A 57,671-nucleotide genomic window follows, 5' to 3' on the forward strand; every position below is an offset into this window, starting at 1 on the left:
GGCGCTGGGCGCTCTATATGGGCCAGATGGTAACAAAATCCGGCACCGACTGGCGCGTCCTCTGCGTTGCGCAGGGCCGTGCGAGTCGCTAGAGTTCGGCAGTCTTTTTGCTCGCTCGACTCAATAATCACTACAAATGGGAGTGTCTTGTGGAAATTGCCTGTCTGGATCTTGAAGGTGTGCTGGTCCCGGAAATCTGGATCGCCTTCGCCGAAAAAACCGGGATCGAATCCCTCAGGGCTACCACCCGGGATATTCCCGACTACGACGTGTTGATGAAGCAGCGCCTGCGGATTCTCGACGAACACGGCCTGAAGCTGACTGACATCCAGGAAGTGATCGCCACGTTGAAGCCGCTGGACGGCGCCATCGAGTTCGTCAACTGGCTGCGTGAGCGCTTCCAGGTGGTGATTCTGTCGGACACGTTCTACGAGTTTTCCCAACCGCTGATGCGTCAGCTGGGCTTCCCGACCTTGCTGTGCCATCGCCTGATCACCGACGATTCCGGCCGGGTGACCAGCTATCAGTTGCGTCAGAAAGATCCTAAGCGTCAGTCAGTCTTGTCCTTCAAGAGCCTGTATTACCGAGTGATTGCGGCGGGGGATTCCTACAACGACACCACGATGCTGGGCGAAGCGGATGCAGGGATTCTGTTCCATGCGCCGGACAACGTGATCCGCGAGTTCCCGCGGTTTCCGGCGGTGCATACGTTTGAAGATTTGAAGCAGGAGTTCATCAAGGCTTCGAATCGGGCGTTGACCTTGTAAACCGATACCTGTGGCGAGGGAGCTTGCTCCCGCTCGGCTGCGCAGCAGTCGTAAGTCCAGCATATGCGTTCCATCTGAGGATGCGCGATGTCTGGTTTTGGGGGCGCTTCGCACCCCAGCGGGAGCAAGCTCCCTCGCCACAAAAGCTCGGTATCAGAGGTTCTGCAGGGTATCGAGCAGCACCTTCACCTTGGTGATCGATTCCTGATACTCCGCCCGCCACTCCGAATCCGCGACGATTCCGCCGCCACCCCAGCAGCACACCTGCCCATCCTTGACCAGCAAACTGCGAATCGCGATGGAACTGTCCATCTCGCCGCGAACGTCCAGGTACAGCAACGAACCGCAATACAGCCCGCGTCGGGTCGGCTCCAGTTCGTCGATGATCTGCATCGCCCGAATCTTCGGTGCGCCCGTGATCGACCCGCCGGGGAAGCTGCCGGCAATCAGGTCCAGCGCATCACGGTCATCTGCCAGTTCGCCCGTCACGCTGCTCACCAGGTGATGCACGTTCGGATAGCTTTCCAGGCTGAACAACTCCGGCACGCGCACCGAGCCGATGCGGCAGGTGCGGCCCAGATCGTTGCGCAGCAGGTCGACAATCATCAGGTTTTCAGCGCGATCCTTGGGGCTGGCCAGCAGTTCGGCGGCGTTTGCCGCATCTTCCGTGGCAGTCAGGCCTCGGGGGCGGGTGCCTTTGATCGGGCGGGTTTCCACATGACGCTCGCTGACTTTGACGAAGCGCTCGGGCGACAAACTGAGCACCGCACCGCCGTCGGGCAGGCTCTGGAATCCGGAAAAGGGGGTCGGACACGCGGCCCGCAGCGCGACATACGCGGTCCACGGATCGCCTTGGCACTCGGCGCGGAAACGCTGGGCAAAGTTGACCTGGTAGCAGTCGCCGGCCTGAATGTACTGCTGGATGCGTTCCAGCGCCTGGCGGTATTGCTCCGCGCTCAGGTCGGCGCTCATCGGCGCCTTCAATTTGAAGGGCTCGACCGACTCACTTGTTGGCTGGCTGAACAGCGTAATCAGGCGCTGGCGCTCGCTGTCGATCAGTGACGGGTGGAACACCAACTGGCTGGTCATCCGCAGGTGGTCGCTGATCAGTGCCCAGTCGTACAGCCCGAAACGCGCATCGGGCAATTGCAGATCGTCCTGCGCCTGACTCGGCAGGTTTTCCAGATGCCGACCGAAGTCGTAGCTGAGGTAGCCGATCAGGCCGCCGGCGAAGGGCAGTTCAAACGGTACCGTTGCTTCGCCAAGCCGGGTCAGATTATCGCGAAGGCGTTGCAGGAAATCGGCGCCTCGCTCGTCAGGCAAAACCGCCAGCTGTTCCAGCGGCCAGGCGCTGAGCAAGTCAAAGCGACCACGGTCGGCGGTGGGACGGCCACTGTCGAGCAGCACGGCACCGGGCGCATGACGAATCGCCGCGAAATACTCGGCGGGGTTGGCGCGATAGGGGAGCGGGTGTACGGAACAGGTCAGCATGGGCGGGGCAGATCAGCCATCGAGGCGGGGTGGCGATTGTAGTCTCCTCGGGGAATTGCTCCTAGAGGGGATGTCGGGGATTGGCAGATTGGAGGCAGCTACTCGAACCTGTGGCGAGGGAGCTTGCTCCCGCTGGGTTGCGAAGCAGCCCCACACACTGGCAGCCGAATGAATCAGGAAATCCGGTTTACGACTGCTGCGCAGCCGAGCGGGAGCAAGCTCCCTCGCCACAGGTCACCCCTCAACCGCAGGAATATGCCCGAACATTTCCTGTACGAACGCCACGCGCTCTTCGACGGTATCGGTCACACCTTGTGCCTTCAACGCTTCGAGCCGCGCTTCAACGGCATGGGTACGCAGCGTCAGCCCACAGTCATTGGCGATCTGGATATTCAACCCCGGCCGGGCATTGAGCTCAAGAATCAGCGGGCCTTTCTCCTGGTCGAGCACCATGTCGACCCCGATGTAACCCAGCCCGCACAGCTCATAGCAGCCGGCGGCGAGTTTCATGAAACCGTCCCAGTAGGGCAGTTGCACGCCATCCACCGCGTTGGTGGTGTCCGGGTGTTTGTTGATGATGTTGTTCAGCCAGGTGCCGCGCAGGGTCAGGCCGGTGGCGAGGTCGACGCCGACGCCGATGGCGCCCTGGTGCAGGTTGGCCTTGCCGCTGGACTGGCGAGTCGGCAAGCGCAACATGGCCATGACCGGATAGCCCATCAGCACGATGATGCGAATGTCCGGTACGCCTTCGTAGCTGATGCTCTTGAAGATCTGGTCCGGGATCACGCGGTATTCGATCAGTGCGCGGTCACGGTGACCGCCCAACGAATACAGGCCGGTGAGGATGCTGGAGACGTGGTGCTCGATTTCCTCATGGCTGATGATCTTGCCCGACACCGTGCGATAGCGCCCCTCGAAACGGTCGGCGATCACGATAATGCCGTCACCGCCCGCGCCCTGGGCCGGTTTGATCACGAAGTCGTTGCGCCCGCCGATGATGTCGTCGAGGTTGTCGATTTCCTTCTCGGTGGAAATCACCCCATACAGTTCCGGCACATGAATGCCGGCGGCGATGGCGCGTTCCTTGGTGATGATCTTGTCATCGACAATCGGGTACAGGCTGCGCTTGTTGTACTTGAGCACGTAGTCCGCGTTGCGCCGATTGATCCCCATGATGCCCCGGGCTTCCAGGGCTTTCCAGGTCTTCCAGAAGCCGAACATCAGGCGTCGGCCTTCTTCAGGAACGCCTTGAAACGCACCAGTTCGGTCAGGCGGTAGCCGCGATAGCGTCCCATCGCCAGCATGAAGCCCACCAGGATCAGCAGGATCGCCGGGAAGGTGAACACGAAGTAGACCAGCTCTGGCACGGTCATGATCAGGTGCGCCAGGGATGCCGCGAACAGCGTGCCGATCGCCACTTTCATGGCATGACCGGACCCGCGCTCTTCCCAGGTGATCGACAGGCGTTCAATGGTCATGGTCAGAATCACCATCGGGAACAGCGCCACCGACAGTCCGCGTTCCAGGCCGAGCTTGTGACTGAACAGGCTGATCGCGGCAATCAACACCACCACGAACGTCAGCACCACCGACAACCTCGGCAGCATTTGCAGCTTCAGGTGTTCAAGGTAGGAGCGCAGCGACAGCCCCAGCGCCGTGATGATCGTGAACAGCACGATGCCGAAGCCGAGCTGGGTTTCGCGGAAGGCCAGGGCAATCAGCACCGGAGTAAAGGTGCCGAGGGTCTGGATGCCGATCAGGTTGCGCAGGATCAGGATCACCAGCACGCCAATCGGGATCATCACCATGATCATGAAGGTCTGCTGGGTTTGCAGCGGCAAGCCGTACAGCGAGTATTCGAGGAAGTTGGCGTCGGTGTTTTCGTCGGTCAGCTTGGCCAGGCGAATGGCGTTCATTTCGCTGTTGTTCAGGCTGAAGGTCACGTTGGCTTTTTTGCCGCCATCGACGGTGATCAGGTTTTCGTCGCCGGTCCACCACAGCAGGCGGTCGGTCGGCAGGCCTTGTTCACCGGTTTCCGGGTTGAAGTACAGCCAGTCGGTGCCATTGAAGCTGCGCAGCCAGAGCTCAGGCAGTTGCGGTTGGTCGGCCACCAGGCGAATGGTGTGGACCTTTTCCACCGGCACGTGGGCGATGGACAGGACCAGCTCGACGATCTTGGCTTTGTTCGCGGTGGACGGATCGCCGTTCAGCAACAGTTTCACGTTGTCGTCGTTGAGGTTGTTGACGCGCTTGATGGCTTCGCCAATGAAGGTCTCGACGTCGGCCGAATGTTGCCGGATCGGCGCGAGCAGGGCTTCGGCGGCGATTTTCTCCGGGCCTTCGACAACGATGCTGTCGCGGAAAGTCGGGCCCTTGACCTTGGATTTTTCACCGGTGTAGCGCTTGGTCAGCACCAGGCGGTAATAAAGGGTCTGGTTGCCCTTGGCCCGACGCGCCGACCAGGTGACCTTGCGGTTACCGTCGACGCGGTTCACGGCCACGCCGTAGTTGTTGGAGATGAAACTCTCGTTGAGGCTGACGTAATCGCGGCTCAGCGGCGGCACGAACATCTGGATCTTGACCGGGTCCTTGGCACTGGCGACGAACTCGACCTTGGCGTCGATGTTCCACAAGTCGTCCGTGGCGTCTTCGGTCACGGGAATCCCGAGCACGAAGATCTGATAGGCCGTAACTGAAATGCCCAGCACCACCAGGATGGCGATCAGGACTTTCAGGTGGAGGGTAAGAGAGCGCATTGGAATTACTCTGCGGTATGAGCGTCGGTGGCGCAGGCGGGTTTGCCAGCAGCGTATTTAAGACTGGGGTCGACCAGCGCATCGAAACGCTTGAGCGCTTCGGAGCCGATCAGGAGCGGGTATTGGAAGGCGCTGCGGTCCGTCAGGTTCACTTCGATGCTGCGTAAAGCCGAACCCATGCAGATATCGAGCTCGATCACCGGACGGGCGGTGTACTTTTTGCCTTCTTCCGGATCGTAGTCGCCGGCCCGGCGCTTGATCTTGCTGACACGGGCCAGCGGCCGTTCGATCGGGTGCGAGTGCGCGGTGTCGATGGCCAGGTAAAAGCGCACCCAGGATTCGCCATTGCGTTTGAAGCGTTTGATGTCACGAGCACTCAGTGAAGCTGTTTTCGCACCGGTGTCGAGTTTGGCGGCGACTTCCAGGTCAATGCCGTCCAGGGACGCGTACTCATTGAGGCCGTACACAGTCTTTTCCCCTGCCGTGGCAAAACCGGGCAGGCAAAGGAGATAAAGGAAGGTGGGGAAGGGCTTGAGTCTCATAAATCCTGGTGCGCAGCGGTCCGTACTTCGATTCAAGGCCCTGGCATCGCTGCGCAAGCTCCCTCGTATGCCTATCAGCTATTTATGACAAGCAGTGCAGATGTCTCAGACAAATGCGGGCGGCATTCTAGCACGGTGGTTTTATGGCGCCAGCGCTGGCCCGGGGCTATAAATAAAGCGGTTGCTTCGTTATGGTGCAGCCGGTGATCAGAAGATTGTCGACAATATCTAATTATCCTTTGACTGTGACGGCCGTTTTCGCTAGTTTTTGCGGCATCAGCTTTCAAGGTGTCGACAATATGCTGGATCAACTTGATCCCCCGGTTACAGCCCAGGACGATTCGGAGACACTTTCCGAAAACGTCTTCCGGCGCATTCAGGCGGCCATCGTCAAAGGCGAGATCGCCCCGGGCAGCAAAATCTCCGAGCCAGAGCTTGCGCGGACTTATGGCATCAGCCGTGGGCCGCTGCGTGAAGCGATCCATCGCCTGGAAGGCCAGCGCTTGCTGGTGCGCGTACCGCACGTCGGCGCGCGGGTGGTGTCGCTCAATCACGCCGAGCTGCTGGAGCTTTATGAAATCCGTGAATCGCTTGAAGGCATGGCCTGTCGCCTGGCCGCCGAGCGCATGACCCTCGAAGAAATCGACGAGCTGCGTCGCGTCCTCGAAACCCACGAGCGCGATGAGGCGTTCCAGGCGGGCGTCGGTTACTACCAGCAGGAAGGCGATTTCGACTTTCATTACCGGATCATCCAGGGCAGCGGCAACCGCACCCTGACGCAGATGCTGTGCGGCGAGCTGTATCAACTGGTGCGCATGTACCGCATCCAGTTTTCCAGTGTGCCCAATCGTCCGCATCAGGCCTTCGCCGAGCACCACCGAATTCTCGATGCCATCGCCGACCGTGACGGTGAACTGGCCGAGTTGTTGATGCGCCGCCACATCGGCGCTTCCAAACGCAATATTGCCCGTCATTACCAGGACGGCGCTAAACCGACAGCCACTGAACGAGGTGAGTCATGAGTTCCAACAAGAGCACTCCAGGCCAGCGTTTCCGCGATGCGGTCGCCAGCGAACATCCGCTGCAAGTGGTCGGCGCGATCAACGCCAACCACGCACTGCTGGCCAAGCGCGCCGGTTTCAAGGCGATTTACCTGTCGGGTGGCGGGGTGGCTGCCGGCTCCCTCGGCGTGCCGGACCTGGGCATCACCGGCCTGGATGACGTGCTGACCGACGTGCGCCGCATCACCGACGTCTGCGACCTGCCGCTGCTGGTGGACGTGGACACCGGTTTCGGTTCCTCGGCGTTCAACGTCGCGCGCACCGTCAAGTCGATGATCAAGTTCGGCGCGGCGGCGATTCACATCGAAGACCAGGTCGGCGCCAAGCGCTGCGGTCACCGCCCCAATAAAGAAATCGTGTCGCTGCAGGAAATGGTCGATCGCATCAAGGCGGCCGTCGATGCGCGCACCGATGACAGCTTTGTGATCATGGCCCGTACCGACGCCCTGGCGGTGGAAGGCCTGGAGTCGGCACTGGATCGCGCCGCGGCGTGCATCGAGGCCGGCGCCGACATGATTTTCCCGGAAGCCATCACCGAACTGGACATGTACAAGCTGTTCGCCAACCGCGTGAAAGCGCCGATCCTGGCCAACATCACCGAGTTCGGCGCCACGCCGCTGTACACCACCGATCAGCTGGCCGGTGCCGATGTGTCGCTGGTGCTTTACCCGCTGTCGGCTTTCCGCGCGATGAACAAGGCGGCAGAAAACGTCTACACCGCCATCCGCCGCGACGGCACGCAACAGAACGTCATCGACACCATGCAGACTCGCATGGAGCTTTACGATCGCATCGACTACCACACCTTCGAGCAGAAGCTCGATGCGTTGTTCGCCGCGAAGAAGTAACGAACACCCTGTACCTGTAGGAGCGAGCTTGCTCGCGATGGTGGACCAGACACCGCGGGGTATCAGTTTTCCCGCGTCATCGTTGACGACCATCGCGAGCAAGCTCGCTCCTACAGGGAAGTTTCCCAAATAATTTCAAGATTGGAGACAGCAATGGCCGAAGCAAAAGTACTCAGTGGCGCCGGGCTCCGTGGTCAGGTTGCCGGGCAAACCGCCCTGTCCACCGTGGGCCAGTCGGGCGCCGGCCTGACTTATCGCGGCTACGACGTTCGTGAACTGGCGGCTGACGCACAGTTCGAAGAAGTGGCTTACCTGCTGCTGTACGGCGAATTGCCGACAAAGGCACAGCTCGCCGCTTACGTGAGCAAGCTGAGCAAGCTGCGCGACCTGCCGCAAGCACTGAAAGAAGTGCTGGAACGCATCCCCGCCGACGCCCACCCGATGGACGTGATGCGCACCGGTTGCTCGTTCCTGGGCAACATCGAACCGGAGAAAGACTTCTCCGAGCAGCACGACGTGACCGACCGCCTGCTGGCCGCGTTCCCGGCGATCATGACCTACTGGTATCGCTTCAGCCACGAAGGCAAGCGCATCGAGTGCGTGAGCGACGAGCAGTCCATCGGCGGCCACTTCCTGCACTTGCTTCACGGCAAGAAACCGAGCGAACTGCACGTCAAAGTGATGAACGTGTCGCTGATCCTGTACGCAGAGCACGAGTTCAACGCCTCGACGTTCACCGCGCGCGTGTGCGCATCGACCCTGTCGGACATGTTCTCCTGCATCACGGCCGCCATCGGTTCCCTGCGCGGCCCGCTGCACGGTGGTGCCAACGAAGCGGCGATGGAAATGATCGAGCGCTTCAGCTCGCCGGAAGAGGCGATCAAGGGCACCCTCGGCATGCTCGAGCGCAAGGACAAGATCATGGGCTTCGGCCACGCGATCTATAAGGACAACGATCCGCGCAATGAAGTGATCAAGGGCTGGTCGAAAAAACTCGCTGAAGAAGTGGGTGACACCGTGTTGTTCCCGGTTTCCGAAGCCATCGACAAGACCATGTGGGAACAGAAAAAACTGTTCCCGAACGCCGACTTCTACCATGCGTCGACGTACCACTTCATGGGGATCCCGACCAAGTTGTTCACGCCTATTTTCGTCTGCTCGCGCCTGACTGGCTGGGCCGCGCACGTGTTCGAACAACGCGCCAACAACCGCATTATCCGCCCGAGCGCCGAGTACACCGGCGTCGAACAGCGCAAGTTCGTGCCAATCGAACAACGCTGAATGGTGGAGGCCTGATCACCCGGAACCTGTAGGAGCCGAGCTTGCTCGCGATGACGGACTGACATTCAACAATGATGTCGACTGTTACACCGCTATCGCGAGCAAGCTCGGCTCCTACAGGGATCGGGTTGAATTCGAGCCAAGTGCCAGGCCCCACCTTTTGAAACTACCGTGACCGAGTCCTGACGATGAACACTGAATTCCGCAAACCGCTGCCCGGCAGCCATCTGGATTACTTCGACGTCCGCGCGGCGGTCGAAGCCATCCAGCCAGGGGCCTATGACACCCTGCCATACACCTCCCGCGTGCTGGCGGAAAACCTGGTGCGTCGCTGCGATCCGGCCACGCTCACCGAATCCCTGAAGCAGTTTATCGAGCGCAAACGCGACCTCGATTTCCCCTGGTTCCCGGCCCGTGTCGTGTGCCACGACATTCTTGGCCAGACCGCGCTGGTCGACCTCGCCGGCCTGCGTGACGCCATCGCCCTGCAAGGTGGTGACCCGGCGCAAGTGAACCCGGTGGTGCCGACACAACTGATCGTCGACCACTCGCTGGCCGTCGAGCGCGGTGGCTTCGATCCGGAGGCGTTCGAGAAGAACCGCGCCATCGAAGACCGTCGCAACGAAGACCGTTTCCACTTCATCAACTGGACCAAAAAGGCGTTCAAGAACGTCGACGTGATCCCGCCGGGCAACGGCATCATGCACCAGATCAACCTGGAGAAAATGTCTCCGGTGATCCAGGTGCGTGACGGCGTCGCATTCCCCGATACCTGCGTCGGCACCGACAGCCACACTCCGCACGTCGATGCGCTGGGCGTGATCGCCATTGGCGTCGGTGGCCTGGAAGCGGAAAGCGTGATGCTCGGCCGTGCCTCGTGGATGCGTCTGCCAGAAAGCATCGGCGTCGAACTAACCGGCAAGCTGCAACCCGGCATCACCGCCACCGACATGGTGCTGGCGCTGACCGAGTTCCTGCGCAAACAAAAAGTCGTCGGCGCATGGCTGGAGTTCTTCGGCGAAGGCGCGTCGGCCCTGACCCTGGGCGACCGGGCAACCATTTCCAACATGGCCCCGGAATACGGCGCCACCGCGGCGATGTTCTACATCGACCAGCAAACCATCGACTACCTCAAACTCACCGGCCGTGAAGACGAGCAGGTGCAGTTGGTCGAGAACTACGCCAAGACCACAGGCCTGTGGGCTGACAGCCTGAAAGGCGCGCAATACGAGCGCGGCCTGACCTTCGACCTGTCCTCGGTGGTGCGCAACATGGCCGGCCCGAGCAACCCGCACGCCCGTGTGGCAGTGTCGGATCTGGCAGCGAAAGGCATCTCCGGGAAATGGGAAGACGTGCCGGGCCAGATGCCGGACGGCGCGGTGATCATCGCCGCCATCACCAGCTGCACCAACACCAGCAACCCGCGCAACGTGATCGCGGCCGGCCTGCTGGCGCGCAACGCCAACAAGCTGGGCCTGACCCGCAAGCCGTGGGTCAAATCGTCCTTGGCACCGGGCTCGAAAACCGTTGCCTTGTACCTCGACGAAGCGGGCCTGACCGACGAACTGGAGCAGCTCGGCTTTGGTGTCGTGGCCTTCGCCTGCACCACGTGCAACGGCATGTCCGGCGCACTCGATCCGGTGATCCAGCAAGAAATCATCGACCGCGATCTGTACGCCACCGCGGTGCTCTCCGGTAACCGCAACTTCGACGGCCGGATTCACCCGTACGCCAAGAACGCGTTCCTCGCATCGCCACCGTTGGTGGTCGCCTACGCCATCGCCGGTACCATCCGTTTCGACATCGAAAAAGATGTGCTGGGCGTGGTCGATGGCAAGGAAATCCGCCTGAAAGACATCTGGCCGAGCGACGAAGAAATCGACGCGGTCGTAAAAGCCTCGGTTAAGCCGGAGCAGTTCCGCCAGGTCTACATCCCGATGTTCGCCATCCACGAAGACACCGGCTCGAAAGTGACGCCGCTGTACGACTGGCGCGAAATGAGCACCTACATCCGCCGTCCGCCGTACTGGGAAGGCGCGCTGGCCGGTGCTCGTCCGCTGAAGGGCATGCGCCCGTTGGCGGTGTTGCCGGACAACATCACCACTGATCACCTGTCGCCATCGAACGCGATCATGCTCGACAGCGCCGCCGGCGAATACCTGGCGAAAATGGGCCTGCCGGAAGAGGACTTCAACTCTTACGCCACCCACCGTGGCGACCACCTGACCGCGCAGCGCGCCACCTTCGCCAACCCGAAACTGTTCAACGAAATGGTTGTGGAAAACGGCAAGGTCAAGCAGGGTTCGCTGGCTCGCGTAGAGCCCGAAGGCCAGGTCATGCGCATGTGGGAAGCCATCGAAACCTACATGGAACGCAAGCAGCCACTGATCATCATCGCCGGCGCCGACTACGGTCAGGGTTCGTCCCGCGACTGGGCGGCCAAGGGTGTGCGCCTTGCGGGTGTGGAAGCGATTGCGGCCGAAGGCTTCGAGCGCATTCACCGCACCAACCTGGTGGGCATGGGCGTGTTGCCGCTGGAATTCAAACCGGGCACCAATCGCCATACCCTGGCCATCGACGGCAGCGAAACCTACGACGTGATCGGCGAGCGCACCCCGCGTGCCGAACTGACGCTGGTGATCAACCGCAAAAACGGCGAGCGCGTCGAAGTGCCGGTTACTTGCCGCCTCGACACCGCCGAAGAAGTGTCGATCTACGAGGCGGGCGGCGTGTTGCAACGCTTTGCCCAGGACTTCCTCGAAGAGTCGGCGGTTGCCGTCTAACACACGCAGCACAGACACGGGACTTTGAGTCCCGTGTCCGTTTTGAAGGAGCATTCATGTCTCACGCACCGCAAATCAAAATCCCCGCTACCTACATGCGTGGCGGCACCAGCAAAGGCGTGTTCTTCAGCCTGCAAGACCTGCCCGAAGCGGCTCAGATTCCGGGCCCGGCCCGCGATGCCTTGTTGCTGCGCGTGATCGGCAGCCCCGACCCGTACGACAAGCAAATCGACGGCATGGGCGGCGCGACTTCCAGCACCAGCAAAACCGTGATCCTGTCGAAAAGCATCAAGGCCGATCATGACGTCGATTACCTGTTCGGCCAGGTGTCGATCGACAAGCCTTTCGTCGACTGGAGCGGCAACTGCGGCAACCTGTCGGCGGCGGTCGGTTCGTTCGCCATCAGCAATGGCCTGGTGGACGCCAGCCGCATTCCGCACAATGGCGTGGCGGTGGTTCGGGTGTGGCAGGCCAACATCGGCAAGACCATCATCGCGCACGTGCCGATCACCAACGGCGAAGTGCAGGAAACCGGTGATTTCGAGCTCGACGGCGTGACCTTTCCGGCCGCCGAAGTGCAGGTCGAATTCATGGACCCGGCGGCGGAAGAAGAGGGCGGCGGTGGTTCGATGTTCCCCACTGGCAACCTCGTGGACGACCTCGAAGTACCCGGCGTCGGGACCTTCAAGGCGACCATGATCAACGCCGGTATCCCGACCATTTTCGTCAATGCCGAAGACATCGGTTACACCGGCACCGAATTGCAAGGCGCGATCAACGGCGATCCGAAAGCCTTGGCAATGTTCGAGACCATTCGTGCCTACGGCGCCTTGCGCATGGGGCTGATTTCGAACCTGGACGAAGCGGCCAAGCGTCAGCACACGCCAAAAGTGGCGTTCGTGGCCAAGCCGGCGGCTTACGTTGCGTCGAGCGGCAAGGCGATTGCGGCGGGTGATGTCGACCTGCTGGTGCGCGCGCTGTCGATGGGCAAGTTGCACCACGCGATGATGGGCACCGCCGCGGTGGCGATCGGCACGGCCGCCGCGATCTCTGGCACGCTGGTCAACCTCGCCGCGGGCGGCATCGAACGCAACGCGGTGCGCTTCGGGCATCCGTCCGGCACCTTGCGCGTAGGCGCCGAAGCCAGTCAGGTCAACGGCGAATGGACCGTGAACAAAGCGATCATGAGCCGCAGTGCGCGGGTGTTGATGGAAGGCTTCGTCCGCGTGCCGGGTGACTCCTTCTGACCCGGATCCCGAGATAAACACAATACCCTGTGGGAGTGAGCCTGCTCGCGATAGCGGTGGGTCAGTCGACATCAGTATCGGATGTGATTCAGTCATCGCGAGCAGGCTCACTCCTATAGTTAATTGCATTGCCAAAACAAGAAATTTGTCACTGACTGAGATTTAACCTGAACCGAGGTCCCATCAACGAACCACTTCCAGAGTGAATCGAACATGAGCGCCAACGTCGACCTCAACAACCGCCCCGACTACGACAGCGTCCTGCAGGACATTGCCGATTACGTCCTGAACTTCAAAATCCAGTCTGTCGAAGCCCTCGACACCGCCCGCAACTGCCTGATCGATACGTTGGGCTGCGGCCTGCTGGCGCTGCGTTTTCCCGAATGCACCAAACACCTTGGCCCCGTCGTCGAAGGCACGGTCGTCCCTTTCGGCGCGCGCGTGCCGGGCACCAGCTACCGACTCGACCCGGTCAAAGCCGCATGGGACATCGGTTGCATCGTGCGCTGGCTCGACTACAACGACACCTGGCTCGCTGCCGAATGGGGGCATCCCTCCGACAACCTCGGCGGCATTCTTGCCGTGGCCGATCACCTGTCGCAAAAACGCCTGGCCAATGGCGACACACCGCTGACCGTTCGCACCGTACTGGAAGCCATGATCATGGCTCACGAGATACAAGGCGTGATCGCCCTGGAAAACTCCTTCAACCGCGTAGGTCTTGATCATGTCTTACTGGTGAAAGTCGCTTCCACGGCCGTGACCGCCAAACTGATGGGGGCCAATCGCGAGCAACTGTTGTCGGCGTTGTCCCACGCCTTTGCCGATGGTCAGGCGCTGCGCACGTACCGGCATGCGCCGAACGCCGGGTCGCGCAAATCCTGGGCGGCGGGTGATGCATCCAGCCGTGGCGTGCGCCTGGCCGACATCGCGATGCGCGGCGAGATGGGCATTCCCGGTGTGCTGACGGCGCGGCAGTGGGGTTTTTACGACGTGCTGTTCAGTCACACCAACAACGACCTGGCGCTCAAGCCCGAAGACAAACGTGCCTTCAGCTTCTCGCGGCCCTACGGCACGTATGTGATGGAAAACGTGCTGTTCAAAATCAGCTTCCCGGCCGAATTCCACGCGCAAACCGCCTGCGAGGCGGCCGTGACATTGCATCCTCAGGTGAAGAATCGGCTGCACGAGATCGACAAGATTGTCATCACCACCCACGAGTCGGCGATCCGCATCATTTCCAAGGTCGGCCCGCTGGCCAACGCGGCGGATCGCGACCACTGCATTCAATACATGACCGCCGTGCCGTTGGCCTTCGGCACTCTGGTGGCCGAGCAGTACGAAGACGACTTCCACGCCGCGCACCCGATCATCGACGTGCTGCGCGACAAAATGGTCATCGTCGAAGACCCGCAGTACACCCGTGAATACCTGGAAGCGGATAAGCGCTCCATCGCCAACGCGATCCAGGTGTTTTTCAAGGACGGCTCCAGCACCGGGAAGGTGGTGGTGGAATATCCAATCGGCCATCGCCGCCGCCGCGCCGACGGTATCCCGTTGCTGGAAGACAAGTTCAAGGCCAACCTCGCGACCCGTTTCACGGCGCAGCGCAGCGCCGAGATTTTTGCGTTGTGCAAGGATCAGGCAGCGCTTGAGGCAACACCGGTCAACCGCTTCGTGGACCTGTTCGTCATCTGACCAGGCTTACACAAACCCCTGTAGGAGCTGGCTTGCCAGCGATGGTCGTCAACGATAACGCGCGCCTGCTGGATGGGCGCGGCGCTCTTGAGTGCATCGCTGGCAAGCCAGCTCCTACAAAGGGCATCGTGTTCAGGCTTTAGACCATTTCTCCAGCGGCAATTTGGTGATCGCAAACCCGGCCAGCAACGTTGCCGAATACACCATCAACTCCCGTGAAAGACTTTGCCCCTCGTACCACGCGCCAATCACCACCGCGAACACCGGGAAAATGATGAACACGAACGACAAAATGATCGGACTCAACCGCTTGAGCAACAGGAAATAAACGATAAACCCGCCCACCGACGCCACCAACCCCAGATAGAACAGGGCGCCCCAGGAACGCAGGCTGATTGCATCGAACACTGGCGCTTCAACGTTCAACCCCGCAATAAACAACATCAGCCCGGCGATGCCGATCGGCAGGGTGTTGTAGGTGATCACGCTGATCGCACTGCCATGTTTTTTGGTCACCACGTAACACAGCGCATGCATCACCGCCGCGCAGAGAATCGCCAACACGCCAAACAACTCGGCATGATCCAGGTGCAACCCTTGGCTGCGGATAATCATGAACAGGCTGCCAAAGCCGATGGCGATGCCGAGCCCTTGTGACGGGTAGATTTTCTCCCGCAGAAACAGCGCGCTGAACAGCAGGATGAACACCGGCATGCAGCTGAAGAGCAGGGCGGTCAGGCCGGATGAAACGTGCAGCTCGCCGTAGTTGAGCAAGTAGTAGGGCAGGCTGAAATACGACAGCGTGACGAACACGAAAAACCAGCGGCTCTGTTTTGGAAACAACAGGGGCTCGCGACGTAGAAGCGCAAAACTCAAAAACAACGGAAAGGCGATCAGGAACCGCAGGCCGGCAGCGGTCAGCGGCGGCACGGTTTCAACGGCGATCTTGATGCCCAGCCAGGTCGTGCCCCAGCTCAGGCACACGATCAGGAACAGCACGCTGGTGACCAAGGCGGGGAACCAGGAGTTTGCAGGGTTCGAAGTCGTACTGAGAGCGCTGGGCATGGTCTTATTCCTGTTTGTCATCGGAATTGACCTTCTTCTGCAAAAGGTCTATCCCTGATTGCACCTGTTTTCAGCACGCTATTCGGGGCGCGAATGACTGTCAAAGTAAGTATTGCCATGGTGTCAATCCTGCGCGACGGCCTCGCCAACGGCGTTGGGGTGAAATACAAACGCCTGGCCGACGCGGTCGAGAAAGGGATCGCTGAAGGTCTCATCGAGCCGGGCTGCAAGCTGCCACCGCATCGATTGTTGGCAGACAGTCTGGGCGTCACCATCGGCACCATCAGTCGTGCGTACGGAGAGCTCGAACGTGTGGGGTTGGTCGTCGCCCGCGTAGGAGACGGCACCTACGTGCGTCAGCGCGGGATGGAGCGGCCGCGGGATGTTGGCTTTCGCAACGTCAGCGACGAGCCGCAGCCGTTTTTCGACATGAGCCGTAATCAACCGATTCCGGGGCAGGAAGCGCTGTTTTTGAGTCAGTCCCTACAGGCGCTGGCCCTTGATCCAGAGGCGTTGCAGTCCATCAGAGGCTACGTCGCCGAGGCTGGATTGCTGCGCTACCGTGCCGCCGGCGCGTACTGGCTTCGGCACCACGAATTTGTTCCAAAGGCCGAACAGATCGTCTGCGTGAACGGCGGCCAACACGGCTTGTTGTGTGCCTTGATGGCACTGTTGAAGGCGGGCGACACCCTGCTGACGGAGCACCTGACCTACCCGGGTTTGATCAGCGTCGCACGGATGCTGGGGATAAAACTGATCGGCGTCGGCATGGATGATGAAGGGCTTTTGCCTGACGCTCTGTCGGAAGTGTGCCGCCATCATCGTGTCACGGCGCTGTATTGCACGCCGACGATCCAGAATCCTACGGCGGCCGTGATGTCCGTCCCACGACGTGAGGCCATTGCAGAGGTCTGTCGACAGCACAATCTGTTGATTATCGAAGATGAAGCCCACGCGGTATTGGCGCAACAGCGACCATTACCCTTGAGCCATTTCGCGCCGGAGCGTTCGGTGTTGATCGGTAGCCTGAGCAAAGCGGTATCGGCCGGATTGCGGATCGGGTACCTGCACGCGCCGCAGCCGTTGATCGGACGCTTGAGCGCAGCGGTGCGCGGGACGTGCTGGATGGCCAGCCCGCTGACGATGGAAGTGGCGAGCCATTGGATCGAACACGGGATTGCAGAGCAGTTGCTGGCTCAGCAGATTGCTGAAATCGGTCGGCGCAAGGTGTTGGTCAGTGGTCTGCTGGAGGGGTTGGCGTACAAAACCCATCCCCATAGCCCGCACTTCTGGATCGAAGTCCCAGAGCCGTGGCGGGCGTCGCAGATTGAGGCGGAGCTCAAGGAGAAGAATTATCGGGTCGCTACTGCGGAAATGTTTGCGGTCGGGCATGGGGCGGTGCCGCAGTTTATTCGGGCGAGTGTGTGTAATTCTGCGGGGGATGACGGGATGTTGTTGCGGGGGTTTGATGCGCTGGCGGGGGCACTGGCTGAGACCGAGTAATCGTTCATCGTCGGAACGCCGCCCGGAGCCGGCTCACTCCCACATTGGATCGTTGTCGTACACAGGATTTGTGTTCGCTGGAGATCAAATGTGGGAGCGAGCCTGCTCGCGATGGCGGCCTGACAGGCGCTAGAAGAACTACTTGAACCGCCGCTCGACCCCTTTCTCCACCAGGATCTTCGCCGAAATCTCTTCCACCGAAAAATGCGTGGAATTGATGTGCGGGATGTTCTCGCGGCGGAACAGATTCTCCACTTCGCGCACTTCGAACTCGCACTGCGCATAGCTCGAATAGCGGCTGTTGGGTTTGCGCTCGTTGCGGATCGCGGTGAGGCGGTCCGGGTCGATGGTCAGGCCGAACAGCTTGTGCTGGTGGGCGCGCAGGGCGCTCGGCAGCGTCAAGCGCTCCATGTCATCTTCGGTCAGCGGATAGTTGGCGGCACGAATGCCGAATTGCATGGCCATGTACAGGCAGGTCGGGGTCTTGCCGCATCGCGACACGCCGACCAGGATCAGGTCGGCCTTGTCGTAATAGTGCGTGCGGGCACCGTCGTCGTTGTCGAGGGCAAAGTTCACCGCTTCGATGCGCTCCATGTAATTGGTGTTGGCACCAATGGAATGGGACTTGCCGACGGTGTAGGAAGAATGCTCGGTCAATTCCTGTTCGAGCGGCGCCAGGAAAGTCGAGAAAATGTCGATCATGAAACCATTGGACGTTGCGAGGATCTCACGAATGTCCTGGTTGACGATGGTGTCGAAGATGATCGGCCTGCAGCCGTCGGTTTCGGCGGCTTTGTTGATTTGTTGTACCATTGCGCGCGCTTTATCCGCGTTGTCGATGTACGGTCGCGTGAATTTGCTGAAGGTAATGTTTTCGAACTGCGCCAAGAGGCTTTGACCCAGGGTTTCGGCTGTGATGCCCGTGCCGTCGGAAATAAAGAAAGCAGATCGTTTCATTTGCACCTTGGGCCTTAAGCTCGTGACGATTCTTGGATATGATAGGCGCGATTTGCCGGCCGCCAATGGCCCGCATTCTCACTTATTTTCCAGGTCCAGGCCATACAGCTGGCAAACGCTCCCAAGAGCAGCCGGCTTCTGAGCTTTTCCAACACAGTTAGTGGAGAGATCACCTTGGTAGAGTACGTAGTTTCCCTCGATAAGCTCGGCAAACACGATGTTGAGCATGTGGGGGGCAAGAACGCATCCCTGGGCGAGATGATCAGTAACCTGGCAGGTGCCGGTGTATCGGTGCCCGGTGGCTTCGCCACGACCGCTCAGGCTTATCGTGATTTCCTGGAACTGAGCGGCTTGAATCAACAGATTCACGAAGCCCTCGATGCCCTGGACGTCGACGACGTGAATGCCCTGGCCAAGACCGGCGCCCAGATCCGTTCGTGGATCATGGAAGCCGAGTTCCCCGAGAAACTCAACGCCGAGATCCGCACCGCGTTCGCCACGCTGTCGGCCGGCAACCCTGACATGGCCGTGGCCGTGCGCTCTTCCGCTACGGCCGAAGACTTGCCGGACGCTTCGTTCGCCGGTCAGCAGGAAACCTTCCTGAACATCCGTGGTGTCGAAAACGTCATTCGCGCCGCCAAGGAAGTCTTTGCATCCCTATTCAACGATCGCGCGATTTCCTATCGCGTGCACCAGGGCTTCGACCACAAGTTGGTAGCCCTGTCGGCCGGCGTACAGCGCATGGTCCGCTCCGAAACCGGCACTGCCGGCGTGATGTTCACCCTCGATACCGAATCAGGCTTCCGTGACGTGGTGTTCATCACCGGCGCCTACGGCCTGGGTGAAACCGTCGTACAAGGCGCGGTGAACCCGGATGAGTTCTACGTCCACAAAGGCACGCTGGCGGCCGGTCGCCCGGCGATCCTGCGTCGCAACCTGGGCAGCAAGGCCATCAAGATGATCTACGGCGAAGTCGCCACGGCCGGCAAATCGGTCAAGACCATCGACGTCGACAAGGCTGATCGCGCACGTTTCTGCCTGACTGACGCTGAAGTCAGCGAACTGGCCAAGCAAGCGATGATCATCGAGAAGCACTACCAGTGCCCGATGGACATCGAATGGGCCAAAGATGGCGACGACGGCAAGCTCTACATCGTTCAGGCCCGTCCTGAAACCGTGAAGAGCCGCACCCAGGCCAACGTCATGGAACGTTACCTGTTGAAAGAAACCGGCACCGTGCTGGTTGAAGGTCGCGCCATCGGCCAGCGCATCGGCGCCGGCAAGGTCCGCATCATCAAGGACGTGTCCGAGATGGACAAAGTCCAGCCAGGCGATGTGCTGGTCTCCGACATGACCGACCCGGACTGGGAACCGGTCATGAAACGCGCCAGCGCCATCGTCACCAACCGTGGCGGCCGTACTTGCCACGCGGCGATCATCGCCCGTGAGCTGGGCATCCCGGCCGTGGTTGGTTGCGGCAACGCCACCCAGCTGTTGAAAGACGGCCAAGGCGTGACCGTTTCCTGCGCGGAAGGCGATACCGGCTACATCTTCGAAGGCGAACTGGGCTTCGACATCAAGAAAAACTCCGTGGACGCCATGCCTGATCTGCCGTTCAAGATCATGATGAACGTCGGCAACCCGGACCGCGCCTTCGACTTCGCGCAATTGCCGAACGCCGGTGTGGGCCTGGCCCGTCTGGAATTCATCATCAACCGCATGATCGGTGTTCACCCGAAAGCGCTGTTGAACTACGACGGCCTGCCACAGGACATCAAGGACAGCGTCGACAAACGCATCGCCGGCTACAGCGATCCGGTCGACTTCTACGTCGATAAACTGGTCGAGGGCATCAGCACCCTGGCCGCCGCGTTCACTCCGAAAAAGGTCATCGTGCGTCTGTCGGACTTCAAGTCCAACGAATACGCGAACCTGATCGGCGGCAAACTGTACGAGCCGGAAGAAGAAAACCCGATGCTGGGCTTCCGTGGCGCTTCGCGTTACATCAGCGAATCGTTCCGTGACTGCTTCGAACTCGAATGCCGCGCCCTCAAGCGCGTGCGCAACGAGATGGGCCTGACCAACGTTGAAATCATGGTGCCGTTCGTCCGCACCCTGGGCGAAGCGAGCCAGGTGATCGATCTGCTGGCCGAAAATGGCCTGGCCCGCGGCGAGAACGGTCTGCGCATCATCATGATGTGCGAACTGCCCTCCAACGCGATTCTGGCCGAAGAATTCCTCGAGTTCTTCGACGGCTTCTCCATCGGCTCCAACGACCTGACTCAGCTGACGCTGGGCCTGGACCGTGACTCCGGGATCATCGCTCACTTGTTCGACGAGCGTAATCCGGCGGTCAAGAAGTTGCTGGCGAACGCCATTGCCGCGTGCAACAAGGCGGGCAAGTACATCGGCATCTGCGGTCAGGGCCCTTCCGACCACCCTGATCTGGCCAAGTGGCTGATGGAGCAGGGCATCGAAAGCGTTTCGTTGAACCCCGATTCCGTCCTGGAAACCTGGTTCTTCCTGGCGGAAGGTCAAGCCTCGGCTTGATCCTGTGAGAGAAAGGGCCGGTCACTGATGTTGTGACGTCACTGTAGGAGCGAGCTTGCTCGCGATGATCGCTAACGATAACGCGTGTTTGCTGGTTAAACGCGGTGTCCTGAAGTCCATCGTCGGTACGCTGCCCGGAGACAAGCTCGCTCCTACGGTGATTGATATCACAGTCACCGATCGGCGTTTTTAGAGATTCAAGTAGGGCGGGCTCCTCTGGACGCCGCCCTTTTTTGTGCAAGAGCATTATGCAAAGCAGCAGCAACCTATTTCCTGTCGCCCTGATCAGCGCCGAACGGCGTGGCGATCTGAGCGAAGACGTGTACCGATTGAAACCCGGTAACAGTCCCGACGGCACTGTCGAACTGGCAGTGACCCGCTTGGGCATGGCGGACGGCTCCGATGCGCGGGGCGTTCCGGTGATTTTGCTGCATGGCAGCTTTTCCAATCGCCGGTTCTGGTTTTCCCCGAAAGGCTTGGGCCTGGGGGCTTACCTGACACGCCTGGGATTCGATGTGTGGATCCCGGAAATGCGCGGCCACGGCCTGTCCCAGCGCAACCAGAACTATCGCAAGAACCGAGTCGCCGACTACGCTCGTTATGACCTGCCGGCCATTGGCGCGTTCGTGCGTGAGCAAAGCGGCCAGATCCCGCACTGGATCGGTCATTCGCTGGGCGGCATTACCCTGGCGGCGGCATTGGGCGGCGAATACATCGGCGAACCGGTCGTGGCGTCTGCGGCGTTTTTCGGTACGCAAGTCAGCCGCACCTACTGGCCGCTGAAGATTCCGCCGGTGGAGTGGGGTGGGCGCTTCATTCTCAAGCGTTTTGCCCAGCTGTCCGGTTCACGGCTCAAGCGCGGCCCGGAGGACGAGCCGATTGGCCTGGCCCTGGAAAGCATGCGCTGGTACGGGCTGTTCGGGCGTTTTGGCGATGCCGACAAGGATTGGTGGTCCGGATTGGCTGACGTGCAGCTGCCGGTCCTGGCCGTGACGGCCGCCGGCGATCATCAGGACCCGGCGTGGGCCTGCCAAAAGTTGTTCGACCATATTGGTTCGCCGATCAAGCAATTCATCAACCTTGGCCGCGAGCAGGGCTTCGGCGACAATTTTGGTCATGTGGAAATGCTGGTCAGCAAAGCTGCGCAGGCAGAGGTCTGGCCGTTGGTGGCCCGCTGGCTAACGGATCAGCAGACGCCATTGCTCGGTGACAAACCGGATTTGGCCACGGCAATCTGAGCCTGACGCTCTATCAAGGGCATTTCGCTCTGATCGGCTTGCGGCTAAGATATGACGCATTGAGCTTTTTCGGTCACTTTGCGACATCCTCGATTGTCTTCAGCTTTTACAGGAGTTTCTCGATGAATCATTACCTCACGCCTGACCTGTGCGACGCCTATCCGGAACTGGTGCAGGTGCTGGAACCGATGTTCAGCAATTTTGGCGGCCGTGATTCGTTTGGCGGCGAAATCGTGACCATCAAGTGCTTCGAAGACAATTCGCTGGTCAAGGATCAGGTCGAGCTCAAAGGCAACGGCAAGGTGCTGGTTGTCGACGGCGGCGGTTCCCTGCGCCGCGCGCTGCTGGGCGACATGCTGGCCGAGAAAGCCGCGAAAAACGGCTGGGAAGGGCTGGTGATCTACGGCTGCATCCGCGACGTCGACGTCATTGCGCAAACCGATCTGGGGGTCCAGGCCCTGGCCAGTCATCCGATGAAAACCGACAAGCGCGGCATTGGCGACCTGAACGTTGCGGTGACCTTTGCCGGCGTCACGTTCCATCCGGGCCACTTCATCTACGCGGACAACAATGGCGTGATTATTTCGCCTAGCCCGCTGAAGATGCCTGAATAAAGCGTCGAAACAACCGAAGGGGTGAGGATGTTCGAGGAAGAAAACGCGCAGTGGGGGCTGGTGCATGCCCTGGTGCTGGATGGTAAAGGCGGCGCGCGTTCGATAGCCCGGACTGAACTCGATGACTTGCAGCTGCAGGCGCATGAAAGCCTGTGGCTGCACTGGGATCGCAGTCATCCTCAAACCCAGACATGGTTGCGTAAATCCAGCGGCTTGAGTGAATTCAGCTGCGACCTTCTGCTTGAAGAAAACACCCGTCCGCGACTTTTACAGCTGACAGACAGCGAACTGCTGCTATTTTTGCGTGGGGTCAATCTGAATCCGGGAGCCGAGCCGGAAGACATGGTGTCGGTGCGGATCTTCGCTTCGGCGCAGCGGGTCATTTCACTGCGTTTGCGTCCACTGCGCGCCACCGATGAATTGCTGGTGCAGCTGGCGGACGGAAAAGGGCCGAAAACCGCTTCTGAACTCGTCCTCTATATGGCGCAGTACCTCACCAACAAAGTGCAGGATCTGGTCAGTTGCCTCTCGGATGTGGTCGATGAGGAAGAAGAAAAACTGGATGCCGACGAACGGTACACACCGGAGCACGGCGCCATTTTGCAGATCCGTCGTCGCGCGGCTGCGTTGAAGCGGTTTCTCGCTCCGCAGCGGGAGATTTTCGGCCAGCTGACACGGATAAAACTGCCGTGGTTTGTCGATGACGATGGCGATTACTGGAACGAATTGAACAACAGCCTGACCCGTTATCTCGAGGAGCTGGAATTGACCCGGGAGCGGGTGGGGCTGGTCCTCGAGGCAGAAGACAGACGTTTGAGCGTGCGCATGAATCGCACGATGTACCGCTTCGGAATCATCACCGGGATCTTTTTGCCGATGAGTTTTCTGACCGGTCTTTTGGGGATCAATGTCGGGGGGATTCCATTCTCTGCCAGCCCTTATGGCTTCCTGATTGCGTGCCTGATGATGGTCTCGGTGGCGCTCGGGCAGTGGTGGTTATTTCGACGTTTGCGCTGGGTCTGACCTTGCGTCATGTGACCCGGGCAAAATTGGCCGCGTCTTTCACAGACATCACGAGAGGTGCGTATGCACGATCCGTTTGAACAGTCTTTGCGCGACATGCTCAATGCCTCACCGTCCACCCGGGACGACGATGCGTGCCTTGGGCGTGTCCTGAAAACCGCCAACCGCCAGGTCGGCGCCGGTGATCTGTTCAGCCTGCTGGGCCGTTGGCTGCCCGCGCTGATGATCGCCCTGAATAGCGGATCGGCCCATGTCACGCCGGTTTCCCGTCACCGTAAACCTACTGTTCGCACTGCTGATAAGGCTGATTGAATATGGAACTTGATCTCTGGACACAGAGCCTCGTCACTGCAATGACTGCGTTATGGACCAAGGTTGCAAACTTCATCCCGAACCTGTTCGGCGCCCTGGTGGTGCTGCTGCTGGGGTTCGTTGTGGCCAAGCTGCTGGACACCTTGCTGTCCAAGCTGCTCGCAAAACTGGGCCTTGATCGCCTGATGGGCGGCACCGGTCTGACGAAGCTGTTGTCCCGTGCCGGCCTTCAAGTACCGATCTCGACCCTGATCGGCAAAATCGTCTATTGGTTCGTCCTGCTTATTTTTCTTGTTTCTGCCGCGGAATCTCTTGGACTTGAGCGAGTCTCAGCTACGCTGGATATGCTTGCGCTCTATTTACCGAAAGTATTCGGTGCGGCGCTGGTGCTGCTGGTAGGGGTTTTGCTCGCTCAGCTGGCCAACGGGCTGGTGCGTGGCGCGGCAGAGGGCGTAGGGCTGGATTACGCCGCTGGCCTGGGGCGAATTGCCCAGGGCCTGGTGATCATCATCAGTATTTCGGTTGCGATCAGCCAGTTGGAGGTCAAGACTGACCTGCTCAACCATGTGATTGTGATCGTTTTGATTACCGTTGGTCTGGCGGTGGCGCTGGCCATGGGATTGGGAAGCCGGGAAATTGCCGGTCAGATTCTTGCGGGGATCTATGTGCGTGAGCTGTACCAGGTTGGGCAACAAGTGCGTGTTGGCGAGGTCGAAGGTCAGATCGAAGAGATCGGCACGGTTAAAACCACATTGCTGACCGATGAGGGTGAGCTAGTCTCTCTCTCCAATCGGATCCTGCTGGAAAAGCATGTGAGTAGCCGCTAATCCGGCAAACCCTGCTAATGTATGCCGCCGCAAAATGCCCTGAAAGGGCTGCGGCGGACATTGACCTGACTGTCGGCCCGACTTGTTTTGAATAAAGCTCAATCGCTCTCCACGCGCTACGACCCCCGCGAGCTCTCTGATGAGGAGTTGGTCGCGCGCTCGCATACCGAGCTGTTTCACGTAACGCGCGCCTATGAAGAATTGATGCGGCGTTACCAACGAACATTATTTAACGTCTGTGCACGGTATCTTGGGAACGATCGCGACGCAGACGATGTCTGTCAGGAAGTGATGTTGAAGGTGCTGTATGGCCTGAAGAACTTCGAAGGTAAATCGAAGTTCAAGACATGGCTATATAGCATCACGTACAACGAGTGCATCACACAGTATCGAAAGGAACGGCGAAAGCGTCGCTTGATGGATGCTTTGAGTCTTGACCCCCTTGAGGAAGCGTCTGAAGAGAAGGCGCCGAAACCCGAGGAGAAGGGCGGACTCGATCGCTGGCTGGTGTATGTGAACCCGATCGACCGTGAAATTCTGGTGCTACGATTTGTCGCAGAGCTGGAGTTTCAGGAGATCGCAGACATCATGCACATGGGTTTGAGTGCAACAAAAATGCGGTACAAACGCGCTCTAGATAAATTGCGTGAGAAATTTGCAGGCATTGCTGAAACTTAGTTCGGCGCAAATATCTCTTACGTGTAGGCAAGTTCTGATAGACTTGCCGCCGAGTTGTCCCCCGGTTTGCGGGACTGCTTCACAATCACCAGATGGGGATTTAACGGATGAAACTGAAAAACACCTTGGGCTTGGCCATTGGTTCTCTTATTGCCGCTACTTCGTTCGGCGCGCTGGCACAAGGCCAAGGCGCAGTTGAAATCGAAGGCTTCGCCAAGAAAGAAATGTACGACAGCGCTCGTGATTTCAAGAACAACGGCAACCTCTTCGGCGGTTCGGTTGGTTACTTCCTGACTGACGACGTAGAACTGCGTCTGGGCTACGACGAAGTGCACAACGTGCGTTCCGACGACGGTCGTAACATCAAGGGCGCTGATACCGCTCTGGACGCTCTGTACCACTTCAACAACCCAGGCGACATGGTTCGTCCATACGTTTCGGCCGGTTTCTCGGACCAGAGCATTGGCCAGAACGGCGGTGGCGGTCGTAACCGTTCCACCTTCGCCAACGTTGGTGGCGGCGCCAAGCTGTACTTCACCGATAACTTCTACGCCCGTGCTGGTGTTGAAGCTCAGTACAACATCGACCAAGGTGACACCGAGTGGGCACCAAGCGTCGGTATCGGTGTGAACTTCGGTGGCGGCTCCAAGCCTGCTGCTGCTCCAGTTCCAGCACCAGCTGAAGTCTGCTCCGACAGCGACAACGACGGCGTGTGCGACAACGTCGACAAGTGCCCGGACACCCCAGCCAACGTAACTGTTGACGCTGATGGCTGCCCAGCAGTTGCTGAAGTTGTTCGTGTTGAGCTGGACGTTAAGTTCGACTTCGACAAGTCGGTAGTCAAGCCTAACAGCTACGGCGACATCAAAAACCTCGCTGACTTCATGAAGCAGTACCCATCCACCACCACTACTGTTGAAGGTCACACTGACTCTGTCGGTCCTGACGCTTACAACCAGAAACTGTCCGAGCGTCGCGCTAGCGCCGTTAAACAGGTTCTGACCAACCAGTACGGTGTTTCTCCTTCCCGCGTTCAGTCTGTTGGCTACGGCGAATCCCGCCCAGTTGCTGACAACAAAACTGAAGCTGGTCGCGCTGTTAACCGTCGCGTAGAAGCGCAGGTTGAAGCTCAAGCTAAGTAATTAGCCCACAGCTCTGAGAAAAGCCCGGCTTAGGCCGGGCTTTTCTTTGTCTGCGATTTGGGTTTCGGGCCAGCGAAAACGGGTTATGCCTGACACGGTTGTGGCGTTCTCGGGTTTTTCGCGAGCGAGCTCGCTCCTACCGTTTCACCGGCTGCCACTGCGCCGATGACCAGGATCGCCGGGCTTTTCAACTCAAAGGCGCAGGCGTCTTCCTCCATTGCTGTCAGATCGCTCCGACACTCCCGTTGGTACGGCAGTGAAGCGTTTTCGATCATTGCCACTGGCGTATCCGCCGCCATTCCCCCCGCCATCAGTTGCTCGCGAATCTCGCTCAATTTGGCCACACCCATGTAGATCACCAGCGTCGTGCCACCCTGCGCCAGGGCCTGCCAGTTCAAACGGCTGTCGTCCTGAGTGTGGGCGGTAACCAGCGTCACGCCACGCGCCACTCCGCGCAAGGTCAGCGGAATGCCGCACTGCGTGGCGCCCGCCAGCCCTGCAGTGATGCCGTTTACCAACTCGACCTCGACTCCACGCTCGCGCAGCCATTGCGCCTCTTCACCGCCTCGGCCAAAGATGCAGGGATCGCCGCCCTTCAGGCGCACCACGCACTTACCCTGACGGGCATACCGCAGCATCAGCCGATGAATGAATGCCTGGGGCGTAGAGCGACACCCGCCGCGCTTGCCCACGGGAATGATCCGCGCGTGAGGGCAATGCTCCAGCACCGCGTCATTCACCAGATCATCAATCAATACGACATCCGCCTCGCGCAACGCCCGAACGGCCTTGAGCGTCAGTAATTCCGGATCACCCGGGCCCGCGCCCACCAACCAGACTTTTGCGCTCATAGTGTTTTTCCTCACGAGATGATGGCGACCGGCTGCGCGACGGCGGCCAGTAAACGCTTGATTTCCGGGACGCAGGAACCGCATTGCGTGCCACAGCCCAATTCTTGTTTCAAACCCTGCAAATCCAGGCCGCGCTCGATGCCGGCACAGACAGCGCTTTGGCTGACGTTCTTGCAGTTGCACAAGGTCTTGTCGCCAGATACCGAGGCGTTGCTGTTCCCCGGCGGCGTGCTCAATGGGGCGAGCAGCCAGCGCCGCAATTGTTCGTCAGCGCGGCCTTCCAGCCACAGGCTTTGTAGCCAATGCTGGGCGAGGGTTTCGCCAGCGAGGCGAATGGCAGTGATCCGTCCGTTCTCGATCCGTACCCGTTTACCGACAGATCGCCGCGGATCGTCGTATGCCAATACCGGGCCTTCGCTAAGCCCCAGGCACTGATCGATATCGCGCAGCAGTTGCGGGTCCGGTGCCGTGGCGCTGGCAGCGCGTATCAGCAACGCGGGGCGTTCACGGCCTGCCAGGCTAAGGCTTACGTAGGAAAACGCCTCACACAGCGGACGAAGCGTCTCAAAATGCTGTTGAACATCACCTTCGATCAGCGCGAAGAGGTGCCACGGCAATTGGACTGGCTCGATGCGCACACCGCTGTGTTTCAGTTCCGGTTGTTTCGACAACGGGTCAAACGCCGGTTGGGTGATGGCGTTGACGCCGCCCTTGAGGAAACGGTCGCCCCAATGCATGGGAAGAAATGCCTGACCCGGACGCACGCTGTCGTCGCTGCCCACCGCGACAATCACGGCGCCGCGACGGCTTTTGAGGCTGACCAGATCACCCGATTGCAACCGGTGCCGGCGCAATTCATCCGGATGCAGGCTCAGCACGGCTTCGCTGACGTGGCCGAAGAGTTGCGCGGCGGTGCCGGTGCGGCTCATGCCGTGCCACTGATCGCGCAGACGCCCGGTGATCAGGGTCAGCGGGAAGCGTGCATCACGTTGTTCCTTGGCCGCGCGATAGGGCTCTGCCACAAACTGCGCACGACCGCTGGCCGTCGGGAAAACCCCGTCCAGGTACAGTCGGGCCGTTCCTTGGTTAGCGCCCTCGGGAAAAGGCCACTGCTGCGGGCCTAGGCGATCGATCAGCGCATGACTGATTCCGGACAAGTCCAGATCACGCCCGCGCGTCAGGACTTTGTACTCATCGAACACCTGCGTCGGCGTTTCAAAGGCAAACAGGCTGGTGTGCCCGGGGCGCAGTCGTTTCTCCAGGCGCTGTGCGAAATCGACCGTGATGGCCCAGTCAGGACGTGCTTCACCGGGTGCGACAATTGCCCGGCGGACGTGGGAAATACGCCGCTCGGAGTTGGTCACCATGCCTTCCTTCTCGCCCCAGCTGGCGGCAGGCAACAACAGGTCGGCGAATGCGGCGGTTTCCGTGGTGCGAAACGCTTCCTGCAACACCACGAACGGGCACGCTTGCAGGGCCGCGCGCACCGCGCTCTGGTCCGGCAGCGATTGCGCGGGGTTGGTGCAGGCGATCCACAAGGCCTTGATCTTGCCGCTGCGCACCTGCTCGAATAGTTCGATGGCGGTGAGCCCCGTGGTCTCGGGAAGTTGCTCAACGCCCCAGTACGCCGCCACTTCGGCGCGGTGTTGCGCATTGGCGGCTTCGCGATGGCCTGGCAGCAGGTTCGACAAACTGCCGGTTTCCCGGCCACCCATGGCATTGGGCTGACCCGTCAGCGAGAAAGGTCCTGCGCCGGGACGGCCGATTTGCCCGGTGGCCAGGTGCAGGTTGATCAGCGCACTGTTTTTCGCGCTGCCAGCGGTGGACTGGTTCAGGCCCATGCACCACAACGACAGGAAACTCGGCGAAGTGCCCACCCATTCGGCGCACTGCTGCAATTGCTCAACGCTGATCCCGCAGAGCTGCGAAACCATCTGCGGCGTGTAATCGCGCACCAGGTTTTTCAGCGCCGGCAAGCCGTCGGTGTGCGCCCTGATGAAATCCCGGTCGACCCAGTCTTCCCACAGCAACAGGTGCAAAATCCCATGGAACAACGCGACATCGGTGCCGGGTAAAATCGCCAGGTGCAGGTCAGCCAAATCGCAAGTGTCGGTAAGACGTGGGTCGATGACGATCACTTTCATTTGCGGCCGACGAGATTTGGCCTCCTCCAGACGACGGAATAGCACCGGATGGGCGTAGGCCATGTTGCTGCCGACGATCATCACGCAATCGCTCATGTCCAGGTCTTCGTAACTGCACGGCGGCGCGTCGGCGCCCAGGCTGCGTTTGTAGCCAACCACCGCCGAGGACATGCACAGCCGCGAATTGCTGTCGATGTTGTTGGTGCCCACCAGCGCCCGCGCCAGTTTGTTGAAGGCGTAGTAGTCCTCGGTCAGCAATTGCCCGGAAATATAAAACGCCACGCTGTCCGGGCCGTGCTCGGCGATGGTGTCGGCGAATACGCTGGCGGCGTGATCCAGCGCGGTGTCCCACTCCGTGCGGCTGCGCGCCAGGCCTTTGCCCAGGCGCAGTTCCGGGTACAGCGCTCGCGCGGTGAGGTCGCCGGTCAGGTGCAAGGTCGACCCCTTGCTGCACAGTTTGCCGAAGTTGGCGGGGTGGGCCGGATCGCCGCTGACGCCGAGGATGCGCTCGCCGTCATGCTCGATCAGCACGCCACAGCCAACCCCGCAGTAGCAGCAGGTGGACGCGGTGATCTGGCGGTCCATCAGCCTGCGTCCCGCAGCGCCAGCAACACCCGGCCGTTCTCGACCCGCGCCGCATGGTGGTGGGCGCAGCCGATGTCCGGGGCCTGGGCTTCCCCGGACGCCAGGTCGATCTGCCAGTTGTGCAGCGGGCAGGCCACGCGCTTGCCATAGATCAAGCCTTGGGACAGCGGGCCGCCCTTGTGCGGGCAGCGGTCATCGAGGGCGAAAACCTCATCGTCGCTTGTACGAAAAATCGCGATGTCACCTTTCGGGCCGGCGATGATCCGCGAGCCGAGGGTGTTGATCTCTTCCAGTGCGCAGATATCCAGCCAGTTCATGCCAGCACCTCCAGGTTCTTCACGGGAATGACATCGAATTCTTTCTTCAACAACGGTTGTTCCAGGCGCTCCTTCCACGGGTCCTGTTCGAACGACAGGGAGAACTGCAGGCGATCATTGAGTGCCTTGCGCCGCTCCGGGTCTTCCAGCACGGCTTTCTTGATGTGTTCCATACCGACCCGTTGCAGGTAATGCACGGTGCGTTCGAGGTAGAAGGCTTCTTCGCGATAGAGCTGCAGGAATGCGCCGTTGTATTCGCGCACTTCATCAGCGGTTTTCAGCTTGACGAAGAACTCGGCGACCTCGGTTTTGATCCCGCCGTTGCCGCCGATGTACATCTCCCAACCGGAATCCACACCGATGATTCCCACGTCCTTGATCCCCGCTTCCGAGCAGTTGCGTGGGCATCCGGAGACGGCCAGTTTCACTTTGTGCGGCGACCACATGTTGAACAGGTCGTGCTCCAGTTCGATGCCCAGTTGCGTCGAGTTCTGGGTACCGAAGCGGCAGAACTCGCTGCCGACGCAGGTTTTCACGGTGCGGATGGATTTGCCGTAGGCGTGGCCGGACGGCATGTCCAGGTCTTTCCAGACGCCCGGCAAATCCTGTTTGCGGATGCCCAGCAAGTCGATGCGCTGGCCGCCGGTCACCTTGACCATCGGCACGTTGTACTTGTCGGCCACGTCGGCAATCCGGCGCAATTCCGACGGATTGGTCACGCCGCCCCACATCCGCGGCACGACCGAATAAGTGCCGTCTTTCTGGATATTGGCGTGGGCGCGTTCGTTGATCAGGCGCGATTGCGGATCGTCCTTGGCTTCGCCGGGCCAGGTGGAAATCAGGTAGTAATTGAGTGCAGGACGGCAGGTGGCGCAGCCATTGGGTGTGCGCCAGTTGAGGTAACTCATGGTGCCGGCGATGGTCAGCAGGTGCTGCTCACGGATGGCCTGGCGGATTTGCCCGTGGTTGAGGTCGCTGCAGCCGCAGATGGCTTTTTCGCTTTTCGGTTTGACGTCTGCCGCGCCGCCCACGGTGTTGATCAGGATTTGCTCGACCAGACCGGCGCAGGAGCCACAGGAACTGGCGGCCTTGGTGTGTTTCTTGACGTCGTCGACGCTGAACAGCCCGTGTTCCTGAATCGCCTTGACGATGGTGCCTTTGCACACGCCGTTGCAGCCGCAGACTTCGGCGTTGTCGGCCATGCTCATGGCTTTGTCCTGGCCCTGATGTCCTACGTCGCCGAGTGCGTTTTCCCCGAACATCAAGTGATCGCGGATCTCGCCAATGGCGTGATTCTCACGGATCTGCCGGAAATACCAGCCACCGTCCGCCGTATCGCCGTACAGACAGGCGCCGACCAGCACGTCATCCTTGATCACCAGTTTTTTGTAGACCCCGCCGATAGGGTCGGAAAGGGTGATGGTTTCGGTGCCTTCGCCGCCCATGAAGTCGCCGGCGGAGAACAGGTCGATGCCAGTGACTTTCAATTTGGTCGACGTCACCGAACCTTTGTAGGTGGCGAAGCCCAGTTGGGCGAGGTGATTGGCGCAGACCTTGGCCTGTTCGAACAGCGGCGCGACCAGGCCGTAGGCGATGCCACGGTGGCTGGCGCATTCGCCGATGGCGTAGATTTTTGGGTCGTAGGTTTGCATCGTGTCGTTGACCAGAATCCCGCGGTTGCACGGAATGCCGGACTTTTCCGCCAGCTCGGTGTTCGGCCGGATGCCGGCGGCCATCACCACCAGGTCGGCGGGGATGATGTCGCCGTTCTTGAATTGCACTGAGCCGACCCGGCCATTGCCGGCATCGTGCAGCGCCTGAGTCTGCTCGCTCAGGCGAAAATGCAGGCCACGACCTTCAAGGGCGGTTTGCAGCAACTGGCCGCTGGTCTTGTCCAGTTGCCGTTCCAGCAACCACTCGCCGATGTGCACCACGGTGACGTGCATGCCGCGCAGCATCAGGCCGTTCGCCGCTTCCAGGCCGAGCAGGCCGCCGCCGATGACCACCGCGTGTTTGTGGGTCTTCGCGGTGTTGATCATGGCCTGGGTGTCGGCGATGTCGCGGTAGCCGATCACGCCCTGCAAGGTGTTGCCGGGGATCGGCAGAATGAATGGGGTCGAGCCAGTCGCGATCAGCAGGCGATCGTACTCGGCCTCGGTGCCGTCTTCGGCGATGACCCGGCGCTTGATCCGGTCGATCTCCACCACTTTGCGGTTGAGCAACAGCTTGATGTTGTTGTCCAGGTACCAGTCCAGGTCGTTGAGCACGATCTCTTCGAAGGTCTGTTCACCGGCCAGCACCGGCGACAGCAGGATGCGGTTGTAATTGGTATGGGGTTCGGCGCCGAAGACCGTGATGTCGTACAGCTCATTGCTCAGTTTGAGCAGTTCTTCCAGGGTACGGACCCCGGCCATGCCGTTGCCGATCATCACCAGTTTGAGTTTTTTCATCAGGTTCTCCGGGAGCTTGGACCCGCCTCATCAGGGCGTTCAGGTCGTGCTCGACAAATTTTGCGCAAACAAAAAAAGGCGTCCCGCTAGTTGCCTAGCGAGGACGCCTTTGTCCTTGTCCCGTTCTCTCGGGAAGCTCGCCCTTCGTCGTTGAAGGCCGGGCTTTATGTGTGGTGGAAGAGGTAATGCAGTGGTTGTGCCAAGTTGCTGCAATCAAGGTTTTACTGGGGGACTGAGCAGGTGCTCAGAGTTTGATTCGGTTTTCCTGCACCGATTCGAGGCGGGTCGCCCGGTCCTGGGGCGCAGTAAACCTGTGGCGAGGGAGCTTGCTCCCGTTCGAGCGCGTAGCGGTCGCCTTTCCGGGGTCTGCTTCGCAGACCAGCGGGAGCAAGCTCCCTCGCCACGGTGTTTGGTGATCAATTCAGGATGAGTGAAACACGAAAAACAGCAGCACCAGATTCACCAGCAACGACACCAACGCCATTGTTCGCCAAACCTTCAGCGGCTCGCGTTCCAGCAACGGCCTGGGCCGCACGCTCAAACTTCGGCGCTCGCCCTGTTCCAGCAACAGCAACCATTCTTCCGCGGTTTCGAAACGCTGATCGGGGTCCACCATCACCGCTCGTTCCAGACTTTGCGCGAGCCATTCCGGCACGTCGGGCCGGTAGCGACTGGCGCTGACCGGCACGCCAAACCGTGGCCGCTGAAAGGCTTCGATTTCGCCGTAGGGGTAATGCCCGGAGAGCAGGAAATACAAGGTGACGCCGACCGCATACAAATCCTGTTGTGGTGTTGGCGCATCGCCGCGAAACATTTCCGGGGCGATGAAACTCGGTGTGCCCGGTACGTCAGAGGGCAGGTCTTCAGACAGACCATGGCAGTACGCGAGGCCGAAATCCAGCAGTCGTAGCTCACCGTCGTCCCCCAGCAGCAGGTTCTCCGGTTTGATGTCGCGATGCAGAATCTGCCGTCGATGCAGCATGCCGACCGCCCGCAGCAGGCGCTCGGCCAGATCCCGCCAGTGCGCCAGCGGCAGCGGCCCGGCGCTGGCGTAAACGTGCGCCAGGGTCGAACCGGAATATTCGCGCATCACGTAGTACAAATGCTGACGCTGACTGGCGGCATGGACTTCAGGAAAATGCCGACCGGCCACTCGCTTGAGAAACCATTCTTCCGAGAGCAATGCTTGCCCGGCCCGGTGATCGTCGCGCAGCGCCGTGGGCAAGGTTTTCAGCAACCAGGGTTGTTGTTGCGCATCGCGCACCTGATAGAGCAGCGATTGCTGGCTTTGCGCGAGTATTCCTTCGACTTGCCAACCCTCGAACACCTGGCCCGGTTTCAGCGCCGGTGGCAGCGGCCATTGCTGCAGGTGAATCAATGCATCGCCGATGCTGGTTTCACCGAGGGCGTCGACCCGCACCAGCAGGGCGCTGGCATTGTCCTGACTGCCGGCCAGATGCGCGGCGCTCACCAGGGTTTGCGCGGCGCTGTGCAGATCCGGTTGATCGCGCAGGATCGCCGCGATGGCCGTGTCGCCCAAAACGGCCCAAATCCCATCGCTGAGCAGCACAAAGCTCTCATCGAGGCGCAATTCGCCGTCGAGAAAATCCAGGACCAGGTGCTGATCCAGTCCGAGTGCGCGCTTGAGCACGTGCTGCATGCCCGGCTGGTCCCAGACGTGATCCTCGCTGACCCTTTGCAACTGCCCGGCGTGCCAGCGATACACCCGGCAATCGCCGACATGGGCCAGGGTGAAACGCCTGCCGCGCAGCACCAGCGCACTGACGGTGGTGAGCAATGGTTGCCCGCCACCATTGGCCCGCAACCAACGGTTCTGCGCCAGCAACAGTCGGTCCAGTGCCTGCGCCACGCCCCAGGTTTGCGGCGTGGCGTAGTAGTCCAGTGCCAGGGCCTGCAAGGTCGAGCGCGCGGCGAGTCCGCCGTCCGCGCATTGACTGACACCGTCGGCGATGGCGAACAGGTAACCCTTGCTCGCCGCCAACGCCGGGGCCGGGGTGACCAGGCGCAGGGCGTCCTGGTTTTCCTCGCGGGGGCCGGTGGCGCTGGCTTCGGCGAAACTCAGTTGCAGGCTCATCGGGAAGTCAGACCCGGGCAGCGGTCACGGCCGCCGAGCCCCACGTGGTTCTCCAGCGACGTTTCACCCCATGCAGTCCGAACCAGGCAAGCACGCCGAGGCTGGCGAACAACCACAAAGCCAGTTGATAGCTGCCGGTGCTTTGCTTGATGGCCCCCATGCCGGCGGCCAGGGCAAAACCACCGATGCCGCCGGCCATGCCGATCAAACCGGTCATCACACCGATCTCGCGCCGAAAACGCTGCGGGACCAACTGGAAAACCGCACCATTGCCTGCCCCCAGACCGAGCATGGTGCAGACGAAAAGGGCCAGTGCTGCGTAGGAACTTGGCAGGTTGAACCCTACGGCGGCGATGCAAATCGCCGCCACGGTGTACATACCGAGCAAGGTGCGAATGCCTCCAAAACGGTCGGCCAGCGCACCGCCCAAGGGACGCATCAGGCTGCCACCGAACACGCAGGCCGCCGTGTAGTAGCCGGCGGTCACCGGGCTCAGGCCATATTGATCGTTGAAGTAGCCGGGCAGGGCGCTGGCCAGGCCGATGAAACCGCCGAAGGTCACGCTGTAGAAAAACATGAACCACCAGCTGTCACGGTCGCCCAAGGCTTTGAAATAGTCGGCCACGGATTTGGCTTTCGGCCGTTCCGGAGCGTTTTTGGCCAGCCAGGCGAAGACGATCAGGGTCAGGATCAGCGGAATAAGCGCGAAACCGAACACGTTGCTCCAGCCGAATGCGGCGGCCAATACCGGCGCTATCAATGCCGCCAGCACAGTGCCCGAGTTGCCGGCACCCGCGATGCCCATGGCTTTGCCCTGATGCTGCGGGGGGTACCATTGCGAGGCCAGCGGCAGGGCGACGGCGAATGAAGCGCCGGCCATGCCGAGGAACAGGCCCAGCAGCAGCGCTTGTTCATAGCTGTGAATGCCGAGTTTCCAGGCGCCGAACAGGGCGCAGATGACGATCACCTGGCCGATCAGCCCGGCGGTCTTTGGCGAGAGACGATCCGCCAGCATGCCCATGATGAAGCGCAGCACGGCGCCGGCCAGGATCGGCGTCGCCACCACCAGTCCGCGTTGCTGGGTGGTCAGGTGCAGGTCGGCGGCGATTTGCACCGCCAACGGGCCGAGCAGGTACCAGACCATGAAGCTCAGGTCGAAGTAGAGGAAGGCCGCGAACAATGTCGGGGTATGGCCGGATTTCCAGAAGCTTGAATTCATCGCGCACCTCAGCGGTTAGTCGTCTCGAGAAGGAGTCATCAGCTAGCGGGTGGGGCGCCGCAACGGCCGCACCACCGGCCCCGGGCTGTGGGGCCAAAACAAAAAAACGCCGCCACCCGATCCGCCATGGGCGAATGAGGTGAGCGACGTCTTTGTCGTAGGTGGGGCAACCGCCGTTGGTTACCTGTAGTGATTGCTTAGCGAGATCTGTGCCAACAGTCGAAGACCGAGGTGTGGCCATTCGCGGGCAAGCCTTGCTCCTACAGAGGCGGCGCCATCCTGTAGGAGCAAGGCTTGCCCGCGAAGGCGTTCGTCAGCCGAGCAACTCACTCATGGCAATAATCTGCTCCGCCACCTGAATCAGCTTCTGCTGGCGGCTCATGGCCTGGCGGCGCATCAGGGTGTAGGCCTCTTCCTCGTTGCAGTTTTTCATTTTCATCAGCAACCCCTTGGCCAGCTCGATGCGCTTGCGCTCCGCCAGTTGCTGATCGCGGGCATGCAGCTGGGCGCGCAAGGCCTGGTCGCTTTCGAAACGGGCCATGGCCACGTCGAGAATCGGCTGCAAGCGTTGTGCGTGAATGCCCTCGACGATGTAGGCACTGACCCCGGACTTGATCGCCTGGCGCATTACGCCGGGGTCATGCTCGTCGGTGAACATCACGATGGGCCGTGGCTGATCGCGGGTCACCAGCACCACTTGCTCCATGACATCGCGGCCCGGTGACTCGGTATCGATCAGAATCACATCCGGGCGCACCGTTTCGACGCGCGCGGGCAGGTCGATGGTCAGGCCCGACTCATCGATCACCTCGAACCCGGCTTCGGTCAGGGCCGCTTTCAGGCGTCCGACCTTTTTCGCGGTGTCGTTGATCAGCAGAATACGCAACATATTCGCAGGCTCCTGTCAGCGGCGGGCGAGCAGCGGCGAGCTGTCGCTCATGGCGTGCAGCTTGAAACTGCGCGCGTAGCCGGCTGGGTCCGAGCCATCCCAGATTTTGCCGTCGATCAACTGGCTGCTGCGCATCGGCGAACCCGAGGCGTCGATGCCGACCGCGCTGGCGGCCTCGCGGTACACCTCAAGCTGCTGCACCTGGCGGGCCACAGCGAGATAGTCCGGGTCATCGCGCAACAATCCCCAGCGGCGGAACTGGGTCATGAACCACATGCCGTCGGACAGGTAAGGAAAATTCACCGCGCCACCGCCATGGAAACGCAGCGCGTGCGGGTCCTGCCAGCGATTGCCGAGGCCGTCGGCGTAATCGCCCAGCAAGCGTGGTTCGATGCAGTCCAGCGGCGCATCGAGGTACTGCGGCGCGCTAAGCAATTGCGCGGTGCTTCGGCCGTTTTCAGTGCTGTCTTCGATAAAACGGCTGGCTTGCAGAATTGCCATCACCAGCGCCCGGGCGGTGTTGGGGTATTGATCGACGAAGGCGCGGGTGCAACCGAGGACTTTTTCCGGGTGATCGGGCCAGAGGGTCTGGGTGGTCGCCAGGGTGAAGCCGAGGTTCTGCTTCACTGCGCTGGCCGCCCAAGGCTCACCGACACAGAAACCGTCAATGCGCCCGGCTTGCAGGTGCGCGACCATTTGCGGCGGCGGGACCACCACGCTCTCCACGTCCTGCAACGGATGAATGCCTTGGCTGGCCAGCCAGTAAAACAGCCACATCGCATGGGTGCCGGTGGGGAAGGTCTGAGCGAAGGTGAGTTTTGAGCGACTTTGGTGCACGTGGCGATCCAGCGCCTCAGGACCGGTCACGCCCAAGGCCTGCAAGCCGTGGGAAAGGTTGATGCTCTGGCCGTTCTGGTTCAGGCCCATCAGCACCGACATGTCCGTCGGAGCCACGCCGCCGATGCCCAGGTGCACGGCGTAAATCAGGCCGTACAGGCTGTGGGCGGCGTCGAGTTCGCCGCTGACCAGTTTGTCCCGCAGATTGGCCCACGACGATTGGCGCTTGAGGTTCAGGGTCAGGCCGTAAGGCTGGGCGAACCCCTGCGTCGCGGCGACCACCACCGAAGCACAATCGCTCAGGGCCATGAAGCCGAGGTTGATGTCGGTCTTTTCCGGGGCATCGCTGCCGTTGACCCAGGCCAGCGGGCCGCTTGCGGTTTCAATCATCGCGTAAACACCTTCCATAAAAAAACGCCGTACCGGGCGGCTTGCCAGAGCAAGGCCGGGTGACGACGCCATTGTCCTTCCACTCATCCCGTCGTTGGCATGAGCGCTGATGACAATGCCAGTGCAAGGCTGATGCCAGCCCGGGGGCCAAGGCAAAATGGTCGCCTGTCGCTGGCAACCCCGGCTATAATCGCCGCCACTTTTCGTAGCCCAGAGTCAAACCCGCCCATGTACACCCTGGCCCGTCAGCTGTTGTTCAAACTATCCCCGGAAACCTCCCACGATCTGTCCCTGGACCTGATCGGCGCGGGCGGGCGTTTGGGCCTCAACGGCTTGTTGTGCAAGGCCCCGGCGAAAATGCCGGTGAGCGTCATGGGCCTGGAGTTTCCGAACCCTGTGGGGCTGGCGGCGGGCCTGGACAAGAACGGCGCAGCCATCGACGGTTTCGCCCAGCTGGGTTTTGGTTTTGTCGAAATCGGCACCATCACTCCGCGCCCACAACCGGGCAACCCGAAACCACGGATTTTCCGTCTGCCGGAAGCCGAGGCGATCATTAATCGCATGGGGTTCAACAACCTCGGTGTCGATCACCTGCTGGCCCGCGTCGCCGCCGCCAAGTACAAAGGTGTGCTGGGCATCAACATCGGCAAGAACTTCGACACCCCGGTTGAGCGAGCGGTCGATGACTACCTCATCTGCCTGGACAAAGTGTACGCCCACGCCAGTTACGTGACGGTCAACGTCAGTTCGCCGAATACGCCGGGCCTGCGCAGCCTGCAATTTGGCGATTCGCTCAAGCAATTGCTGGCCGACCTGGCCACCCGCCGGGCTGAATTGGCGCTGCGCCACGGCAAACATGTTCCGCTGGCGATCAAGATCGCGCCAGACATGACCGACGAAGAAACCGCTCAGGTGGCCCAGGCACTGATTGAAACCGGGATGGACGCGGTCATCGCGACCAACACCACCCTGAGTCGTGTCGGCGTTGAAGGCATGGAGCATGGCGACGAGGCGGGCGGCCTGTCCGGCGCACCGGTTCGCGACAAGAGCACCCACACCGTCAAGGTGCTGGCCTCGGAGCTGGCCGGCCGTCTGCCGATTATCGCCGTGGGCGGGATTACCGAAGGCAAGCACGCGGCCGAGAAAATCGCGGCGGGTGCGAGCCTGGTGCAGCTTTATTCCGGCTTTATCTATAAGGGGCCGGCGTTGATTCGCGAGTCCGTCGACGCCATCGCGGCCCTGCGCTAGAGGCTGATCAGAACCTTGCGCTGAGGGTTATTGTGGCGAGGGAGCTTGCTCCCACTCGGCTGCGTAGCAGTCGTGAACCCTGTAACCACGTTTCGCCTGACGCACCTGATTGGTAGCTTTTGGGGCCGCTCCGCAGCCCCGCGGGAGCAAGCTCCCTCGCCACAAAAGCAGCATTGATGCAGCAGATTTTTTACAGGCATAAAAAAGGGCTCCTTTAAAGGAGCCCCTGGGCCGGAGCCCGCCGTCCGGATGGGACGTGCGTGGTTAATGTATTCAGTCAGTCATCAGATTATCGTGTCGGAGTGTTAAGCCCTGTCATTAGCCGACGGCGTGAAGTTCGTTGAGTCTGTGTATACCCGCAGTGCCGGTCATACCGTCCCAGTTGTCGCCGCGTCCTTCTCGCCAGCCGTTAATCCAGGCTTGGCGTACTGACGGTAGAGTAAATGGGCAAAGCTCACGGGATTTGCCACCAACGCCATATTGATATCCGCGCAAAAATGCTCTTTCCAACGGATCACGCTTAAGTCTTCTCATAGGGTGTTGCCCTCACTTGTTGACTGTATGTATCGCGTCGACCTCAATCGAGGTCTGGCAGAAATGTCTGCCGCTGGCGGCTCGCTGCCGGCGTGGCGAGCCAAGGTGTTGACGTCCGTTGTGGCGCCAACCTGTGTTGAGTTCTAACCAATGCGTCACATCGAGGGAATGATCGTTTTGTCATAAGGACGTAACCATTAAGGTGGTATGGCCATAAGTAACAGGATGCTTACAGCGCCTTTATTAGCCAAACCCCGGTATGATCGGCCCCGCGCTGGATGATGGGGTTAATCCCTTAGTGAGAATGCCTCCCGTTGCACTGGGGGACTATTCGACGAAGGGTCGACTTATGACATTTTGTTGCATCAACTTTTTTATCTGTCCTTGCATCTAAGCTCATTTAACCCGAGCAGCAGGGGTGGAACGGCACACCTTCGTGCCACGCGGGCGCTCTTCAAGAAAAGCGCCTGATTGAAAACCGGACCGGCAATGCGTTGCCCGTTCACTCAGCCAAAGGCTTTGAAATCCCAATGTCCGATCAATTCGAAATCTTCCTCACCTGCCCCAAAGGCCTTGAAGGCCTGCTCATCGAGGAAGCCGTCGGGCTTGGCCTTGAAGAAGCGCGTGAACACACCTCTGCCGTGCGCGGCATGGCCACCATGGAAACCGCTTATCGCCTGTGCCTGTGGTCGCGCCTGGCGAACCGGGTATTGCTGGTGCTCAAGCGCTTCCCGATGAAAGACGCCGAAGACCTGTACCACGGCGTGCTCGATATCGAGTGGCAAGACCACATGCTCAACGATGGCACCCTGGCCGTCGAGTTCAGCGGTCATGGCTCGGGCATCGACAACACCCACTTCGGCGCCTTGAAAGTTAAAGACGCCATCGTCGACAAACTGCGCACGCCGCAAGGCGACCGTCCGTCAATCGACAAACTCAATCCGGACCTGCGCATTCACCTGCGCCTGGACCGTGGCGAAGCGATCCTGTCCCTCGACCTGTCCGGCCACAGCCTGCACCAGCGCGGTTACCGCCTGCAGCAAGGCGCGGCGCCGCTGAAGGAAAACCTTGCGGCCGCCATCCTGATCCGTTCGGGCTGGCCGCGCATTGCAGCCGAAGGCGGCGCGCTGGCTGACCCGATGTGCGGTGTGGGGACGTTCCTCGTCGAAGCGGCGATGATCGCCGCCGATATGGCACCGAACCTGCGTCGCGAACAATGGGGCTTCACCGCGTGGCTCGGTCACGTCCCTGCGCTGTGGAAAAAACTTCACGAAGAAGCCAGCGAGCGTGCTGCGGCCGGTCTGGCCAAGCCACCGCTGTGGATTCGCGGTTACGAAGCGGACCCGCGCCTGATTCAACCGGGCCGCAACAACGTAGAGCGCGCCGGCCTGAGCGAGTGGATCAAGATTTACCAGGGCGAAGTCGGCACATTCGAGCCACGCCCGGACCAGAACCAGAAAGGCCTGGTCATCTGCAACCCGCCCTACGGCGAGCGTCTGGGTGACGAGGCGAGCTTGCTCTACCTCTACCAGAACCTCGGCGAGCGCCTGCGTCAGGCCTGCCTGAACTGGGAAGCCGCGGTCTTTACCGGCGCGCCGGACCTGGGCAAGCGCATGGGCATCCGCAGCCACAAACAGTATTCGTTCTGGAACGGCGCCTTGCCGTGCAAATTGCTGCTGATCAAGGTCACCCCGGATCAGTTCGTCACCGGCGAACGTCGCACCCCGGAACAACGTCAGGTCGAGCGCGAGCAGGCGGAGTACGATCAGGCGCCAAACGAGCCACAGGAACGCCAGTACAACAAGAACGGCAACCCGATCAAACCGGTACCGGTGGTCGTCGAGCAACCGCGCTTGAGTGAAGGCGGGCAGATGTTCGCCAACCGTTTGCAGAAAAACCTGAAAGCATTGGGCAAATGGGTCAAACGTGAAGGCATCGACTGCTATCGTGTGTATGACGCCGACATGCCCGAGTATTCCATGGCCATCGACCTGTATCACGATTGGGTTCACGTCCAGGAATATGCGGCACCGAAATCCATCGATCCGGAAAAAGCCTCGGCACGCATGTTCGACGCGCTGGCGGCCATTCCGCAGGCCTTGAACATCGACAAGAGCCGGGTGGTGGTCAAGCGTCGCGAGCGTCAGAGCGGCACCAAGCAGTACGAACGCCAGGCGGCGCAGGGCAAGTTCGTCGAGGTCAACGAAGGCGGCGTGAAGCTGCTGGTGAACCTCACCGACTACCTCGACACCGGGCTGTTCCTCGATCACCGGCCGATGCGCATGCGGATTCAGAAAGAGGCGGCCGGCAAGCGCTTCCTCAACCTGTATAGCTACACCGCGACCGCCAGTGTTCACGCAGCCAAGGGCGGCGCGCGCAGCACCACCAGCGTCGACTTGTCGAAAACCTATCTGGACTGGGCGCGTCGCAACCTGTCGTTGAACGGTTTCTCGGACAAGAACCGCCTGGAGCAGGGCGATGTGATGGTCTGGCTCGATGCCTGCCGTGACGAATTCGACCTGATCTTCATCGATCCGCCGACGTTCTCCAACTCCAAGCGCATGGAAGGGATCTTCGACGTACAGCGCGACCAGGTGCAATTGATCGACCTGGCCATGGCGCGTCTGGCACCGGGTGGGGTGTTGTACTTCTCCAACAACTTCCGCAAGTTCGAACTGGAGCCCAACCTCGCCGAGCGTTACGCGGTCGAGGAAATCACCGCCCAGACCATCGATCCGGATTTTGCCCGTAATGGCAAGATCCACCGCGCCTGGAAAATCACGGCCCGTTGACACAAAGCACTGTAGGAGCGAGCTTGCTCGCGATGAACCCGAGAGCGCCGCGTATATTCAGAAAGCGCGCGTTATCGTTGTCCTCCATCGCGAGCAAGCTCGCTCCTACAGGCTTCTTTCAGTACTGGTCAAATTAGTGGCTAATAGCTATAACTCACACAGGGCCAAAGGGCTTTCCCGCACCTGGCGTTTTGAGTTGCGTTTATGTCGTTGCACGCCGTGCGCCCTAAGATCCTGGGGTTTATCAGAGAAGATGTTTCGGCCTGGCTGGTCGCGCTACTGGTATTAATTGTCGGTGGCATACTCACGGCTTTATTGGCCTGGTCGACGCTGAATCTGTTTCATCATCAATTGCGGCAACGTTTCCAACTGCTGGCCAGTGAACGTTACAGCCGTATCGAAGAACGCTTCGAAGATCAGGAGCAGCGCCTCGATGGCTTGCGCCGGTTCTTCGCCAATTCCGACTCGGTTTCCCGGGAAGAATTCGACGGGTACACCCGACCTTTATTGCACCGGACTCAAGCCTATTCCTTCGCCCAGCGGGTGAGTCGTGGCGAACGCGAGGCTTTCGAGCGCCGGGTACGGGATGAAGGGTTGCCTGATTTCACGGTTCGCGAACTGAACGGCGATGGCCAGCTGCAACTGGCGGCCGAGCGCGATGAGTACGTGGCGGTGCTGTACAGCCAGACGCAAAGCAAACTCGGGTCGCCGCTGGGCTACGACTTGCTGGCTCAACCCCTGCGCCGTTCCACCCTTGAACGCGCCGACGAAAATGACGGACTGGCGGTCTCGCAACCGATGCATCTGGTCAGTATCGAGCCGGCGTTTGCCCGAGGGGTGCTGCTGGTGGCGCCGGTCATGCTCCAGCATCGCGACAGCTCGCCAGCGGCGACGAACAAGCCGTTCGGGTACGTGATGGCGGTAATCAGCATGCGCCAGTTGCTGGCGGACGGGCTGCCGGAGGCCGGCCATGATTACCTGTCGGTGCGCATCCTCGACCTGTCCACCAACGATCAGCACGAAGTCCTGTATGAATCTCCCAATCCACCGGCGCTCAGTGAATTGTCCGCGACCCGGCTCCTGCGCCTTGCCGACCATAACTATCAGGTAGACATCCAGCCGAGCGAGGCTTTCCTGCAGGCCAACCACTCTTCGGTGAGCAGCTTGGTGGTGTTGGGCGGCTTGCTCAGTCTGATGCTCAGTGCCTTGTTGTATGTGCTGGCCAGTCAGCGCCAGAGGGCACTGAAGATGGTCGAGCAGCGGACCCAGGAGCTGCGCGCCCGCGAGCAGGAATTGCGCGGTACCCATGGCCAGCTGCGCGGCGTGCTCAATGCCGCGACCCAGGTCGCGATCATTGCCACCGACCTGCGCGGCATCATCAGCACCTTCAATGCCGGCGCCGAGCAGATGCTCGGGTATTCCAGCGCGGAGGTGGTGGGGCACATGACGCTGGAAAACCTGCATTTACCCCGAGAACTCGCCGCCCGCTCGGCGGAGTTGAGCGCTCGATACGGCAAATCGATCCCGACCTGCCAGGCCATGCTGGTCGAGGGCGGCCTGGAGGGAGGTCACGAAGCGCGGGAATGGACGCTGGTGCGCAGTGATGGCAGCCATCTGATGGTGAACATGCTGGCAACCCCGGTCCTTGATGAACAAGGCCTGTGGGTCGGTCATCTGGCGATCTGTATCGACATTACCGAGCGCAAGCGGGTCTACGAGGCCTTGGCCGCGCGCGACCTGCTGCTGAAAAAGCTCAGCGCCCATGTGCCCGGCGGGATCTACCAGTTCAAGATGGCGTTCGATGGCCGTTTTAGTGTGATCTATGCCAGCGATGGTATCCGCGAAATCTACGAACTCGAGCCGGACGTGCTGCTGCTCAATGCCGAGGCGATTTTCACGCGGATTCATCCCCAGGACTCGCCCCGGGTCCGAGCTTCGATCCGGGCCTCGGCGGACACCCTCAGCCCCTGGCGCGAGGAATACCGGGTGCAGTTGCCTCTGCGGGGGCTGCGCTGGGTCCGTGGCGAGGCGACGCCGGAGGAACAACCGGGTGGCGACGTGCTCTGGCACGGTTATATCTCGGACATTTCCGACCTGAAACGGGTAGAGGAAGAACTGCGGGCTTTGTCGGTGACCGATTCCCTGACCGGCATTCACAACCGCCGTTATTTCCAGGAGCGCCTGACCACCGAAATGACGCGGGTCGAGCGCGGTGGCGGTGAACTGTCGGTGATCATGCTCGATATCGACCATTTCAAGCGCATCAACGACCAGCACGGCCACGCGGTGGGGGACCGGGTGTTGCAGGCGGTGTGTGAGCGTATCGGTCATCGACTGCGACGCACCGACGTGTTCTGTCGTCTGGGCGGCGAAGAGTTCATGGTGCTGTGCCCGGACATTGACGGCCAACAGGCGCATGTCCTGGCGCTGCAGCTGTGGCAATCCTTGCGCAGTTCACCGATCGATGGCGTCGGCGTGGTCACCGCGAGTTTCGGGATCGCCAGCTGGCGTGTCGGCGAAGGCGCGGATGCGCTGCTGCTGCGGGCGGACTCGGGGGTTTATGCGGCGAAGCAGAACGGACGGGACCGGGTTGAAGGGGAGATGAGTTAAGCGGGGCTAGATGTGGGAGCGAGCCTGCTCGCGATAGCGGTCTGTCAGTCACATCGATGTTGGATGTGCTGACTTGATCGCGAGCAGGCTCACTCCCACATTGGAGCTGTGGAGTTTTACAGAACCGAGGCAGTCGTCGGCAGTTTCGGCTGGCGGTACAGATCCAGCAGCACCTGATCCAGCACCGAGGACGCGCCGAACGGGGCCTTGTCGTTCAGGATCGCAACCACCGCCCAGGTATTGCCGTTGATGTCGCGACTGAAGCCCGAGATCGCACGCACGGTGTTCAGGGTGCCGGTCTTGACGTGGGCTTCACCGCGCATCGCCGTGGTCTTCAAGCGCTTGCGCATGGTGCCGTCGGTGCCGGCAATCGGCATCGAACTGATGAACTCGGCGGCGTACGGGCTGCGCCATGCAGCTTGCAGCATCGCGGCCATTTCACGGGCGCTCACACGTTCGGCGCGAGACAGGCCGGAGCCGTTCTCCATCACCAGGTGCGGTGCGGTGATGCCTTTCTTCGCCAGCCACTGACGCACAACCCGTTGCGCCGCCTTGGCGTCATCGGTGTCGGCATCGGTACGGAACTGCTGGCCCAGGCTCAGGAACAGCTGCTGGGCCATGGTGTTGTTACTGTATTTGTTGATGTCACGGATGATTTCCGCCAGGTCCGGCGAGAAGGCCCGGGCCAGGACCTTGGCGTCTTTTGGCGTTGGTGCCAGGCGATCCTTGCCCTGGATGCTGCCGCCCAGCTCCTTCCAGATCGCCCGCACGGCGCCGGCGGTGTAGGTCGCGTGGTCGAGCAGCGACAGGTAAGTCTGGGAGCTGCAGCCATCGCCCAACTGGCCGCCAACGGTCACGGTCACGCTGCCATCGGCCTGGGGCACCGGGTTGTAGCGCACGCCACCGGTGCATTGCTTGGAGGGCAAGGCTTTGACCTGGTTTTCGATGCGAATGGTCGCGATCGGCGGCTCTACCGACACCAGCACCCGGCCGCTGTCGTTGCGTGCGACAAAGCGCAAGGCCTTGAGGTTGACCATCAGCGAGTCAGGCTTGACCAGGAACGGCTTGTTCTCGTCATTGCCGTCGTCGTTGAACTCGGGCAATTGCGGCTGAACGAAGAAGTTGCGGTCCAGCACCAGGTCACCCGTGACCTGCGTGACGCCGTTGGCGCGCAGGTCGCGCATCAGCAGCCAGAGTTTTTCCATGTTCAGCTTCGGATCGCCGCCACCCTTGAGGTAGAGGTTACCGTTGAGAATGCCGCCGCTCAGGGTGCCGTCGGTGTAGAACTCGGTTTTCCACTGGTGGTTCGGGCCGAGCATTTCCAGCGCCGCATACGTCGTGACCAGCTTCATGGTCGAGGCCGGGTTGACCGAGACGTCAGCGTTGAAAACAGTCGGGGTGCCCGGGCCGGTCAGAGGGATCATCACCAGCGACAGCGCGTTGTCCTGCAGCTTGCTGGCCTTGAGGGCTTTTTCGACATTGGGCGACAGGGCGGTGTTGACGGGATCAGCGTAGACGGGAAGGGCCAGGGGAAGCAGAAAACCGGCCAGCAACAAAGGACGCAACGATTTGATCATCTGAAATAAAACCCTGCATTCGAGGGGAAAAAGACGAGGGCATGAAGATAAATTCCCTCAGTGGTCACGAAAGTGTCGGCATTATGCCCCAAGGTGGAGTGGCTTGTGCCTTACCCGGGCCCTCTAATTACGCTATTTTTTACCGATGGCAGGCCCGCAGGCCCAGAGAGTCGGGCAATTGGCGGCTTAAACTGCTAAAGTGCCGCCCGTTATTACTTATGAGGATTGTTCCAATGGCGACTAACCGTTCCCAGCGTCTGCGCAAAAAACTGTGCGTCGATGAATTTCAAGAGCTGGGTTTCGAACTGAACCTGGATTTCAAAGAAGATTTGGCTGATGAAGCCATTGATGCTTTCCTCGACGCGTTCCTGAAAGAAGCCATGGAAGCCAACGGTCTGGGCTATGTTGGCGGCGACGACTTCGGTCTGGTTTGCCTGCAGAAGCGTGGCTCGGTCAGCGCTGAACAACGCGCCGCCGTTGAAGCCTGGCTCAAAGGCCGCACCGAGCTGACCAGCGTTGAAGTCAGCCCGCTGCTGGACGTCTGGTACCCGGAAAAGCCGATCAATCCGGTAGCTTGATGTTCTGAAAAAAACGGCGACCCAAGGGTCGCCGTTTTTTTATGCCTGTCAGAAAACCCCGACCCCTGTAGGAGCGAGCTTGCTCGCGATGAACCTGAGAACACCGCGGGCATTCAGAAAGCTCGCGTTATCGTTGTCCTCCATCGCGAGCGAGCTCGCTCCTACAGGGTCTTGCGCCAGTTCAAGATCAGCAAGGTCAACACCCCCGCCACAATCCCCCAGAATGCTGAACCGATGGAAAACAGCGTCAGCCCCGAGGCGGTCACCATGAACGTGATCAGCGCGGCTTCGCGTTCTTTCACTTCGCTCATGGCGATGCTCAAGCCATTGATGATCGAGCCGAACAGCGCCAGCGCCGCAATCGACAGCACCAGCTCTTTGGGCAATGCAGCAAACAGCGCCGCCAACGTTGCGCCGAACACCCCGGCGATCCCGTAGAAAATCCCGCACCAGACCGCGGCCGTGTAACGCTTGTTGCGATCTTCATGGGCATGCGGCCCGGTGCAGATCGCCGCGCTGATGGCCGCGAGGTTGATCCCGTGGGACCCGAACGGCGCCAGCAGCAGCGAAGCGATGCCGGTGGTGGTGATCAGCGGCGAGGCCGGCACGGTGTAGCCATCGGCGCGCAGCACGGCGATCCCGGGCATGTTTTGCGAGGTCATGGCCACCACGAACAACGGGATGCCGATGCTGATGGTCGCGGCCAGGGAGAAGTGCGGTGTGGTCCAGACGGGCGTCGCCACTTCCAGGTGGAAACCGCTGAAATCCAGCAGCCCCATGAACCCCGACAGCGCCGTGCCGATCAGCAACGCGGACAGCACCGCATAACGCGGCGACAGGCGCTTGACCAGCAGGTAGGTGAAGAACATCCCCAGCACCAGCGCCGTGCGATGCTGGGCGGCGACGAAAATTTCGCTGCCGATCTTGAACAGAATCCCCGCCAGCAACGCCGCCGCCAATGAAGCCGGAATCTTTTTCACCAAGCGCTCGAAGCTGCCGGTCAGGCCACAGATCGTCACCAGCACCGCGCAGGTGATGTAGGCGCCGATCGCTTCGCCGTAGGTCACGCCGCCCAGGCTGGTGATCAACAGCGCAGCGCCCGGGGTCGACCAGGCGATGGTGATGGGGGTGCGATAGCGCAGGGACAACCCGATCGAGCACACCGCCATGCCAATCGAAATCGCCCAGATCCACGACGAAATCTGCCCGCTGGTCAGCCCGGCGGCTTGCCCGGCCTGGAACATCAACACCAGGGAACTGGTGTAGCCGGTCATCATGGCGATGAACCCGGCGACGATGGCCGACGGCGAGGTGTCGGCCAATGGGCGCAGTTGCGTGTGCGTGGTGTCGTTCATGACCGCGGGGTTCCTTGTGGGCGCAATTAATTCTGAAGATGGCTTTTGTGGCGAGGGAGCTTGCTCCCGCTGGGCTGCGAAGCGGCCCCGAACCCTGGGCAACATTGAATCGTGTTTGCAGTGTTTACGACGGCTGCGCCGCCGAGCGGGAGCAAGCTCCCTCGCCACAGGGTTTGTGTGGACCTCAAATTTATGAGTTCAAGCCTAAACTCAAAAGTAACCAGCCGTTGCGATACAGCCGTCGGGACAAACAGCCGTACAGTCGTGTTGCCACCCTCCATTGTGTACAATCGCAGTGTTTTTTACGCGATACTTGCCAGCGACCCACTGTGCCGTATTACAGTCACGGTCAATTCGCCGCAGTTCTCCCGACTCGAGTGCCCATGAACGAACAGTTGCAGCCCCTCAAGAAACAACCGAAAGCAGGCAAAGCCGGCCGCAGCGGTACCCAGGACGATATTGTCTACGCGCATATCTTCGAGGCCATCCTCGAACAGCGCCTGGCGCCCGGCACCAAGTTGAGCGAAGAAGCGCTGGGGGAAATTTTCGGGGTCAGCCGCACCATCATTCGCCGCGCGCTGTCTCGCCTGGCCCATGAAGGCGTCGTGCTGCTGCGGCCGAATCGCGGTGCTGTAGTGGCCAGCCCGAGTGTCGAGGAGGCGCGTCAGGTGTTCTTCGCCCGTCGCCTGGTCGAGCGTGCGATCACTGAATTGGCCGTGCAACACGCCACCGCCGAGGAACTCGCCGAATTGCGTCAGATGGTCAACGACGAGCGCGACAGCTTCTCCCGTGGCGATCGCGGTGCCGGTATCCGCCTGTCGGGCGAGTTTCACCTGAAGCTGGCCGAAGCGGCGAAGAATGCCCCGCTGATCAGCTTCCAGCGCAGCCTGGTGTCGCAGACTTCGCTGATCATTGCCCAATACGAAAGTGGCAACCGTTCGCACTGTTCCTATGACGAACACACTCAGTTGATCGATGCGATCGAAGCACGCAACGCTGAGCTGGCGGTGAACCTGATGATGCATCACATGGACCACATCGACAGCAAACTCAACCTCGACGAAGAAAGCGCGTCGGATGATTTGCATGCGGTGTTCTCGCATTTGTTGCAGACCAAGAAGCCTGGGCGTCCGTCAGCGAAAATCTGATAGACCGCGGCGCGCCTATCGCCAGCAGGCTGGCTCCCACAGGGTTTTGTGTTGAACGAAAATTCTGAGATCACTGAAGATCAACTGTGGGAGCGAGCCTGCTCGCGATAGCGATCGCATAGGCAATAAAAATCCCCCGGGCTGAAAAGCGACGGGGGATTTTTTATGCCTGGAGAAAACTCAGCGCTGATGCACCTGATTCCCCGCTGCATAGGTCTGCAACACCGTCCGGTCATCCCCCAGCGTCATCAACACAAACAACGTCTCGGCAATGTTGTTGGCCTGCTTCAAGCGATAGCTCAACAGCGGCGTGGCGTTGTAATCCAGCACCAGGAAGTCCGCATCCGTACCCGGCAGCAACGTGCCGATCTTGTCTTCCAGCCGCAACGCGCGGGCGCCGCCCAGCGTCGCCAGGTACAACGATTTGAACGGGCTCAGTCGCGCGCCTTGCAGCTGCATGACCTTGTACGCCTCGTTCAACGTCTGCAGCAGCGAGAAACTGGTGCCGCCGCCGACGTCCGTGCCCAGGCCGACGTTCAGTTTGTGCTTCTCGGCCATCGGCAAGTTGAACAAGCCGCTGCCGAGGAAGAAGTTCGAGGTCGGGCAGAACGCAATCGCCGAGCCGGTTTCTGCCAGCCGCGCGCACTCGTCATCACACAGGTGCACACCGTGGGCGAACACCGAGCGCTCACCCAGCAGCTGGTAGTGATCGTAGACGTCGAGGTAACCCTTGCGGTCCGGGAACAGCTCCTTGACCCACTCGACTTCCTTCAGGTTTTCGCTGATGTGGGTCTGCATGTAGAGGTCCGGATACTCACTCAGCAATTGGCCGGCGAGGGTCAATTGTTCCGGGGTGCTGGTCGGGGCGAAGCGCGGCGTCACGGCGTAATGCAAGCGGCCCTTGCCGTGCCAGCGCTCGATCAGCGCCTTGCTTTCGACGTAGCTCGATTCGGCGGTGTCGGTCAGGTAGTCCGGTGCGTTGCGGTCCATCATCACCTTGCCGGCGATCATCCGCAGGTCCAGCTGTTCGGCCGCTTCGAAGAACGAGTTCACCGATTGCGGGTGCACGCTGCCAAACACCAGCGCCGTGGTGGTGCCGTTGCGCAGCAGTTCCTTGATGAAAATCTCCGCGACTTCGTCGGCGTGCGCCTTGTCGGCGAACTGGCTTTCGCAAGGGAAGGTGTAGGTATTGAGCCAGTCCAGCAGCTGCTCGCCATAGGCGCCGACCATGCCGGTTTGCGGCAGGTGGATGTGGGTGTCGATGAAGCCGGGGGTGATCAGCGCGTCCTGATAATGCGTGATCTCGATATCGGCCGGCAGGGTCGGCAGCAGTTCGCTGGCGTGGCCGATGGCGCTGATCTGGCCGTTGTCGACCACCAGCAAACCGTCCTCGAAATACTCGTAGGACGCTTCGATGCCCACTTCGGCGGGGTCGGCGATGCTGTGCAGAATGGCGGCGCGGTAGGCTTTGCGAGTCAGTGGCATGAGCGTTCTCAATGGGAGGCTTGGCTGCGGCGTGAAGCGGGCAGCAGTTTGGCAATCGGTTCGGCGCTGGAAGTGTGCTGACCGAAGTTCGCGTTATAGGTGGCGATGATTTCGCCAGCGATGGAGATGGCGATTTCCACAGGCAGCTTGCCTTTGACTTCGCCAATGCCCATCGGGCAGCGCATGCGTTGCAGCACGCTGCTGTCAAAACCGCGGTCGCGCAGGCGGTGTTCGAACTTCACGCGTTTGGTCTTCGAGCCGATGAGGCCGAAGTAGGCGAAGTCGTTGCGCTTGAGGATCGCGGCGGTGAGTTCGAGGTCCAGCTGATGGTTGTGGGTCATGACGATGCAGTAGCTGCCGACGGGCAATTCGTCGATTTCGTCCACCGGTTCTTCGGCGACGATTTTGCGCACCCCGTGGGGGATCTGTTCGGGGAATTCGTCTTCGCGCGAATCGATCCAACGCACCCGGCAGGGCAGGCTGGCGAGCAACGGCACCAGCGCCCGGCCGACGTGACCGGCGCCGAACACGGCGATCTGCGCCTGGACCTGGCCCATCGGTTCGAACAGCAACACGGTCACGCCGCCGCAGCACTGGCCGAGGCTGGCGCCGAGGCTGAAGCGCTCCAGATGGGTGTCCTGTTTGCCGCTGGCCAGCATCTCGCGGCTGATCTGCATGGCTTTGTATTCCAGATGCCCGCCACCGATGGTGTCGAACGTCTGGTTGGCGCTGATGACCATCTTCGAGCCGGCGTTGCGCGGCGTCGAGCCGAGCTCTTCGATGATGGTCACCAACACGCAGGGTTCACCCTGGGATTGCAGGTCGGCGAGGGCGTCGATCCAGTTGTACATGTTTCACCTCGACATCGTCGTTGTCTGTTCGGGCCTCATCGCCAGCAGGCTGGCTCCCACAGTGTTTTGTGGTGCTCACAAAATCTGGTTCACACACACATCCACAGTGTTTTGTGGTGCTCACAAAATCTGGTTCACACACATCCACAGTGTTCTGTGGTGCTCACAAAATCTGGTTCACACACACATCCACAGTGTTCTGTGGTGCTCACAAAATCTGGTTCACACACATCCTGTGGGAGCCAGCCTGCTGGCGATGGGCCGCGCCTCGGTCATTAAAGCGAAGCCAACTCGGTTTCAGCTTCAACAGCTTTCACAGCTTTCAACTGCCGCATCTGCTCACAACCCCACAACACCCGCTCCGGCGTCGCCGGCGCGTCGATGTTCGGTTGATGCTTGTAGTCGCCCAGGCTGGCCACGGCGTCCTTGATCGCACACCACGAAGCAATCCCCAACATGAACGGCGGCTCACCCACGGCCTTGGAATGGAACACCGTGTCTTCCGGGTTCTTGCGGTTTTCCACCAGCTTCACCCGCAGGTCCAGCGGCATGTCCGCGACCGCCGGGATCTTGTAGCTGGCCGGGCCGTTGGTCATCAGCTTGCCCTTGTTGTTCCACACCAGTTCTTCCATGGTCAGCCAGCCCATGCCCTGGATGAAACCGCCCTCGACCTGGCCGATGTCGATGGCCGGGTTCAGCGAGGCGCCGACATCGTGAAGGATGTCGGTGCGCAGCATTTTGTACTCGCCGGTCAGGGTGTCGACGATCACTTCGCAACACGCCGCACCGAAGGCGAAGTAGTAGAACGGCCGACCGCGCGCCTGGCTGCGGTCGTAGAAGATTTTCGGGGTCTTGTAGAACCCGGTGCTCGACAGTGAAACCTGAGCGAAATACGCCTGTTGGATCAGCGCTTCAAACGTCAGGATGTGATCGCGAACCCGCACGTGACCGTTGTGGAATTCCACGTCTTCTTCGCTGACCTTGTACTGCCGCGCAGCGAACTCGACCAGGCGTTTCTTGATGATTTCAGCCGCATTCTGCGCCGCCTTGCCGTTCAGGTCGGCACCGCTGGAAGCGGCGGTAGGCGAGGTGTTCGGCACCTTGTCGGTGTTGGTCGCGGTGATCTGTACCCGGTCCATTTCCACCTGGAACACTTCGGCCACGACCTGTGCGACTTTGGTGTTCAAGCCCTGGCCCATTTCGGTACCGCCGTGGTTCAAATGGATGCTGCCATCGGTGTAGACGTGGATCAGCGCACCGGCCTGGTTGAGGAAACTGGCGGTGAAGGAAATGCCGAATTTCACCGGCGTCAGTGCCAGGCCTTTTTTCAGGATCGGGCTGTTGGCGTTGTAGCGACGAATCGCTTCGCGGCGCTCGGCGTACTGGCTGCTTTCTTCCAGTTCGGCGGTCATTTCCTCGAGCATGTTGTGCTCGACGGTCTGGTAGTAATGGGTGACGTTGCGCTCGGTCTTGCCGTAGTAGTTGGCCTTGCGCACCGCCAGCGGATCGAGGCCCAGGTGCCGGGCAATCGCGTCCATCACTTCTTCGATGGCGACCATGCCTTGCGGGCCGCCGAAGCCACGGTACGCAGTGTTCGACGCGGTGTTGGTCTTGCAGCGATGACCGTTGATGGTCGCATCGCCCAGGTAGTACGAGTTGTCGGCGTGGAACATTGCACGGTCGACAATCGAGTTCGACAGGTCCGGCGAGCAGCCGCAGTTACCCGCCAGTTCCAGCTGGATGCCATGCAGGCGCCCGCTGTCGTCAAAGCCCACGTCGTACTCGACGTAGAACGGGTGACGCTTGCCGGTCATCAGCATGTCTTCCACGCGCGGCAGGCGCATTTTGGTCGGCTGGCCGGTCAGGCGCGCAATCACCGCGCACAGGCAGGCCGGGCTGGCGGCCTGGGTTTCCTTGCCACCAAAACCACCGCCCATGCGGCGCATGTCGACGACGATTTTGTTCATCGACACGTCCAGCACTTCGGCCACCAGTTTCTGCACTTCGGTGGGGTTCTGCGTGGAGCAGTAGACGATCATCCCGCCGTCTTCAGTTGGCATCACCGACGAGATCTGGGTTTCGAGGTAGAAGTGCTCCTGGCCGCCAATGTGCAGCGTGCCCTGGATGCGATTTTTCGCGGTGGTCAACGCACCCGCCGAATCACCGCGTTCATGGGTGTGGCTGTCCAGCACGAAATGCTTTTTGCGAAACGCCTCGACCACGTCCAGCACCGGTTCCAGGTCTTCGTATTCGATCACGGCGGCCATGGCGGCTTTGCGTGCGGTCTCCAGGTCCCGGGCGGCGACGGCCATGACCACCTGTCCGACGAACTGCACGGTGTCGATGGCCAGCAACGGGTCACCGGGCATCAGCGGGCCGATGTCTTTCAGGCCCGGTACATCCTCGTGAGTAATGGCGATGCGCACACCGTCAAAGGCGTAGCACGGCGAGGTGTCGATGCTGATGATCTTCGCGTGGGCGCGGTCCGACAGCCGAGCATAAACGTGCAGCTGATTCGGAAATTCCAGCCGGTCATCGATGTACTGCGCTTCACCGGCCACATGCTTGGCGGCGCTGTCGTGCTTGACGCTGCGGCCGACGCCGGTGGTCAGGTCCTTGGCGAACAGTTCAGCCAGTTCGGCTTGGGTCTTCTCTACACCATGATGATTAGACATAAGCGGTCACCCGAGTCTCGATGTGCGGCGTTTGCAGTTCGATGAAGTATTTGCGCAGCAGGTTCTGGGCGCTGAGCAGGCGGTATTCCTTGCTGGCGCGGAAGTCCGAGAGCGGCGTGAAATCGTCGGCCAGGGCGGCGCAAGCGCGTTCGACCGTGGCGTGGTTGAACGGCGAACCGAGCAGGACAGCTTCACAGCGGCTGGCGCGTTTCGGAATCGCCGCCATGCCGCCGAAGGCGACGCGGGCATCGGCGATGACGCCGTTGTCGAGGCGCAGGTTGAACGCGGCGCAGACGGCGGAAATGTCATCGTCCAGGCGCTTCGACACTTTATAGGCGCGGAACAGCTGTTCGACGCTGGCGCGGGGCACGATGATCTTTTCGATGAACTCGCTTTCCTGACGCGCCGTAACCCGGTAATCGATGAAGTAATCTTCCAGCGCCAGGGTGCGGCGGGTTTCGCCTTTGCACAGGACGATTTGCGCGCCCAGTGCGATCAGCAGCGGTGGCGAATCACCAATCGGCGAGGCGTTGCCGATGTTACCGCCGAGGGTGCCCTGGTTGCGGATTTGCAACGAAGCGAAGCGTTGCAGCAGTTCGCCGAAGTCCGGGTATTCAGTTTTCAAGGCGTCGTAGCAATCGGAGAGGGCGGTTGCGGCGCCGATTTCCAGGCGGTCGTCGAAGCGCTCGATGCGCTTCATTTCGGCGACGTTGCCCACATAAATCATCACCGGCAGCGTGCGGTGGAATTGCGTGACTTCCAGCGCCAGGTCGGTACCGCCGGCGAGCAGGCGGGCCTGTGGATACGCGTCGTAGAGGTCAGCCAGATCAGCCACGGTCAGCGGCACCAGGCAGCGTTTGTCACCGCTGTTGAGCTCGCCGATGTCGGTCGGTGCAATCGATTTCAGACGCGCAATCGTCTCGGCTTCGCGGGCATCGAACTGGTCTGGCTGCTTGCTGCAGCAGGATTGCTCGGCGGCTTCCAGGATGGGTCGATAGCCGGTGCAACGGCAAAGATTGCCGGCCAGCGCTTCGTGGGCTTTGTGCGAGTCCGGCTGTTCGCTGTTCTTTTGCAGCGCAAACAGCGACATCACAAAACCCGGGGTGCAGAAGCCGCATTGCGAGCCGTGGCACTCGACCATGGCTTTTTGCACGCTGTGCAGTTCGCCTTTGTGCTTGAGGTCTTCGACGCTGATCAGTTGTTTGCCGTGCAACGACGAAACAAAGGTCAGGCACGAATTGAGGCTGCGATAGCGAATGTGTTCGCGGCCATCGTCATCCGTTTGCAATTCGCCGACCACCACGGTGCAGGCGCCACAGTCACCGCTGGCGCAGCCTTCTTTGGTGCCGGGTTTGCCCACATGCTCACGCAGATAATTGAGCACGGTCAGGTTCGGGTCCAGGGCGTGCTCGCTACGGAGTTCCTGGTTGAGTAAAAACTGGATCACGGAAGGCCTCGCAGACTCATTATTGTTGTTAACCGCTTTGAACCGAATTTATCAGGTCTGACTTTTCGGTCAATGATTTTCTGACTTAAAGGTCAGGAAATAACATTTTTGGCGGATAACAACGCGTTCCATCAGTATTGACCCTCGCGGGATAGCCTGCTTTTTTGCTTAATTCGTGCCAAAAACCGCCGAGTGGGCACTCCGCCACGACCCCTCATGTGCGCTACACTGCGCCGCCTGTACAGATCGAAAGCATTTGAAGGACAACCATGACGTTCAAGGCGCCGGATAGCCTCGCCGAGCAAATCGCTCACCACCTCGCCGAGCGGATCATTCGCGGCGAAATGAAGCCCGGGGAGCGCATCCAGGAACAGAAGGTCACGCTGGCCCTCAATGTCAGCCGCGGCTCGGTCCGCGAAGCGTTGCTGATTCTTGAGCGCCGCCACCTGATCGCGATCCTGCCGCGACGTGGCGCCCATGTGACCGAACTCACGGCGCACAAGGTGCAGAGCCTGTGCACGCTGATGAGCGAGATGTACATCCTGCTCGCCAACGCCGTGGCCACAGGCTGGCAAGTCCAGGCTGACCTCGCACCGTTCGTGCAGATTCAGCAGCGCCTGACCGCCAGCTACGAACGTCAGGACATTCATACCTTCGTCGACGACAGTTTCAACGTGATGCGTGCCACGTATCCGTTCGCCAACAATCCCTATCTTCAGGAAACCGTCGAGAATCTGCAGCCGGCCATGAGCCGTGCCTACTTTCTGGCCCTGGATCAGCGCAAGGCCTCGATGAGCGAGTACCTGGAGTTGTTCGAGCGCCTGCTCGCCGCTGTGGTTGCCCGTGACTTTCCACAGATTCGCGCGGTGCTGACGGCCTACGGCCAGCGCAGCTGCGATCTGGTGATCTCCGCCCTGACGGACGCCTAAGCGTGCGGCTCAAGTGCATTAAACTGGCGGGGTTCAAATCCTTCGTCGACCCGACCACGGTGAACTTCCCCAGCAACATGGCGGCGGTGGTCGGGCCCAATGGTTGCGGCAAGTCGAACATCATCGACGCCGTGCGCTGGGTGATGGGCGAAAGCTCGGCCAAGAACTTGCGCGGCGAGTCGATGACCGACGTCATCTTCAACGGCTCGACCAGCCGAAAACCGGTGAGCCAGGCCAGCATCGAGCTGGTGTTCGACAACTCCGACGGCACCTTGCTCGGCG

Annotated in this window: 44 protein-coding genes (1 of these 44 only partly in view); 23 read left to right on the top strand and 21 right to left on the bottom strand. The window is 60.6% G+C overall.

Features of this window, described 5'->3' with window-relative positions; genetic code table 11:
- Nucleotides 1-149 precede the first annotated feature (149 nt).
- On the top strand, nt 150-767 hold the full coding sequence (gene thrH / locus EJA72_RS11630) for a bifunctional phosphoserine phosphatase/homoserine phosphotransferase ThrH (RefSeq protein ID WP_178129293.1): 618 nt from the start codon (nt 150-152) through the stop codon (nt 765-767).
- 153 nt (nt 768-920) lie between these two features.
- Here the strand turns inward: thrH and pabB are convergent, their stop codons facing one another.
- The 4 genes from pabB to EJA72_RS11650 form a co-directional block, all read right to left on the bottom strand.
- A complete protein-coding gene (pabB, locus tag EJA72_RS11635; RefSeq protein ID WP_157711584.1) occupies nt 921-2,258 on the bottom strand; it encodes an aminodeoxychorismate synthase component I in 1,338 nt (445 codons plus the stop codon).
- Between the two features lie 234 nt (nt 2,259-2,492).
- Nucleotides 2,493-3,479 carry an alpha-L-glutamate ligase-like protein gene (locus EJA72_RS11640; protein ID WP_157711585.1) on the bottom strand — a complete coding sequence of 329 codons (987 nt, stop codon included), beginning with the start codon at nt 3,477-3,479 and terminating at the stop codon, nt 2,493-2,495.
- Nucleotides 3,479-5,014: an inactive transglutaminase family protein gene (locus EJA72_RS11645; protein ID WP_157711586.1), complete on the bottom strand. Its 1,536-nt coding sequence runs from the start codon at nt 5,012-5,014 to the stop codon at nt 3,479-3,481. The genes EJA72_RS11640 and EJA72_RS11645 overlap by 1 nt, the downstream gene beginning before the upstream one ends.
- Nucleotides 5,015-5,019: 5 nt before the next feature.
- Nucleotides 5,020-5,556 carry an ATP-dependent zinc protease gene (locus EJA72_RS11650; protein WP_157711587.1) on the bottom strand — a complete coding sequence of 179 codons (537 nt, stop codon included), beginning with the start codon at nt 5,554-5,556 and terminating at the stop codon, nt 5,020-5,022.
- A 299-nt stretch (nt 5,557-5,855) separates the two neighbouring features.
- Here EJA72_RS11650 and EJA72_RS11655 point away from each other — a divergent pair, with 299 nt between their 5' ends.
- From EJA72_RS11655 to prpD, 6 genes are all read left to right on the top strand, one after another.
- Nucleotides 5,856-6,578, top strand: a complete 723-nt coding sequence (locus EJA72_RS11655; protein WP_157711588.1) for a GntR family transcriptional regulator — start codon at nt 5,856-5,858, stop codon at nt 6,576-6,578.
- Nucleotides 6,575-7,465 (top strand): methylisocitrate lyase, encoded by an 891-nt coding sequence (gene prpB / locus EJA72_RS11660; protein ID WP_157711589.1) that lies wholly within the window; start codon nt 6,575-6,577, stop codon nt 7,463-7,465. The genes EJA72_RS11655 and prpB overlap by 4 nt, the downstream gene beginning before the upstream one ends.
- Nucleotides 7,466-7,618: 153 nt before the next feature.
- Entirely contained in the window at nt 7,619-8,746 is a 1,128-nt protein-coding gene (gene prpC / locus EJA72_RS11665; RefSeq protein ID WP_157711590.1) for a 2-methylcitrate synthase, read from the top strand.
- Nucleotides 8,747-8,934: 188 nt separating this feature from the next.
- Nucleotides 8,935-11,529: a Fe/S-dependent 2-methylisocitrate dehydratase AcnD gene (gene acnD / locus EJA72_RS11670; protein ID WP_157711591.1), complete on the top strand. Its 2,595-nt coding sequence runs from the start codon at nt 8,935-8,937 to the stop codon at nt 11,527-11,529.
- Nucleotides 11,530-11,585: 56 nt separating this feature from the next.
- On the top strand, nt 11,586-12,776 hold the full coding sequence (gene prpF / locus EJA72_RS11675; protein ID WP_157711592.1) for a 2-methylaconitate cis-trans isomerase PrpF: 1,191 nt from the start codon (nt 11,586-11,588) through the stop codon (nt 12,774-12,776).
- A 213-nt stretch (nt 12,777-12,989) separates the two neighbouring features.
- Entirely contained in the window at nt 12,990-14,474 is a 1,485-nt protein-coding gene (gene prpD, locus EJA72_RS11680; protein ID WP_157711593.1) for a 2-methylcitrate dehydratase, read from the top strand.
- Nucleotides 14,475-14,606: 132 nt separating this feature from the next.
- On the opposite strand, the gene EJA72_RS11685 is transcribed toward prpD, so the two are convergent.
- The gene (locus EJA72_RS11685; protein ID WP_157711594.1) at nt 14,607-15,539 is read right to left on the bottom strand and encodes a DMT family transporter; all 933 of its coding nucleotides are present in this window, start codon (nt 15,537-15,539) and stop codon (nt 14,607-14,609) included.
- A gap of 93 nt (nt 15,540-15,632) precedes the next feature.
- Between EJA72_RS11685 and EJA72_RS11690 the strand changes: the two genes are divergently transcribed.
- Nucleotides 15,633-17,042 (top strand): PLP-dependent aminotransferase family protein, encoded by a 1,410-nt coding sequence (locus EJA72_RS11690; RefSeq protein WP_157711595.1) that lies wholly within the window; start codon nt 15,633-15,635, stop codon nt 17,040-17,042.
- Between the two features lie 138 nt (nt 17,043-17,180).
- Here EJA72_RS11690 and EJA72_RS11695 read toward each other — a convergent pair whose 3' ends face one another.
- Nucleotides 17,181-17,999 (bottom strand): pyruvate, water dikinase regulatory protein, encoded by an 819-nt coding sequence (locus tag EJA72_RS11695; RefSeq protein ID WP_157711596.1) that lies wholly within the window; start codon nt 17,997-17,999, stop codon nt 17,181-17,183.
- A 174-nt stretch (nt 18,000-18,173) separates the two neighbouring features.
- On the opposite strand from EJA72_RS11695, the gene ppsA reads away from it, so the two are divergent.
- The 8 genes from ppsA (at nt 18,174) to EJA72_RS11735 (ending at nt 26,383) form a co-directional block, all read left to right on the top strand.
- Complete coding sequence (gene ppsA, locus EJA72_RS11700; RefSeq protein ID WP_157711597.1) at nt 18,174-20,549, top strand: phosphoenolpyruvate synthase; 2,376 nt, start codon at nt 18,174-18,176, stop codon at nt 20,547-20,549.
- A gap of 248 nt (nt 20,550-20,797) precedes the next feature.
- Entirely contained in the window at nt 20,798-21,787 is a 990-nt protein-coding gene (locus EJA72_RS11705) for an alpha/beta fold hydrolase (RefSeq protein WP_157711598.1), read from the top strand.
- A 122-nt stretch (nt 21,788-21,909) separates the two neighbouring features.
- Entirely contained in the window at nt 21,910-22,401 is a 492-nt protein-coding gene (gene rraA, locus EJA72_RS11710) for a ribonuclease E activity regulator RraA (RefSeq protein ID WP_157711599.1), read from the top strand.
- Between the two features lie 27 nt (nt 22,402-22,428).
- Nucleotides 22,429-23,424 carry a zinc transporter ZntB gene (locus EJA72_RS11715; RefSeq protein ID WP_157711600.1) on the top strand — a complete coding sequence of 332 codons (996 nt, stop codon included), beginning with the start codon at nt 22,429-22,431 and terminating at the stop codon, nt 23,422-23,424.
- 63 nt (nt 23,425-23,487) lie between these two features.
- On the top strand, nt 23,488-23,736 hold the full coding sequence (locus tag EJA72_RS11720; protein ID WP_157711601.1) for a CrfX protein: 249 nt from the start codon (nt 23,488-23,490) through the stop codon (nt 23,734-23,736).
- Between the two features lie 2 nt (nt 23,737-23,738).
- The gene (locus EJA72_RS11725; protein WP_157711602.1) at nt 23,739-24,563 is read left to right on the top strand and encodes a mechanosensitive ion channel domain-containing protein; all 825 of its coding nucleotides are present in this window, start codon (nt 23,739-23,741) and stop codon (nt 24,561-24,563) included.
- An 87-nt stretch (nt 24,564-24,650) separates the two neighbouring features.
- Complete coding sequence (gene sigX, locus EJA72_RS11730) at nt 24,651-25,241, top strand: RNA polymerase sigma factor SigX (RefSeq protein WP_017337463.1); 591 nt, start codon at nt 24,651-24,653, stop codon at nt 25,239-25,241.
- 107 nt (nt 25,242-25,348) lie between these two features.
- Complete coding sequence (locus tag EJA72_RS11735) at nt 25,349-26,383, top strand: OmpA family protein (protein ID WP_157711603.1); 1,035 nt, start codon at nt 25,349-25,351, stop codon at nt 26,381-26,383.
- A gap of 83 nt (nt 26,384-26,466) precedes the next feature.
- Here the strand turns inward: EJA72_RS11735 and cobA are convergent, their stop codons facing one another.
- The 8 genes from cobA to EJA72_RS11775 form a co-directional block, all read right to left on the bottom strand.
- Nucleotides 26,467-27,234 carry a uroporphyrinogen-III C-methyltransferase gene (gene cobA / locus EJA72_RS11740; protein WP_157711604.1) on the bottom strand — a complete coding sequence of 256 codons (768 nt, stop codon included), beginning with the start codon at nt 27,232-27,234 and terminating at the stop codon, nt 26,467-26,469.
- A gap of 11 nt (nt 27,235-27,245) precedes the next feature.
- Nucleotides 27,246-29,963 (bottom strand): nitrate reductase, encoded by a 2,718-nt coding sequence (locus EJA72_RS11745; RefSeq protein ID WP_157711605.1) that lies wholly within the window; start codon nt 29,961-29,963, stop codon nt 27,246-27,248.
- The gene (gene nirD / locus EJA72_RS11750; RefSeq protein ID WP_157711606.1) at nt 29,963-30,280 is read right to left on the bottom strand and encodes a nitrite reductase small subunit NirD; all 318 of its coding nucleotides are present in this window, start codon (nt 30,278-30,280) and stop codon (nt 29,963-29,965) included. The genes EJA72_RS11745 and nirD overlap by 1 nt, the downstream gene beginning before the upstream one ends.
- On the bottom strand, nt 30,277-32,730 hold the full coding sequence (gene nirB, locus EJA72_RS11755; protein WP_157711607.1) for a nitrite reductase large subunit NirB: 2,454 nt from the start codon (nt 32,728-32,730) through the stop codon (nt 30,277-30,279). Before nirB ends, nirD begins: the two co-directional genes overlap by 4 nt.
- A gap of 421 nt (nt 32,731-33,151) precedes the next feature.
- Nucleotides 33,152-34,825: a bifunctional protein-serine/threonine kinase/phosphatase gene (locus tag EJA72_RS11760; RefSeq protein ID WP_157711608.1), complete on the bottom strand. Its 1,674-nt coding sequence runs from the start codon at nt 34,823-34,825 to the stop codon at nt 33,152-33,154.
- A gap of 7 nt (nt 34,826-34,832) precedes the next feature.
- On the bottom strand, nt 34,833-36,044 hold the full coding sequence (locus EJA72_RS11765) for a NarK/NasA family nitrate transporter (RefSeq protein WP_157711609.1): 1,212 nt from the start codon (nt 36,042-36,044) through the stop codon (nt 34,833-34,835).
- 313 nt (nt 36,045-36,357) lie between these two features.
- Nucleotides 36,358-36,933 carry an ANTAR domain-containing response regulator gene (locus EJA72_RS11770; protein ID WP_157711610.1) on the bottom strand — a complete coding sequence of 192 codons (576 nt, stop codon included), beginning with the start codon at nt 36,931-36,933 and terminating at the stop codon, nt 36,358-36,360.
- A gap of 15 nt (nt 36,934-36,948) precedes the next feature.
- Entirely contained in the window at nt 36,949-38,160 is a 1,212-nt protein-coding gene (locus EJA72_RS11775) for a CmpA/NrtA family ABC transporter substrate-binding protein (protein ID WP_157711611.1), read from the bottom strand.
- Nucleotides 38,161-38,388: 228 nt separating this feature from the next.
- Here EJA72_RS11775 and EJA72_RS11780 point away from each other — a divergent pair, with 228 nt between their 5' ends.
- Entirely contained in the window at nt 38,389-39,408 is a 1,020-nt protein-coding gene (locus tag EJA72_RS11780; protein ID WP_157711612.1) for a quinone-dependent dihydroorotate dehydrogenase, read from the top strand.
- Between the two features lie 318 nt (nt 39,409-39,726).
- Here the strand turns inward: EJA72_RS11780 and rmf are convergent, their stop codons facing one another.
- Entirely contained in the window at nt 39,727-39,942 is a 216-nt protein-coding gene (rmf, locus tag EJA72_RS11785; RefSeq protein ID WP_003223300.1) for a ribosome modulation factor, read from the bottom strand.
- A 530-nt stretch (nt 39,943-40,472) separates the two neighbouring features.
- Here rmf and rlmKL point away from each other — a divergent pair.
- On the top strand, nt 40,473-42,734 hold the full coding sequence (gene rlmKL / locus EJA72_RS11790) for a bifunctional 23S rRNA (guanine(2069)-N(7))-methyltransferase RlmK/23S rRNA (guanine(2445)-N(2))-methyltransferase RlmL (RefSeq protein WP_157711613.1): 2,262 nt from the start codon (nt 40,473-40,475) through the stop codon (nt 42,732-42,734).
- Between the two features lie 204 nt (nt 42,735-42,938).
- Nucleotides 42,939-45,344: a GGDEF domain-containing protein gene (locus EJA72_RS11795; protein ID WP_157711614.1), complete on the top strand. Its 2,406-nt coding sequence runs from the start codon at nt 42,939-42,941 to the stop codon at nt 45,342-45,344.
- Nucleotides 45,345-45,460: 116 nt separating this feature from the next.
- Here EJA72_RS11795 and dacB read toward each other — a convergent pair whose 3' ends face one another.
- A complete protein-coding gene (dacB, locus tag EJA72_RS11800) occupies nt 45,461-46,921 on the bottom strand; it encodes a D-alanyl-D-alanine carboxypeptidase/D-alanyl-D-alanine-endopeptidase (protein ID WP_157711615.1) in 1,461 nt (486 codons plus the stop codon).
- A gap of 233 nt (nt 46,922-47,154) precedes the next feature.
- Here dacB and EJA72_RS11805 point away from each other — a divergent pair, with 233 nt between their 5' ends.
- On the top strand, nt 47,155-47,499 hold the full coding sequence (locus EJA72_RS11805) for a YggL family protein (RefSeq protein WP_095082694.1): 345 nt from the start codon (nt 47,155-47,157) through the stop codon (nt 47,497-47,499).
- A gap of 161 nt (nt 47,500-47,660) precedes the next feature.
- Here EJA72_RS11805 and EJA72_RS11810 read toward each other — a convergent pair whose 3' ends face one another.
- The gene (locus tag EJA72_RS11810; protein WP_157711616.1) at nt 47,661-48,854 is read right to left on the bottom strand and encodes a benzoate/H(+) symporter BenE family transporter; all 1,194 of its coding nucleotides are present in this window, start codon (nt 48,852-48,854) and stop codon (nt 47,661-47,663) included.
- Between the two features lie 383 nt (nt 48,855-49,237).
- On the opposite strand from EJA72_RS11810, the gene EJA72_RS11815 reads away from it, so the two are divergent.
- Nucleotides 49,238-50,002, top strand: coding sequence for a GntR family transcriptional regulator (locus tag EJA72_RS11815; protein WP_157711617.1), 765 nt, complete (start codon nt 49,238-49,240; stop codon nt 50,000-50,002).
- A gap of 180 nt (nt 50,003-50,182) precedes the next feature.
- Here the strand turns inward: EJA72_RS11815 and guaD are convergent, their stop codons facing one another.
- The 4 genes from guaD to xdhA all read right to left on the bottom strand — a co-directional run bounded on the left by guaD (nt 50,183) and on the right by xdhA (nt 56,460).
- Nucleotides 50,183-51,487 carry a guanine deaminase gene (gene guaD / locus EJA72_RS11820; protein ID WP_157711618.1) on the bottom strand — a complete coding sequence of 435 codons (1,305 nt, stop codon included), beginning with the start codon at nt 51,485-51,487 and terminating at the stop codon, nt 50,183-50,185.
- A gap of 8 nt (nt 51,488-51,495) precedes the next feature.
- Nucleotides 51,496-52,338, bottom strand: a complete 843-nt coding sequence (xdhC, locus tag EJA72_RS11825; protein WP_157711619.1) for a xanthine dehydrogenase accessory protein XdhC — start codon at nt 52,336-52,338, stop codon at nt 51,496-51,498.
- A gap of 275 nt (nt 52,339-52,613) precedes the next feature.
- A complete protein-coding gene (xdhB, locus tag EJA72_RS11830) occupies nt 52,614-55,013 on the bottom strand; it encodes a xanthine dehydrogenase molybdopterin binding subunit (protein ID WP_157711620.1) in 2,400 nt (799 codons plus the stop codon).
- The gene (gene xdhA / locus EJA72_RS11835; RefSeq protein ID WP_178129295.1) at nt 55,006-56,460 is read right to left on the bottom strand and encodes a xanthine dehydrogenase small subunit; all 1,455 of its coding nucleotides are present in this window, start codon (nt 56,458-56,460) and stop codon (nt 55,006-55,008) included. Before xdhA ends, xdhB begins: the two co-directional genes overlap by 8 nt.
- 269 nt (nt 56,461-56,729) lie before the next feature.
- Here xdhA and EJA72_RS11840 point away from each other — a divergent pair, with 269 nt between their 5' ends.
- Together EJA72_RS11840 and smc are read left to right on the top strand one after the other, a co-directional pair.
- Nucleotides 56,730-57,389: a GntR family transcriptional regulator gene (locus tag EJA72_RS11840; RefSeq protein ID WP_157711621.1), complete on the top strand. Its 660-nt coding sequence runs from the start codon at nt 56,730-56,732 to the stop codon at nt 57,387-57,389.
- 2 nt (nt 57,390-57,391) lie between these two features.
- A protein-coding gene (gene smc, locus EJA72_RS11845; RefSeq protein WP_178129297.1) for a chromosome segregation protein SMC crosses the window boundary here: on the top strand, nt 57,392-57,671 show its start. 3,209 nt of this gene lie beyond the right edge of the window; only the first 280 of its 3,489 coding nucleotides appear in the window; it begins with the start codon at nt 57,392-57,394; its stop codon lies off the right edge, out of view.

The sequence above is a fragment of the Pseudomonas sp. PB120 genome (genome assembly GCF_009761815.1).
Taxonomy (GTDB): Bacteria; Pseudomonadota; Gammaproteobacteria; order Pseudomonadales; family Pseudomonadaceae; genus Aquipseudomonas.

Excerpts from the sequence above, each read along its gene's own strand:
- acnD (WP_157711591.1), top strand. The coding sequence starts at position 8,935 with ATGAACACTGAATTCCGCAAACCGCTGCCCGGCAGCCATCTGGATTAC.
- xdhC (WP_157711619.1), bottom strand. The coding sequence starts at position 52,338 with ATGTACAACTGGATCGACGCCCTCGCCGACCTGCAATCCCAGGGTGAA.
- rraA (WP_157711599.1), top strand. The coding sequence starts at position 21,910 with ATGAATCATTACCTCACGCCTGACCTGTGCGACGCCTATCCGGAACTG.
- EJA72_RS11640 (WP_157711585.1), bottom strand. The coding sequence starts at position 3,479 with ATGTTCGGCTTCTGGAAGACCTGGAAAGCCCTGGAAGCCCGGGGCATC.
- prpB (WP_157711589.1), top strand. The coding sequence starts at position 6,575 with ATGAGTTCCAACAAGAGCACTCCAGGCCAGCGTTTCCGCGATGCGGTC.
- EJA72_RS11815 (WP_157711617.1), top strand. The coding sequence starts at position 49,238 with ATGAACGAACAGTTGCAGCCCCTCAAGAAACAACCGAAAGCAGGCAAA.
- EJA72_RS11840 (WP_157711621.1), top strand. The coding sequence starts at position 56,730 with ATGACGTTCAAGGCGCCGGATAGCCTCGCCGAGCAAATCGCTCACCAC.
- EJA72_RS11780 (WP_157711612.1), top strand. The coding sequence starts at position 38,389 with ATGTACACCCTGGCCCGTCAGCTGTTGTTCAAACTATCCCCGGAAACC.
- EJA72_RS11690 (WP_157711595.1), top strand. The coding sequence starts at position 15,633 with ATGACTGTCAAAGTAAGTATTGCCATGGTGTCAATCCTGCGCGACGGC.
- dacB (WP_157711615.1), bottom strand. The coding sequence starts at position 46,921 with ATGATCAAATCGTTGCGTCCTTTGTTGCTGGCCGGTTTTCTGCTTCCC.
- EJA72_RS11725 (WP_157711602.1), top strand. The coding sequence starts at position 23,739 with ATGGAACTTGATCTCTGGACACAGAGCCTCGTCACTGCAATGACTGCG.
- EJA72_RS11650 (WP_157711587.1), bottom strand. The coding sequence starts at position 5,556 with ATGAGACTCAAGCCCTTCCCCACCTTCCTTTATCTCCTTTGCCTGCCC.
- EJA72_RS11645 (WP_157711586.1), bottom strand. The coding sequence starts at position 5,014 with ATGCGCTCTCTTACCCTCCACCTGAAAGTCCTGATCGCCATCCTGGTG.
- EJA72_RS11770 (WP_157711610.1), bottom strand. The coding sequence starts at position 36,933 with ATGTTGCGTATTCTGCTGATCAACGACACCGCGAAAAAGGTCGGACGC.
- EJA72_RS11775 (WP_157711611.1), bottom strand. The coding sequence starts at position 38,160 with ATGATTGAAACCGCAAGCGGCCCGCTGGCCTGGGTCAACGGCAGCGAT.
- EJA72_RS11745 (WP_157711605.1), bottom strand. The coding sequence starts at position 29,963 with ATGGACCGCCAGATCACCGCGTCCACCTGCTGCTACTGCGGGGTTGGC.
- EJA72_RS11805 (WP_095082694.1), top strand. The coding sequence starts at position 47,155 with ATGGCGACTAACCGTTCCCAGCGTCTGCGCAAAAAACTGTGCGTCGAT.
- rlmKL (WP_157711613.1), top strand. The coding sequence starts at position 40,473 with ATGTCCGATCAATTCGAAATCTTCCTCACCTGCCCCAAAGGCCTTGAA.
- EJA72_RS11765 (WP_157711609.1), bottom strand. The coding sequence starts at position 36,044 with ATGAATTCAAGCTTCTGGAAATCCGGCCATACCCCGACATTGTTCGCG.
- xdhB (WP_157711620.1), bottom strand. The coding sequence starts at position 55,013 with ATGTCTAATCATCATGGTGTAGAGAAGACCCAAGCCGAACTGGCTGAA.
- EJA72_RS11685 (WP_157711594.1), bottom strand. The coding sequence starts at position 15,539 with ATGCCCAGCGCTCTCAGTACGACTTCGAACCCTGCAAACTCCTGGTTC.
- nirD (WP_157711606.1), bottom strand. The coding sequence starts at position 30,280 with ATGAACTGGCTGGATATCTGCGCACTGGAAGAGATCAACACCCTCGGC.
- EJA72_RS11735 (WP_157711603.1), top strand. The coding sequence starts at position 25,349 with ATGAAACTGAAAAACACCTTGGGCTTGGCCATTGGTTCTCTTATTGCC.
- EJA72_RS11720 (WP_157711601.1), top strand. The coding sequence starts at position 23,488 with ATGCACGATCCGTTTGAACAGTCTTTGCGCGACATGCTCAATGCCTCA.
- rmf (WP_003223300.1), bottom strand. The coding sequence starts at position 39,942 with ATGAGAAGACTTAAGCGTGATCCGTTGGAAAGAGCATTTTTGCGCGGA.
- EJA72_RS11695 (WP_157711596.1), bottom strand. The coding sequence starts at position 17,999 with ATGAAACGATCTGCTTTCTTTATTTCCGACGGCACGGGCATCACAGCC.
- EJA72_RS11655 (WP_157711588.1), top strand. The coding sequence starts at position 5,856 with ATGCTGGATCAACTTGATCCCCCGGTTACAGCCCAGGACGATTCGGAG.
- EJA72_RS11715 (WP_157711600.1), top strand. The coding sequence starts at position 22,429 with ATGTTCGAGGAAGAAAACGCGCAGTGGGGGCTGGTGCATGCCCTGGTG.
- EJA72_RS11760 (WP_157711608.1), bottom strand. The coding sequence starts at position 34,825 with ATGAGCCTGCAACTGAGTTTCGCCGAAGCCAGCGCCACCGGCCCCCGC.
- guaD (WP_157711618.1), bottom strand. The coding sequence starts at position 51,487 with ATGCCACTGACTCGCAAAGCCTACCGCGCCGCCATTCTGCACAGCATC.
- cobA (WP_157711604.1), bottom strand. The coding sequence starts at position 27,234 with ATGAGCGCAAAAGTCTGGTTGGTGGGCGCGGGCCCGGGTGATCCGGAA.
- pabB (WP_157711584.1), bottom strand. The coding sequence starts at position 2,258 with ATGCTGACCTGTTCCGTACACCCGCTCCCCTATCGCGCCAACCCCGCC.
- EJA72_RS11795 (WP_157711614.1), top strand. The coding sequence starts at position 42,939 with ATGTCGTTGCACGCCGTGCGCCCTAAGATCCTGGGGTTTATCAGAGAA.
- prpD (WP_157711593.1), top strand. The coding sequence starts at position 12,990 with ATGAGCGCCAACGTCGACCTCAACAACCGCCCCGACTACGACAGCGTC.
- nirB (WP_157711607.1), bottom strand. The coding sequence starts at position 32,730 with ATGAAAAAACTCAAACTGGTGATGATCGGCAACGGCATGGCCGGGGTC.
- prpF (WP_157711592.1), top strand. The coding sequence starts at position 11,586 with ATGTCTCACGCACCGCAAATCAAAATCCCCGCTACCTACATGCGTGGC.
- EJA72_RS11810 (WP_157711616.1), bottom strand. The coding sequence starts at position 48,854 with ATGAACGACACCACGCACACGCAACTGCGCCCATTGGCCGACACCTCG.
- EJA72_RS11705 (WP_157711598.1), top strand. The coding sequence starts at position 20,798 with ATGCAAAGCAGCAGCAACCTATTTCCTGTCGCCCTGATCAGCGCCGAA.
- prpC (WP_157711590.1), top strand. The coding sequence starts at position 7,619 with ATGGCCGAAGCAAAAGTACTCAGTGGCGCCGGGCTCCGTGGTCAGGTT.